The sequence below is a fragment of the Streptomyces sp. NBC_01618 genome, assembly GCF_045209435.1.
Taxonomy (GTDB): Bacteria; Actinomycetota; Actinomycetes; order Streptomycetales; family Streptomycetaceae; genus Streptomyces.
This window is the reverse complement of record NZ_CP109297.1, coordinates 574,394-631,732: the sequence shown is the minus strand read 5'-3', so window position 1 is coordinate 631,732 and position 57,339 is coordinate 574,394. Positions and strand designations below refer to the sequence as shown.

Here is a 57,339-nt window from a genome sequence, read left to right as displayed (position 1 = left end):
AGTCGGGACCGGCCTCGGCCCAGTCCTGGTCGATCCGGGTGTACCGCCCCCGCATCATGCGCGAGACGATCAGCCGGCGGCAGCCCTCGATCAGCGCGACCGCGAGCAGCATCACCCCGAACCCGGCCAGCGCCGCGTGCGTATGGGCCGCCGGCGCGTCCATGGGCCGGGGCACGGGGTGGCCGTCGAGGTCCGTCCAGATCTCCACCTCGGCCCCCGGCCCGGCCCTCCGGGAGAGGGTGGTCACCGTACCGCTGCGGTCGGTGCCGTCCGGGGCCTTCCAGCGCGCCACCACCAGGGTCTGCGAGGAGCGCTCCGAGGACACCTCGGGATCGGTGGCGAAATGCGGCGCTTTTGGCGCCCGGCGCAGCACGACCGCGGTCGTGGCATGGCGTTGGGCCCGCTGGGCCCGTACCGATTTCTGCAGGGCGTCGTCGGTGAACGATCCGCATCGCCAGCCCAGCGCCGGCGCCGCCAGCACCATGAGAATCAGCGCGACCAATGCCACCCATGCCTCGCGCCGGTCCGTGGCGCGGCGCAGGGGATTGTGCCGCCAACGCCACACGCCCGTAACCGCTCGCACAGTCCCGCACCCCCTTCCGTATCCGTCTTAACCCGATACGGCGCGCTTCGCGCGCTGAAGCGGCGAAGAGAGAGGAACCTCACCACGGGACAACGCACGGACCGGCCCCATGAGTTCCCGCCCACCGAAGGAGACTGACGGCCCGTCCGGGGCGCGCGAGCGAGTACGGGCCACGGAGGGCGCCGCGGTGCGTGAGGGCGGCACGGCGCAGGCAGGGCGGTACCGGGCCCGGTGCGGGAACGTCGAGGTCGCCGGCGAGTCCCCATGGCTCGACGACGACCTCGGTACGACCGTGTGCGACTCCCCGGCTCAGTACCCCCGGCCCTGGTGCGGGCGGTTGTGCGGGTCCTCGTACGGAGAGGGCGCGGGGGCGGGGCGCGGCGAGGCCGGACGCATCGCCTCGTACCCGATGCCCGGCGCGGGCCGTTGCTGCTGCTGCGGTGCGTAGGGCGCCGCCTGGTATCCGCCGCGGGTCGCGGTCGGCTGCTGCGGGATGTACGGCGCCGGGGCCTGCTGCAACTGCGGGGGCTGCGCGGGCGCGTAGCCCTGCTGGGCCGGCTGCGGGTAGCCGTACGACGGGCCGGGCTGGGAAGGCGCCGCGGGAAGAACCGGCAGGGCCGCCGGGAGAGCCGGCAGATAGCTGTTGCCGGTGTCATAGGCGGCAGGCACTCGGATCGGGGCGATCTGAGGGGTGCCCCGCTCCGCGACCAGGGAGTCGTAGATCGGGGTGTCGGGGAACGACGGTGCGGCGTAGTAGCCGCCGCCGTAGGTGGAGCGGGGGGAGGTCATGACACCTAAGTTAAGCCCACAATGTGCTGGTTGGGGAGCCCCAATCTTGGGGTCATCCGTTTTACGCTGGTTCTGTCCACCTGACCTGCCAAAATAACGTCAAGGCTTCCGTTAGCCTGGCGCTTTCGTACGCCCAGCAGGACTTGGAGGTTGGCCATGTAGTTGGTTGATCGCTGGTTCGTAAGCTCGTCGTCGCCTGCTGGTGTGAGTCCGGTCCGGATAGCTGCCAGGAGGCCCGGTAGCAGGCTGGCGGCGTCGGGGGGGGAAACGCCCGTCACCGCGAATGATTGGGCTGCGGCCGTGTGTGCCCGAACCAGAAGGCGACCTCTGCGGCCACCGCCAGCAGCATGCCGAGGGTGATGTTGACCGGGAGAAGAGAACTTGCGCTCAGCGTCACATTGCTCACCGTAAATGCCGCTGCCGGACGGGGCGACTCCTCGGACGCGGGGGCGGGGTGCGGCGGCGCTCGGCCAGGCGGTGCTTGCCGAGGGCGGCAACCTGCGGGACGAGCAGAGCGTGCTGGAATCAACGGATCACGAGACATCAGCCGTAATCGTGTTCGGGGCCGCGTGCACTGTCCCCGCGTACCGCCGGGCGAAGCCCGTGCCTCCGTCCGCCGTGACGGTCATGTCGTACCGCCCGCTGTCCGTGGGCCAGTTCAGGACCGCCTTCTCGCGCGGGCCGAGTAGCTGCGTGTGTTCCGTGCCGCCGAAGTCGTTCGGGGCGACGGTGAAGCACACCTCCGAACCGCCGTCGTTGGCCAGCAGCAACTCGACCGAGGCGTTCTCCGGCCTGTCGCCCCGCAGGACCCCTGTCACCCGAGGAGCGGCAGCGTCGTTCTGATCGGCTGCGGTCACCATTCCGGTGAATCGGCAGACGAAGCCATCGGCGCCGTGAACGGTGAAGTCGTAGCGCCCGCCCGTGCGTACGGCATCCCACACGTAGGTGGCAGTGCTGCGCGGCGCGACAGTGAATGGCGTACCGGCGAACGGCCGCGCGATGTTCGGGAACACCGTGAAGTGGAAGGAGACCGTTCCTTCGTTGGCGAGTGTGCAGGTGACCTTGCCGGTGGCGCGGTCCACAGCGACGTCGGCCCATGGGCGGTACGGCAGCGCCCGGTGCGGACGCGCACCGCCCGGTTCCTGTGTCGGCATGACCTGTGTGCCCGGTGCCGGGAGCTCCACCGGTGGCAGTTCCATCGCCGCGTCGGCCTGCTCCACCAGCGCGCGGGTGTCTGGCAGTGCGGGGATCGAGAAGTCGGGCCGGGCGAAGTCGAAGCAACTGGTGAGGTCGCCGCATACGTCGCGACGCCACTTTGAGATATTGGGTTCCCGCACGCCGGTGACGAGTTCCAGGAAGCGCAGGACGGAGGTGTGGTCGAAGACCTGGGAATCGACCCAGCCGCCACGCGACCACGGTGATATCACCCACAGGGGGACGCGGTTGCCCAGCCCGATCGGCTGCCCGTCCACGAACTCCTCGGGGGTCGCGGCGGGCGGGAACGGCGGCACCACGTGGTCGAAGTAGCCGTCGTTCTCGTCGTACATGACGAGGAAGGCGGTGTGCCGCCACACGTCCGGGTTGGCGAAGACCGACTGAAGGGCGGTGTTGACCCAGTGGGCGCCGTAAGCGGGGCTGGCGGTCGGGTGTTCGCAGAACAGGTACGGAGAGACCAGCCAGGACACTGTCGGCAGCGTACCGTCCTTGCAGTGGGCGTCGAACGCCGACAGGTCCCATTTCGTCATCGCGTTGATGTAGCGCGGGTCGTCCTTGTCGAAGGTGTGGAACCGGGCGAAGTACTCCAGGGCGTTGTCCTCGTAGTTGCCGTGGCGCTCGTCCAGTCCGGGAGTGTGGTAAACGCGCCAGCTGACGTTGGCGGCCGACAAGCGTTCTGCGTAGGTGGTCCAGTCGCAGACCGGGTTGTCGGGAAGCGGGGTGTTGTCGATCCACGGGCCGGTCGTGCCGTCCCGGCCCGGGCCGACGGTGCCGGTCCACAGGTAGAGGCGGTTGGGGCTGGTGGGTCCGGCCAGTGAGCAGAAGTAGGCGTCGCAGAGTGTGAACGCGTCGGCCAGCGCGTACTGGTAGGGAATGTCCTCACGGGTGAGGTAGCCCATGCTCTGCTCGCCCTTGGCCGATGTCCAGCGGTTCATCGCGCCGTTGTTGATGGCATCGTGACCGGATTCCCAGTCGTGCGGCAGACCGTCGGCGTTCTGCGCGTCGAACTTCGTGGAGTCCATCCGGTAGGGCAGCAGGAAGCCGCCGTCGGTCCGGGAGAGGGCGGGCTGACGGAAGACGCTGTCGCCGTTCGGGAACGTCAGAGCCTGACGGTCGTCGAACCCGCGCACGCCGTTCAGCGTGCCGAAGTAGTGGTCGAAACTGCGGTTCTCCTGCATGAGGATCACGACGTGGCGGATGTCGTCCATGGTGTCAGTTCCTTTCCGCGGACGTGAACAGGGACATGAGCAGGGTCACATCGGCCCGCTCCAGGGAGTCGAGGACCGTCCGTCGTGCTGCGGACGGGATCGGTACGGTGGAGGGCACGGCCAGCACCACGCACCCGGCGGCCTCGGCCGCGGCGACGCCCGTGGGCGTGTCCTCGACGACTACGCAGGCGCGCGGATCGACGCCGAGGGCGGCGGCTGCGGCAAGGTACGGATCAGGCGCCGGCTTGGTGCGGACCGTGTCCTCGACGGCGACTGTCAACACGAACCGCTCCTCGCCCAGGGCCTTGCGCACGAGGTCGACGACATGGCGCGGCGACGCGGAGACGATCGCCGTGGGGACCCCGGCCGCGGCCAGTTCGTCCAGCAGGCGCAGCGCGCCCGGTCGCGGGACGACCTCGCAGGCGACTCGGGCGGCGAACGCCGCATCCAGGTCGATGGCGAGCACATCAGGGGCGGGGACCGTTGGGCCGCCGGTACGGTGCAGGTGAGCTGCGGTGTGTGCGGCCGGTCGGCCCAGCACATGATGCGTGTCGGCTTCGGTCAGCTGCCGCCCGATCCCGTCTGCCACCTGTTCCACGGCGGCCCACCACAGCCGCTCGGTGTCGACGAGTGTGCCGTCCATGTCGAACAGCACGGCAGCGGGAAGGCCGGGTGTGGCACTGCGATGGCTCATGAGGAGTTTCTCCGGTGCGTGGCGAACGGGCGGAAGCAGAGGCTCCCTGCGTCGAAGGCCGGACAGGTCGGTAGGTTCGGTCTGAAACGACGGCTTTGTACGGCGTGGTCGAACCGAGGATCGGCCGGAGCCGTCAGCTTCCACCGCGAACACCGTTTCCCCAGCTGTGGCGATCCACCAGCACCGGGCGGTCCGGAAGGGTCAGCGTCACCTTCGCACCGACGGGGAGTCCGGCCGTCGAGTGAGTCGCCACGTCCGCCATCACCTCCGCGCCTTCGGCCAGCCGTACGGTCAGCCTCGTCGTCGCGCCCCGGAATGTCGCGCCCACGATCTGGGACGTGCCGTCGCTGTCCGCCGTGACCCCGATCGCTTCCGGGCGTACCAGTACGTTCACCTCGCCACTTCCGCCGTTGGTCCCGACGGGGCCCGGCAGCGTCCCGTGGACCGGTAGCGTGCGGCCGAACGCGCCCACGGTCGTGCCGTCCGCCCCCGACCGGGCCGGTATCCGGCTCATCACCCCCACGAAATTGGCGACGAACGCGGTCGCAGGGCGTTCGTACAGCTCTGTGGGAGGCGCGCACTGCTCCAGTCTCCCGGCGCGCATCACGGCGACCCGGTCGGCCATGGAGAGGGCCTCCTCCTGGTCGTGTGTCACGAACAGCGTCGTGATGCCCAGTTGTTGTTGGAGGCGACGGATCTCCTCCCGCAGCGTCAGCCGCACCTGCGCGTCGAGCGCGGACAGCGGTTCGTCGAGCAGCAGTACGCGTGGCCGCAGTGCCAGAGCCCGGGCCAGCGCGATGCGCTGCTGCTGGCCTCCGGAGAGCTGGCGCGGGAAGCGGGCGGCGTGGTTCGCCAGCCCGACCAGCTCCAGAAGTTCCGCGGCGCGAGCCCGCCGCGCGGCTTTGCCCGTCCCGCTCATCCGCAGCCCGAAGGCGACGTTGTCGATGGCTGTCATGTGCGGAAAGAGGCTGTACGACTGGAACACCATGCCCGCCTCGCGGCGGTGTGCGGGAACACGCGTGATGTCCTCGCCGTCCACGAGCACTTCGCCCGTGTCGGGCCGCTCGAAGCCGGCGACCGTGCGCAATGCGGTGGTCTTTCCGCAGCCGGACGGGCCGAGCAGTGCCAGGAGTTCGCCGGGGCGGATTTCAAGGTCCAGTCCGTCCAGCGCCGTCGTGGTGCCGAAGGTGCGGCGCAGCCCGCGGAATTCCACGGTTGAACCGGCCCGCGTCGGCCTGACGGTTTCGGGGTCGGTAAGAAGGTCGGTCATGAGTTCTCCTTGGGGCGGCGAGTACGTCCGGCGGCGCTGATCATCAGCAGCAGCATCCAGGTGACGAGGAGGCCGACCATCGAGACGGCCACCGACATCTGCGCCTGCGAGCCGCTGGTGGCGACGGTCCACACGGCGAACGGCTGGTAGCCGAGGATCGCGGCGACGCTGTACTCGCCGAGGACGAGTGCGAGGGTCAGGAACGCCGTGTTGAGCAGCGCCCCACGAAGGTTGGGCAGCACGACATGGATGAGGGTGTGCGGCCACGGCGCCCCGCAGGACCGTGCAGCCTCGACGAGCACGCGCAGGTCGATGGCGGCGAACCCGGTGTCGAGTGTGCGGTACGCCAGCGGCAGCGCCATCAGCGTGTAGGCGAGCACCAGAACCATGGGGAACTGCGGGGCCTGGAGCGCGACCATGACTTGGAAGAGCGGGGTGCCGGCAAAGTGGTCCGGTCCCCAGCGCAGCACCGCGCTGATCCCGGCGACCAGGGCGACCGCGGGTACGACCAGCGGCAGCATGCACACGATCTCGACGAGTGTGCGCAGACGCGGCGCGACCAGCCGCACCGTGACCAAGGCGGGCACGAGCAGCAGCAGAACCAGCGCGATGGTGGCCGTGGCCAGTTTCAGGGTCAGAGTGAGGCTGTCGGTGAAGCCGGCGGCGCCGAAAATGCCGGTGTAGGCCTCGAAGCCCAGGGACTGGTGGGGGGCGCCGATTCCGATGCTGAAGGCGATGGCGCATGCGATCGGGACGAGGAAGTACGCACCGGTGAGCAGCAGTACGGCGCTGCGCCCATATCCGGTCCTGTTCAAGCGAGCCATCGTGTGCTCCTGCGCTGCAACGGCACCTGGACGGCCATGACAAGCCCCGCGACCAGCACCATGTCGACGCCGAGCGCCAGGGCGACGTTGTCCTGGCCGACCAGGACGTTGCCGGACAGCGCGTCCGCGATCTGCATGGTGACCAGCGGAACCGAGCTGCCAACCATCGCGGCGGCCGTCGCGTACGCACTGAACGCGGAGCCGAACAGCAAGACATAGCCGCCGAGCAGCGATGGCGTGAGAATCGGCAGGGCGACGTGCATCCAGTAACGGAAGGTGCTCGCGCCGTTGTTGTGGGCGGCCTCGCGCCACTGTCGCCGCAGCCCCTCCAGAGCGGGGGCGAGCGTGAGGACCATGAGTGGAATCAGGAAGTAGAGGTAGACCAGGGTCAGGCCCCAGAAGCCGTACAGACTCCAGCCGTGGCCGAGCAGGTGGAAGTGGGTCGTCAGCACCCCGGCGTTGCCGAGCGTCGCCACGAAAGCGAACGCGAGCGGCACACCGCCGAAGTTCGCCAGTACGCCCGCCCCGGCCAGGACCGCCTCGCGCAGCGCGCGGAATCGCGAGGTCACGACCGCGTGGGCGACCGGCAGACCGACAACCGTGGCGATCAGCGCGGAGACGGCGGAGAGCTTGACGCTTCCGATGAGCGCGGTCAGGTAGGGGCCGTGCAGTGAGGCGCTCATGTTTGCGCCGGTGAAGCGGGCCCCGCCGGGCACGGTTTCGGGCGTCGTGAGCGCGCCGAACACCATTGTCCCGGCGGGCAGGCCGAACACCAAGGCGGCGAAGAGGAGCAGCGGCACGGCACCCAGCCAGCCAGCCGAGCGAGGAAGGCGCCACCGCCGGGCGGCGCCCGCACGAGTACCTCTTCCGCAGGAGCGGGTCGGGTTGTCGCCACTGGCGACTGCTTGGAGGGTACTCATTCGCCGACGCCCCGGCCCCAGCCCTGGACGACGTCCTGCTTGGCCTTGCTGATCTGGTTCTCCGTCGGGAAGGTGGTCTTGCCGGCGGGTGCCTGCGGGAGCTTGGCGGCGACGGTGGTGTCGAGCGTGCCGGCCTTCTGCATCGAGGGCATCAGCACGGGGCGGGCGTGGCCCTTGAGCCACAGGTTCTGGCCTTCGGGGCTGTAGAGGAACTCCTGCCACAAGCGGGCAGCGGCCGGGTGCGGTGCCCACTTCACGATGGCCTGCGAGTAGTACTGGGCGTACACACCGTCGGCCGGGACGCTCACCTTCCAGTCGACGCCCTTGGCGCGGAGCGCGTCGACGTATCCGGCGTTGAGGTAGTCCCAGTTGACGCTGATCGGCGTCTCACCCTTCTGAATGGTCGCCGGGCTCGACTCGACAGGGTTGAAGTTGCCGGAATTCTCCAGACGGGCGAAGAAGTCCAGGCCGGGCTTGATGTCGTCGAAGGAGCCCTTGTTGGCGAGTGCCGCCGCGTATACGGCACTGAAGGCCGAGCCGGACTTCGTCGGATTGCCGGTCAGTGCGATCTGGCCCTTGTACTGCGGATCGAGCAGGTCGGCGAAGGTCTTGGGGCACTTCTTGACGCGGGCCGCGTCACAACCGATCGAGACGTAGCCGCCGAAGTCGTTGTACCAGCGTGCCTGAGCGTCCTTCTGCTCCTTCGGGATCTGGTCGAAGGCTGAGACGCGGTACTGCGCCAGCAGGTTCTGCTGGGCCGCGCTGATGGCGAAGGCGCTGCCCACGTCGATGACGTCCGGAGACCGGTCCTGTCCCTTGCGGGAGGTGACCGCGGCGATCTCGTCCTGGCTGGAGGCGTCGGGGTTCTCGACCTCGACCTTGATCCCGTACTTCTTCTCGAAGGTGTCGATGATCTCGCCGTAGTTCGCCCAGTCCCGAGGAAGGGCGATGGCGTTCAACTTGCCCTCCTTCTTCGCGGCTGCGACGAGAGCGTCGAGGCCGCCGGCATCCTGTGCCGAGACGGCGGTCGCGGCCTTGCTCCCGCTATCGCTTGCCCCGTCTGCACTGGTCAGGCCGCATGCGCTGAGTCCCAGCGCGGCCGCGGCAAGGACACAGAAAAGGCCTGCCGAGGGAACGCGGTGCAGTCTCAATGGAATCTCCCAGTGGAATAAGTTGGCTGTACAACTTGACTCATTACCTCGGGAGGTGGTGTACGGAAGATGAACGCCGGCGAACGCGCGGAGAAGCCTCTCGGGAAGAGATCGCGGGCTGTGCGGTGGGAGGGGCCTGATCGGTGAGCCACGTTCGGGAGCGGATAGGCTCACGTTCCACAGCAGCGGCGATGGGCGGCTGGGGGAGAAGGAGAGCGCAATGGCGGTCGCGGGGGGCGGCACCACCGGAGCCCGGTACCGGCGGCTGGCGGCTGACCTGCGCGAGGCCATAGCTGCCGGCGCCTACGGGTCGGACGGCCGGCTGCCCAGCGAGGAGAAGCTCGCCCAGCAGTTCGGCGTCTCACGTGGCACCGTCCGTCAGGCGCTGGCCGTGCTGCGCGCCAACGGCTTGGTCACTTCCCGACGTGGCACGCGCCGCGTCGTGCTCGGCACCGCACGTACGCAGAGTTTTTTCGAGTTGCTGAGTTTCACCCGCTGGGCACGCTCGCTCGGAGAGGAACCGGGCAGCCGCACGATCGACATCGAACGCCGTCCCGCAGAACCGTTGGAATGCGAGCAGCTCAGCCTCGCTCCGGGGTCGCAGGTATACCGGGTGCTCCGGCTGCGGACGCTGTCGCGTGTTCCGATCATGATCGAGAGGACTCTCTACCCCGAGCGGATCGGCGCCCTGATCAAGCGTCTGGATCCCCACGCGATCTCGCACACCGATCCACTGGCCGAGGAGGGAGTGGTGTTCGCGGACACGGAACACACCATTGACCTCGTCTACGCCGATGCCGACGACGCGCGCCTCCTCGGCTGCGCCCCGGACGCGCCGCTGATGCGGGAGCGGCGGCGGGCCACGGACCAGGCGGGCAGACCGTTGATGTGGTCGGACGACCGCTTTCTGCCGGGCACGATTGCTTTCACGGTGCACAACTCAGTGGCGACGACGGCGCTGTCGCGCCGACGCGGCTGAGCTGACCGGCCGTCATCGCCGTCGTCCGCCGTGCGAAGGCGGTCGGCTCATTTCCGGTGCCGACCGGCGAGCTAAGCCCAGTCGGGTTCCGGCATTCCCAGCCGCGGTGCCACCATGTCCACGTGGCCGGTTCACCGCTCCTCAGAATCGCCGCGGGGTCTCCGACCAGACGCAGACTGCCGGGACCGTACCCGGGTTGTGGTACCGGTGCGGGGCGGAGGAGTCAAAACTGACGCAGTCACCGGGCTGCAGGCGGTAGCACGCGTCGTCGATCCAGTAGTCCAGCTCTCCCCTCAGCAGGAGACCGACTTCTTCTCCGGCATGGGTGTGCGGGTTGTCGCCGGAGGATGCTCCCGGGGCCACCTCCAGCATCATCATCTCGAGGCTCCCCATGCGGTTGGGATTCAGGAGTGTGTAGGTGATTCCCTGCACTCCCGCCCGGGTGAGTTCAACGCGTTCGTGAGGGCGCGTGAGCACGCGGTATTCACGGTCGACCGCGTGAAAAAGCCGGCTGAGGGTCGTGCCGAGAGCGTCGACAATCGTGCGCAGCGTGTTGATCGTGGGGCTGTTCACCTCCCGCTCCACGTTGCTGAGGTAGCTGCGGGACAGGCCTGTCTTCTCTGCGAGTTGCTCCAGCGTGAGGCCTCGCTGCAGGCGTTCCCGGCGAAGGTGCTGGCCGATGCCGCAGTTGGGCGAGGGCTGCGGCGGAGCCGGCGGGAGATCGTCAGCGGGCACGGCAGCACAATCCTGTCATCCAGTAAACAGTACGAAGGTCCACTATAGTGTTCATTCGATCGTCGGTGCCGGCTTTGTCCTCGGGGGCGCGTCCCACCCGCTTGCTTCAGCCTTCGGTGACGGCCGGAAGGCCCAGGCGGTCAGGAGTTCGGCGGACTCTACGCAGGAACGTGCCTGCGCCGAACGGGATTTGGAGGACTGATGGACCGCGACGACACGGCACTCACCGCATGTCGAGTGCCGGAGATGCCCCAGCTTCGGCTCGACGTGCGGGCGCTGGAACACAATGTGCGCCTCATGGCGGACTGGTGCCGTGATCAGGGCGTGGAACTGTGCCCGCACATCAAGACCACGATGACACGTCCCATCGTCGAACGGCAGATGGCCGCCGGGGCGTGGGGTGTGACGGTCGCCACGGTGAGGCAGTGCGGCATAGCGCTGGACTGGGGGGTGCGGCGCATCGTCATCGCCAACCAAGTGATCCACCGCCCCGACCTCGCCCTCCTGCGCCGATGGCTCGACGCAACGCCCGGGCTCGAGCTGTACTGCTTCGTGGACTCGACGGCAGGGTTGGGCTTGGCACGGGCGGTCATGGAAGGAGCACGCAATCCCCTGCACGTCCTTATGGACGTCGGTGCGCAAGGAGGACGAACCGGGGTGCGGGAGTCCGCTGAGGCGCATGACCTCGCCAAGGCATGCCAGGCATCGCCAGGGCTTCTCCTGGCCGGGGTCGCGGGCTATGAAGGCATCCGGCCGAATCGCCGGGACGCGGTCACGATCGCGGACGTCGACGCACACTGCCGGAAGACAGCCTCACTTTTCCACGCCCTGACACCGCTGTTCCAGACGGCGCGGCCTGTCTTCAGCATGGGTGGTTCCGCCTTCCCCGACCGGGTCGTCCGCGCCCTTTCGGAACTCACGGAGTCACCGGGTCGCCCACCGATGGTGCCCGTCCTGCGGTCGGGCTGCTACGTCACACATGACCACGGCACGTACGCCAACGTCTCGCCGCTGCCGGGACTGAGCCCCGCGCTGACCGTCCGGGCGGTCGTGCTCTCCACGCCGGAACCAGGACGGATCATCGTCGGCGCCGGAAAGCGCGAGCTTCCCTACGATGCCGGACTGCCGGTCCTCATCGGCTCCCGCGACGCACAAGGAGCGCCGCGACCAGCCGCGCGCGCCATCGCGGCCCACATCTACGACCACCACCTGGTCCTCACGGACGCCCATGGTCTGAACGTGGGCGACGAGGTCGACCTCGGAATCTCCCACCCGTGCTCCGCCTTCGACCGGTGGCCCGACATCACCGTGGTGAACGACGAAGGTCACACCCAAGACGTGTGGCACCCCCAATTCCGCTGACCGGCGTCTCCCGATGGGGTCACAGTCATGCCGGGCCCGGAGGCCAGCGGCTCTCTTGCAGGACCGCGAAAAACATAACGGGGGTACCGGTGGATCGCCGGATGGTGACCGCATCGCTGTGGGCTCCGTGGCGGGCGGGGATTAGGTTGGCGGGGAAAAGCCTTCGGGCAGCCGGACTCGCGATGGGGGCGAGCATGACCATGCTAAAAGGAGCCAATGTTCCGGTGGCGGCTCACGCCGTGCGGGTCGAATTGGGGTGGCGCACCTCCCCGGGCTCGCCGGACGTGGATGGCTCGGCGCTCCTTCTCGTGTCGGGAAAGGTGCGCGGCGACGCCGACTTCATTTTTTACAACCAGCCCTCCCACGCATCCGGCGCGGTACGCCACGAGGGCAAGCGAACCGCCGGTGGCGCGGTGACGGACAACCTCGCCGTCGACCTGGCGCGCGTCGAGCCGGCCATCGACCGCGTGGTCCTCGCCGCCTCTGCGGACGGGGGCACCTTCGGGCAGGTGACGGGGCTGTACGTACGGATCACGGACGCGGTGGACGGCTCCGAGATCGCCCGCTTCGACAGTGCGGACGCGACGGTCGAGACCGCGTTCATTCTCGGCGAGCTCTACCGGCGCCAGGGCGCCTGGAAATTCCGCGCCGTCGGCCAGGGGTACGACACCGGTCTCGAAGGTCTCGCGACGGACTTCGGCATTTCCGTCGATGAACCACAGCGGCCCCAGTCGTATCGCCAACCCTCGTCGCCTCAACAGTCTCAGCACGGAACACGGGTTGGCCATCCGTCACCGCCCGCACCGCTGTTTCCGCCCGCACCGCCGACATCGCCTCCGGCCCCTCCCGTGCCTCCCGCCGCCCCGACCGTCCGGCTCTCCAAGGTGACTCTCACCAAGGACGCGCCATCGGTCTCCCTCGCCAAACAGGGCGGTACTTCGGGAGCCCTCCGGGTCAATCTCAACTGGGAAGTGCGCAAACAGTTCAAGGGCTGGGGAAGCAAACTCGGCAGAGCGGTCGCCAACCACGCGGACCTCGATCTTGATCTCTGCGCCCTCTACGAACTCACCGACGGCCGCAAGGGAGTCGTGCAGGCGCTGGGAAACGCGTTCGGCGCGTTCCTGCAGCCCCCTTATATCCATCTCGACGGAGACGACCGCACCGGCGCCGTGGCCACCGGTGAGAACCTCACCGTCAACCTCGACCAGAAGGACAAGCTCCGCCGCGTCCTGATCTTCGTCACCATCTACGAAGGCGCCCGGAGTTTCGCCGATCTCCATGCCACCGTCACCCTCCGGCCCCAGCACGGCGCCCCGATCGACTTCTCGCTCGACGAATGCACCGTCCCGTCCACCGTCTGCGCGCTCGCGCTCCTCACCAACAACGGGGGAGACCTCACGGTGCAGCGCGAGGCCCGCTACCTCGTGCCCGAGCGAGGAGTGAGCCCGCAGCGCACCATCGACTACGCCTACGGGTGGGGCATGAACTGGACACCCGGCCGAAAATGACCCCCGGGGGTCCGGCCGTCACCGCCGCCGTCGGCCCCCGCCGGCTCCGCTCACCGGTCCGGCGCGGCCTCGGGACGGGCGTACGTACGCCCCTTCCAGGCCGCGCCCCGCCCCCGGTGGTGCTGCACCGCCGAATCGACCGTCATCAGCAGATACAGCACCGCGGTGAACGGCAGCAGCGGCGCCAGCCACAGCGACTGCCGGTAGTAGCCCAGCATCGGCATGTACGTCCCGGCCATCACCGCCCACGCCAGCCCGCCCGCCCACGCCGCCACCGGAGCGCCGCCCAGCAGCCCCGCGACGAGCGTGACCGGCGGCGCGAGATAGACCAGCGCGAGCCCCAGCACCGTCCCGAGGAGCAGCGGCGCACTGTGCCGCAACTGGGCATACGCGCTCCGCGACACCATCCGCCACAGATCCGCCAGGCAGGGATACGGCCGCACGCTGTCCACCCGCTCCGCGAGCCCCAGCCAGATCCGCCCGCCGCTGCGCTGCACCGCCCGCGCCAGCGAGACGTCGTCGATCACCGCTTGGCGGATCGACTCCGGGACCCGCGCCCGCTCCGCCGCCGCGGTACGCAGCAGCACACATCCGCCCGCTGCCGCGGCCGTCCGCGCCCCCGCCCGGTTCACCCACCGGAACGGATAGAGCTGCGAGAAGAAGTAGACGAAGGCCGGCACGACCAGCCGCTCCCAGACGCTCGACACCCGCAGCCGGGCCATCTGCGAGACCAGGTCGAACCCGCCGGGCACGGCGGCGGCGACCAGTTCCCGCAGGCTGTCCGGCTCGTGCGCGATATCGGCGTCCGTCAGCAGCAGATACTCCGGCTCCCGGGCCCGGGCCAGCGAGATCCCGTACCGCACGGCCCAGAGCTTGCCCGTCCAGCCCGGCTCCGGCTCACCGGGCGACGCCACCGTCACCGGCAGGCCCCCGTACCGTACGGACAAGGTACGGGCGACGTCCCCGGTGCCGTCCGCGCTGCCGTCGTCCACGAGGAAGATCTCCGCGACCCCCGGATAGTCCTGCGCCATCAGCGACGGCAGACTCACCGGCAGCATGTCGGCCTCGTCACGTGCGGGCACGACGATCGCCACGGAGGGCCAGTGGTCCGGCGCCTCCCGGGGCGGCAGCCGCTGGTCGGTCCGCCAGAAGAACCCTTGTCCCAGCAGCAGCCACACCCATGCGGCCAGCGAACCCACGGCGATCCAGGCAATGGCACTCATCCGCCGCAGTCTGCCCCACCCGGACGGAACCGCAAGGGCGGTCGACTATGGTGGCCGGGTGAAGATCGCGCTCATGGACTCCGGAATCGGCCTGCTCGCGGCCGCCGCCGCAGTACGCAGGCTGAGGCCCGACGCCGATCTGGTGATCTCCTGTGACCCCGGCAGCATGCCCTGGGGGCCGCGTACCCCGGAGGACGTGACCGCCCGCGCGCTGGACGTGGCCCGCGCGGCCGCCGACCACCGGCCCGACGCACTGATCGTCGCCTGCAACACGGCCTCCGTGCACGCCCTGCCGACGCTCCGCGCCGAGCTGGAACCCGCGCTGCCGGTCATCGGCACCGTTCCCGCCATCAAGCCGTCCGTCGCCGCTGGCGGCCCCGTCGCGATCTGGGCGACGCCCGCCACCACCGGCAGCCCGTACCAGCGTCGGCTCATCCGGGACTTCGCCCGCTCCGTCGCCGTCACCGAGGTCCCGTGTCCGGGTCTCGCCGACGCTGTGGAGCACGCGGACGAGCCGGCGATCGACCGGGCCATCGCCGCGGCCGCCGCGCTCACCCCGCGCGAGGTGCGGGCCGTGGTCCTCGGCTGCACCCATTACGAGCTGGTCGCCGAACGCATCCGAGCCGCCGTGCGGCAGCCCGGTCTGCCGCCCGTCGTGCTGCACGGCTCCGCAGGTGCCGTCGCCGCCCAGGCGCTGCGCCGAATCGGGGTCGCACCCGCTCCGTCGGCCGAATTGGCCGGAGGTCTCACGGTGCTCCTCGGCGGCCGCGTCGCCGACCTGCCGGAAGCCGCTCGGGCCTACGCCGAGGGGCAGCTGCTGGGGGCCGTCAGCACCGCCCGCTGACCCGGCGCGGGGCCGTCGGACCCATGCCGGTGTGCGGGTTCTTGAGTACGCTGCTTGACATGAGGGACCACCCCCGAAAACCGAGGCGCCCCGGAGCCGACCCGCACGCCGCCGTATGGATCGGCAGGGCCACCAACCGGGCCCAGTGGGTGCTCGCCGCCGCGGGCGCCGCCTGCCTGGCGCTCGGCGTCCAGCTGGCCGTCACCTCCAACTGGACGTCCGGAGTCGCCCCGTTGCTGATGTCCGTGATCGGCTGCGTCGCCGCCGGACTGCTCATGCTGTTCGGCACCCTCGCCTTCGTGAACGTGGCCGTCAGGGTCGACGGGGACGCCCTCGAAGTGCGCTGCGGACACATGGGCCTGCCACGCCGCCGCATTCTGCTGACCCAGGTCGTGGGCGCGGAGTTCGTCCCCCAGGTCAACCCGCGCCAGTGGGGCGGCTGGGGCTACCGCTGGCGCCCCGAGCAGGGCACAGCCGTGGTGGTCCGCAGGGGCGAGGGCCTGGTGCTCCGGCTCGGTGACGGGCGGAGGTTCACCATCACGGTCGACGACGCGGAGACGGGCGTACGGTTCATCCGCGAGCGCCTGCACCTGTCGACGAGCGGCGCGCCGACCGGAGCCTGATTCACGACAGGGCCCGTGGCCTCCGCGGCCCGGGAGCACCGTTGGGACCAGATGCCCGGCGGCCCTCGCCCGGTTGGCGCGTCCCGTCCGTCCCGTGCGCATCGTCCGACCCCGCAGTGCCGTCGCCGATGGGCCGCCGGGCCGACGCGAGCCCCGCGAGAAGCCCCGCCCCCGCGGTAACCGGAGTGAAGCTCAGGGCATTGCCGACGCTCGCCAGCATCGCGAGTGCGGTGAGCGCGGCACCGGCGGTCAGGACGACGGCCGTGGTGCGGGGCGACCTCCACAGCACGTAGAGCAGCCAGCCGAAGGCCGACCCGAGCAGCACCACCCCCATCACGCCCTGTTCGGCCGCCTGCTGCAACGGCGCCGAGTGCGGCTTGCCGTCGGAGTGGACGGTCTGCTCCACGGTGGGGCTCAGTTCGGCGAACCGTCCGGGGCCGACGCCCAACACCGGATGTTCTCCGGCCAGGTCCAGTGCGTCCTGCCAGAGCAGCACCCGGTTCGGGGTGAGCGGACCTTCCAGGGACACCATCAGGCCCTGGGGCAGCGCGTCGGCGGCGACCGCCCATGACGTTCCGACGGCGAGACCGGCGGCCAGCGCGAGCCCCGCCAGGCCGAGCAGCCGCTGTCGCATCCTGGCGGCGGCCAGCGAACAGAGCAGCACTCCGACTGCCGCGGCGAACCCGGCCACCGAACGCAGCGACAGCGCGGCGCAGGCCGCGCCCAGTGCCAGCAGTCGCAGCGTGCACCGCAGCGGTGACTGCCGGGCGGCCGCCGCCGCGCAGCAGGCGGCGCCCGTCGCGAGCACCAGCAGCGCGGCGGCGGCCCCGGCGTGACCGGGCGCCGTGTCCACCGTGGCCGTGGCGCCCGGCATGCCGTGGCGCGAGAGGAACCCCATGAGGAGCGCCCCGACGGCGGCAGCCGTGGCCGTCGTCACCGGCAGTAGCGTGCCGCAGATCCGGCCGCAGGCGAACCCCGCGGCAACGGCGAGCAGGGCGAGCAGAACGCCCTCCGGTCCGGTCTCCCGTCCGGCTGCACTGATCAACGACCAGATCGCGCAGGCGGCGAGGATCACGGCCCCGGCCACGTCGGAGGCGTTCCCGCGTGCCCGCGCCCGGTCCTGTCCCGCTGGTGCCATCGTCACGTGCTCCCCCGACCTGTGACCGTCCCGTCGGCAATGGCCGGATCCGGCCCGTCGTCGGGGACTGGCGGACACGGTATCGGCCGGGGCCCATATCTGTGCGGGAAAGTGGCGAAACGATCCGGCACGAAGGGTTCCGTCACCCTCCGAGGGGCTGCCCGGCACACAGCCGACCACCGTAGACTCCGCCGGGTGAGCGCCACCATCACGTCAGTCGACGACCCGCAACAGCCCGCAGCCGCCCCCGCGTCAGGGGGGAGACGGCCGGTGCGGCGGTTCGTACGGCCCGCCGCCGCCGTGATCGCGGGAGTGCTGCTGTACCTGAGCTTCCCGCCGCGCCCCCTGTGGTGGCTGGTTCTGCCCGGTTTCGCCCTGCTCGGCTGGGTGCTGCACGAACGGAGACTGCGCGCCGGATTCGGCCTCGGTCTCCTCGCCGGGCTCGGTTTCATGCTGCCGCTGCTGTACTGGACGGGCGAGGAGGTCGGTCCGGTGCCGTGGCTGGCGCTCGCTACGGCCGAGGCGCTGTTCATCGCGGTCGGCTGCATCGGGATCGCCGCCGTTTCCCGGCTCGCCTGGTGGCCGGTGTGGGCCGCCGCGGTGTGGGCCCTCGACGAGGGGATCCGGGCCAGGGTGCCCTTCGGCGGTTTTCCCTGGGGGAAGATCGCCTTCGGCCAGGCGGACAGCGTGTTCCTGCCGCTCGCGGCCGTGGGCGGCACACCGCTGCTCTCCTTCGCGGTGGTCCTGTGCGGCTTCGGTCTCTGTGAAGCGGTACGTCAGATCCGTACCTACCGCAGTACGCGTGAGGTGCCCCGGGCCGCCGTCGCCGCGGCAGCCGCGACCGTCCTGGTCCCCGTCGCCGCCGCCATCGCCGCCCTGCCGCTCGTGGAAGACTCGCCCGAGGACGGCACCGCGACCGTCGCCGCGATCCAGGGCAACGTGCCGCAGCTCGGACTCGACTTCAACTCCCAGCGCCGCGCCGTCCTCGACAACCACGTGCGCCGCACGGAACAGCTCGCCCGGGAGGTGAAGGCGGGCAAGGTGCCTCAGCCCGACTTCGTCCTGTGGCCGGAGAACTCCTCAGACCTCGACCCGTACCGGAACGCCGACGCCCGGATCGTTATCGACGACGCGGTGAAGGCGATCGGCGTACCCACCGTGATCGGGGCCGTGGTCGAGCCCGACACCGGCAGTCTGCGCAACACCCTCATCCAGTGGGATCCGCAGAAGGGTCCTGTCAGCACCTACGACAAGCGCCACATCCAGCCGTTCGGCGAGTACATCCCGATGCGCTCCTTCGTACGCCTCTTCAGCTCCGACGTGGACCGGGTGCGACGGGACTTCGGCCCCGGAAAGAAGGTCGGCGTGTTCGACCTGGCGGGTACGAACGTGGGGCTCGTGACCTGTTACGAGGCCGCGTTCGACGACGCCGTACGGGACACGGTGGAGCACGGCAGCCAACTGATCGCCGTACCCAGCAACAACGCCACCTTCGGGCGCAGCGAGATGACCTATCAGCAGCTGGCCATGTCCAGGGTGCGGGCCGTCGAGCACAGCAGGTCCGTCGTCGTCCCCGTCACCAGCGGGGTCAGCGCGGTCATCCGCCCGGACGGGACGGTCGTCCGGAAGACGGAGCTGTTCACCGCGGACGCGCTGGTGGACAAGGTGCCGCTGAGGTCCTCGCTCACGCCCGCGACCCGGCTGGGCACGCTCCCCGAAGGAGTCCTCGCACTGATCGCCGTGGCGGGGCTTGGCTGGGTCACTGTCCGTTCGGTACGGCTCCGGCGGAGCCGCTGATCCACTCGCACCCACGTAGGGTCGGGCCCATGGCTACTCCTGATTTCATCCGCGAGATCCGCGCCACCGCGGGCCAACAGCTGCTCCTGCTGCCGGGCGTCACCGCCGTGGTCTTCGACGACGAGGGCCGCGTGCTCCTCGGACGGCGCTCAGACACCGGCAAATGGTCGCTCATCGGCGGCATCAGCGAGCCGGGTGAGCAGCCGGCGGTGACGGCGGAGCGCGAGGTGTACGAAGAGACCGCCGTGCACTGCGTGGCGGAGCGGGTGGTCCTCACCCAGGCCCTGGCACCGGTGCAGTACGCCAACGGCGACCGCTGCCAGTTTCTGGACGTCACCTTCCGCTGCCGGGCGACCGGCGGCGAGGCCCGCGTCAACGACGACGAGTCGCTGGAGGTGGACTGGTTCCCGATGGACGCGCTGCCGCCGTTGAACGAGTTCTCGCTCTTCAGGATCAAGCAGTCCCTGACCGACGAACCCACCTGGTTCGAACCCACCGTCCAGCACTGACACACCACGGCGCGCGGACGGGGCCCGGTACCCCGGCCCCGTCCGGCGCACCCGGCGCTCACGGCTCAGACGCTACGGGCGTCGGCCGCCGCCACCGCGGGTGCGACCGGCTTCGCGCCGGTCCCCTCGATGTCCCCGAGATCCCGGTCCCTGGTCTCCTTGGCGCAGAGCACCGCCACCACGGTGATGAGCGCCGCCGCGATGACGTACAGCGAGATGGGCACGGAACTGTCGAAGTCCGCGAGCAGCGCGGTGGCGATCAGCGGCGCCGGAGCACCGGCCGCGACGGACGAGAACTGCGCCCCGATCGACGCGCCCGAGTACCGCATCCGGGTCGCGAACATCTCCGAGAAGAAGGCCGCCTGAGGCGCGTACATCGCCCCGTGGAAGATGAGCCCGACGGTGACGGCGAGCAGGAGACTTCCGAAGCTCCGGGTGTCGATCAGCGCGAAGAACGGGAACATCCACAGCCCCACGCCGATCGCACCGACCAGGTAGACGGGCCTGCGCCCGACCCGGTCCGACAGCGCGCCCCACATCGGAATGACCGCGAAGTGGATGGCCGAGGCGATGAGCACCGCGTTGAGGGCCGTCTGCTTGTCCAGGTCCGCCGCCGTGGTCGCGTAGACGAGGATGAACGCCGTGATGACGTAGTAGCTGATGTTCTCCGCCATCCGGGCGCCCATGGCGATCAGCACATCGCGCCAGTGGTGCCGAAGCACCGCGACGAGTGGCATCTTCTCGGCGGTCGCGGCGGCCGCCTTGCGCTCCTCGGCCTGTGCCAGAGCGGCCTTGAACACTGGTGATTCGTCGACAGAGAGACGAATCCACAAGCCGATGATCACCAGGACTCCGGAGAGCAGGAACGGTATGCGCCAGCCCCATGACACGAAGGCCGAGTCCGACATCAGCGCGGTGAGCGCGGAGAGCACCCCGGTGGCGAGCAACTGCCCGGCCGGCGCTCCCGTCTGCGGCCAGGAGGCCCAGAACCCGCGCCGCTTGGCGTCCCCGTGCTCCGACACCAGCAGCACGGCCCCACCCCACTCACCACCGAGGGCGAAGCCCTGCACCAGGCGCAGGACGGTGAGCAGCACGGGAGCGGCGGCCCCGACCGTGGCATGCGTCGGCAGCAGCCCGATCGCGAACGTCGCTCCGCCCATCATCAGCAGACTGAGCACCAGCAGCTTCTTGCGGCCGAGCCGGTCGCCGTAGTGGCCGAACACCAGAGCACCGAGCGGCCGGGCGGCGAAACCGACCGCGTAGGTGAGGAACGAGAGCAGAGTGCCGACGAGCGGTTCGGACTCGGGGAAGAACAGCTTGTTGAAGACCAGCGCGGCAGCTGACCCGTACAGAAAGAAGTCGTACCACTCGATGGTGGTCCCGATGAGACTTGCGGCGACGATGCGCTTGAGCGAGCGGGTGGTAGGCGGGGCGGATGCCGAGGCAGCCATGAACACCACTTCCGGGCGGTTGGCGGGGACGGTTTCGTGTCGCCACACCGTAGGAATGGGCAGGTCAGAGGCACATGTGGCGGGACACCATAGTTCTCGGGCCGGGTGTGCGCGGGGCCACTATGACAGGCACGTCGAGACTGCTTCGAGGAACGTATTGAAGGCCGACAGGCGCCTGTCCGAGTTGCGTTGTTCGATATGGTTTAGTGCCCTGGTGCTGACTCCCGTGCTGGTTTGGTGCTGACTAAAACCGCATGTCAGCACCCCTGATCACCTATCCCGTGCTGACTTGGTGCTGACTACGCAGCGTTGAACTTCGGCATTCGGGGCGGATCGGCCCGTCGCCGGCCCTCGGCGATGAACATCAAAGCAGCACCCACTTCCCCCACTTCCACGACGGTTGCCGGAGCGGACAGGTCGAGGCCCGCCTGCACTTTGATGCGGCGTAGGTGCTGGCTTTCCGTTTGGGGTGGACGTTGAGTCGCTGTGCGGTCTCGGACTTGCTGAGCCGGCTGTTCGCGTAGACGTGGAGTGCGTGTAGAAGGTGAGTGCCACGCCGCAGGTCGTGGTGCCGGACTCCCGCCAAGGTGCGGTCCGCGAAGGCGGTCAACTGGTCGGCGTCGTTGAGTTGCGCGGACCGGGCACCTGCCCATCGCCCATGCGCCACCGTGTCCGAGACGCTTCATGCAGTCGAGCGTGCGGACCAGGCGGGTGATCTGCGGATACTGGTCGCCCCCGGCTCTGCGTTTGCGGGCGGCGCAAGCGCAGCGAAACGTGGGGGGGGCATCCCGACTCCGGACTTTGGGGAAGGAGTGGTCAGGCCTCCTGGTTCGAGCCCCAAATGGGGAACGCCAGTTCGAGCACATCGGGGAGAGTGCCGAGCAGTGCGGTGAGAGCACCGAGCGGGCGAAGGAATCGCTGGTGAAAAACGAGCGGGCCCGTTCGGGTGATTCGAAGGGGCATGCCCGACACGCTGGTTCAGCCTTCGATGCCGGTGGAGTGTTTGGGGGCCTCCTACTGGTTTGGATCCGGAAGAGCCGCGTTCACCGCGGGGCGAGGAACTGGGATTGCCAGTTCTGCAGTGTCCGGCGCCAGAGGTGGGCGGAGAGTTCCACCGTGGACGACGCGGTCGAGCTGGGCACAGCTATGGCTCGGGGCCCGACCGAGTGCTCCCAAGGACGAAGGGCGCGACTGATGATTGATGCGGTGGTTATCGGCAGTGGACCCAATGGTTTGGTGGCTGCCAACCCTTCGCGGACGCGGGATGGGGCGTAGAGGTTCTGAAAGCACAGGACGAACCCGGCGGGGCGGTGCGCAGCGACCGGGGCGTGCATCCGGAGTATGTGACTGATCTCTTCAGCGCGTTCTATCCCTTGGCGGCTGCTTCCCCGGTTCTGTTCACGACTCTCCGCACAATGCCGTTGCCTGAGAAGATCTTCACTCGTGCAGAGCGGCGAGGTGGTCGGCGGCGTCCCCGCGCCATTCGATCAGGAAGACGATTGCGTCATCCCTGGTGCGCCCGCCGCGTTCCTGTTTCAGAGCCTGGGAGAGCCGAAGCGCCTCCGCCCGCATTCCTCCTTCCACGTGCTCAAGTCGGTTGACGCAACGGATGAGTCGTTCCTCGCCGAATGGTTGTCCGTCTGCGTCACGCTCCTCGATCACACCGTCGGTGTAGCACAGCACCCGATCGCCACGTTGGAGCTGGAGCCGGCTGATGGAAGGGCACTCACCACCGAGGCCGACTGGCAGAGCGGGCGGGCTCTCCAGCCGTTGGACGCGGAGCCGTCCCCGGCGCCGGGTCCCGGTTCCCGCCCGGTCCCCGAGCCGCCCGACTGACCGGAGAGTGCCGCTCCCGCGGCCCTTCTTTCCGGTTGCTCGTGAGCGCGACGCCTCACCGATTGCGGCCTCAGAGTGATCGACGCAAGGTGGATACGTCAGCCCCCACAGTGAAGGACGGAATCGTCATGGGTAAGGCAAAGGCGAAGGCCAAGCAGGTCAAGGGCAAGCTGAAGGAAACCGTCGGCGATGCCATGGACGACAAGGGCATGCAGGCAGAGGGCCGCGGCGAGCAAATGACGGGCAAGGCCCAGGAAACCGCGGCAAAGGCGGCTGAGCGGCTGAAGAAGTCCGGACAGTAGGACCTGCATTGTGGGCCGCGAACCCGGGGCGACCGCATCCGGGTTTCACGGCCGCCGGGGCCCGGCCTGGTGTCGGCTGCGCGGCTGGCACCAGGCGTCAGGGTTCGTTGCTCGGTGAAAGCTCGCTGACGTTCGGCGAATGCGAGTGCCGGGTGATTGCAACGCCGGGTCGCCGAGGCTGATTGCCCCCGGTGTTCATCCTTCCTCCCGTTGAGGCAAGTGCCGCCGTATCGACTCGGGGTTACCTACTTGCGCGGAGTGGTGTTGTCGACCTCCCGCGCGTGTGCCGTCACCCAGCGCGCGTGGGCCGCCACTCAGCCCGGATCCACCGGCTTGACGCCTGTGGATCGTGCTTCCGGAAATGAAGAAGTGCCTTGTGACCTGCGATGATGGGGTTTCTCTAGGACCACATCAGGCACGATCGGCAAGGCACTTCCGAGATGCAATCTTCCCATACCGCGACGGCTGTCTCATCCGCGTTCGATGACCCGAACCTGATCGCGTACGGCGGGCTGGAGCCGGTGGTGCGGCTGGCCGAGCGGTGCGGTCTGCCAGCTCTGGCCGACGAGCTCATCAGGCTGCCCGCATCGAAGGACGGCACCGGAGCCTTCCCAGCGGCGAAACTGATGTCGCTGGTGGGTGGCATGGCCGCGGGCGCCGACAGCATCGATGACATGGACCGCCTGCGGCATGGGGCGATGGGCCGCCTGTTTGCCGGGGTCCGGGCCCCGTCCACGCTGGGGTCGTTCCTACGCTCCTTCACGCACGGGCATGTGAAGCAACTCCACGCCGTGGCCCGCCGGTTCCTGCCCGCACTGGCCCGTCATACCCCACTACTGCCCGGCGCGGACCAGGTCGCCTACGTGGACATCGACGACACCATCCGCCGCACCTACGGCTACGCCAAGCAGGGCGCCGGTTACGGATACAGCAAGGTCAAGGGCCTGAACGCACTGCTCGGCATCGTCTCCACACCCCTGTCCGCCCCGGTGATCGCCGCCACCAGGCTGCGCAAAGGACCGTCGAACTCCGCACGCGGCGCGGCAGCGTTCGTCGCCGAGACCATCCGCACCGCCCGTGCCTGCGGCGCCAGTGGCCTGCTGGTGATGCGGGCGGACTCCGCGTTCTACGGCGCCGACGTCGTCAACTCCTGCCGGGCGCTGGGCGCGTGGTTCTCCATCACCGTGCGGATGAACGCCTCCGTCAAGGCCGCGATCGCCCGCATCGACGAGGGCGCCTGGACGCCGATCAAGTACCCCAAGGCGGTCTGGGACGAGGAGGGCCAGTGCTGGATCTCGGACGCCGAGATAGCCGAGGTCCCCTACACCGCGTTCACTTCCAAGCCGAAGAAGCAGCAGGTCACCGCCCGTCTGATCGTGCGCCGCGTCAAACGCCTGGGCACTGGCACCGTTCCCGCCGGACAGGGCACGCTGTTTGACACCTGGCGCTACCACGCCGCGTTCACCGACTCCCCGCTCTCCTTGAAGGACGCCGAGCGTGATCATCGACGGCACGCTGTCGTCGAGCAGGTGATCGCGGATGTCAAGAACAGTGCCTTCGCTCACGCGCCGTCCGGGCATTTCCAGGCCAATGCCGCGTGGCTCGCCCTGGCAGCCGTGGTGCACAACCTAACCCGCGCCGCCGGTGCCCTGGCCGGAACGTTCCATGCCAGAGCGACCACCGCCACCATCCGTGATCACCTGATCAACGTGCCTGCCCGCCTGGCCCGCTCGGCCCGCCGCCTCACCCTGCACCTGCCCGAACGCTGGCCCTGGAGCATGGACTTCACCCAGCTCTTCAGCACGGTGCATGCGCCACCAGCCTCCTGACGCTCCCCGACCGACCTGCCCGAAAGGGCCCGACACCTGTGGCCAAGTGGAAAGGCTGGGCAGACCAGCGGCCACCCCATGCCCGAATCCGCGACTCAACCCCGACACGGCCCGCACAACCCCGAAACACCCACCCCAAGATCAGCCGGTGGATCCGGGCTCAGTCATCGGGGTCGAGTACAACCGCACCAGGCTCCGCAAGCACCCCGAGTTCGGGTACCTCACCCCACTCGAAACCCGAGCCAGGCTGCAGCAAGACTTCACCCCCGCAGCGTAAGCACCCGCTGTCCAAGATCAGGGGGGTGCGAAGCGGTGCGGTCGTCCTGCCACACATGACACATACCACTTCAGTCCGAATAGCAGCTCTGCGCTACTTGGAGCGCGCGGCCGCTCGGACCGCCACACCCGCGAACGGCTTCTTCGCGGGTGCTGCCCGCACCCCCGCTCCCGCGCTTCAGGAGGAAGCCGGGCCCGCAGCGGCGGAGAGCCGAAATCGCGGCGCTGCCTGTTCCCAAGCGCAGGCGAACGAGTACCCGGGTACGAACGTCGCTCCGGCCCCGTCGGTGCACGGCGTGCGGCGGCGGGGCCGTGACTGCTACGTAGTGCTTCGGTCGAGTAAGCGGGGTTCGGCCGACGGCTATTCGGACGGGGGTAGCAATGTTCCGAGAGGTCCGAGATCCAGATTGAGGTCTTGCATGGAAAGGTCGTATCGAGCGCAGAGTTCCACCATACGCTCGTGCAGAATCATGAGTGTGGCGCCCAGCCGCTCCTCCTGTTCCTCGGTGAGGTCTCCGGCGTCGACCCGCTGCAGTGCCTGGCGTTCCATGAGCTGTCGCAGCAGCTCGACGATGGTGAGAACGAGCTTGATCAGGTCCCGTTCCACCGTGTCGGGGTCGGTGGTCACCCGATGTGTGGTTCCCTGCGCCTTCGAGCCGCTCGGCGGCAGGACGTCCTGCGGGGCGGCGGGCAGCAGACGGAAGGCACGGGCCGCCGCGTCGGCGACTTCGTCGAAGCGGTTGCCGGGCCGGCGGGTTTCATCTGTCATGGCTGCCTCGCAGGGGTGCCGGGGCGGGCCACGGGGAGGGGTTCTGTTCGCTGATGGAGACGATCAGCGCACGCAGCGAGATGCGTACAAGATCGATATCGGCGATTGAGAGTACGACGTCACCGGTGAGCACCACACCTCCGCTCAGCAGCCGGTCCAGCAGGTCGATCAGCGCGATCTGCCGGTCCGGCAGCGGCTCTTCTGCCGCGGCCAACGCCCCGCCGTCCGCCCTCACGGCGCGGCTCTCTTCAACGGTTCGGCTTCGGCGGGCGTGGCGAAGGAGTAGGGCGCCCAGGGCCCGGTCACCTCGATACGTACCCCTGGAAGTCCCTCGGCGGCCTGCATGACGTCGGCCCGGAATTGTTCGGAGTGCGCCAGCGGCACGAGGTAGGCGTCGTTGACGACGTTCTCTCCCGGCCCGCGGGCGAGTTCGCCTTGCTGGGTCCGGTGCTGGACCCGGTCAACGGCCACGTCTCGGGCCGCGTCCTCGACACGCCGGGCCGCCTGTTCGGCGTCGCGGTAGGCGTCGTCGCGGGCGTGGCGCTGCGCTCTGCGGTGGCTGAGATAGGCACGTCCGGGGCTCAGGGCCGGATCTGCGGACGGCTCTGCCGGGCTTTCGGTGGCCGCGGGCGCTTCGACGTAGATCTTGACGCCCCATTCCACCTGTGCGGCCAGGTCGGACAGCCGCTCGGCGAACGCCTCCCGGCGGGCATCGAGCATCTGCCCCACTCGCTCGTCGTCGAGGTACACGGTGGCCAGCCGGAGCGGCAGGACGGTGGTGCGCGCGGCCAGCGCCTCGATCACCCGGTGATGTGCGCGGGCGACCGACTCCAGCCAGTCCAGGTCCTCGAGGTGCGCGCGCAGCGCGGCTTCCTGGAAGTCCTGTGCGGGCACCGGACTGACTGCGACCACCACGTCACCGCAGTGTCCTGTGTGCACCAGACGCACCGGCGCGTCCGCCACTCCGGGGAGCCCGGACAGCTCCTCTTCCAGAACTCCGTCGGCGTCCCGCGCCACGGCGTAGGCGTAGGTGATGACCTCGGTCATGACTCATCCCGCTTCTGCGGCTCGGCCCGTTTGGTGCGTGATGTACGTGCGGTGCGGCGGCGGGCCGCAGGGCGGCTCTCCTCGTCGTCGACCGGCGGCAGCTCACCGCCCTCGCGCATGGCCTCGATCTCGGCGCGCAGCCGCTTGTTCTCCTGGGCGAGTGAGCGGTAGCCGTCGTTGGCGCGTGAGGACAGCGCAGGATCATGCTCCCACCAGTCGATGCCCATCTCCTTCGCCTTGTCCACCGATGCGACCAGCAGGCGCAGCTTGATGGTGAGCAGTTCGATATCCAGCAGGTTGATCTGGATATCGCCCGCGATGACGATGCCCTTGTCCAGGACCCGCTCCAGGATGTCGGCGAGATTGGCCGAGGAGCCCTGACCGCCGTAGGGGCCGGCCCTGGACGGGAAGTCGCCCATCCTCCTGGCGACGGGTTGGTTCACGGCGCTGCACCTCTATCCCGGGTGTCCCGGCGTTGCGACGGGAGCGCGTGGCGGCGCTCCGTCTCCGCGGCGGCTGCCGCGATCAGGTATCGGTGCCCTGGACATGGGCCCTGATCTCTTCCAGTCGGTCCAGCAGCTCGTCCTCGCGCCGGTCGAAGGTTTCCTCGTCGATGTCTCCTGCCAGCAGCGCCTGCTCGAGCTCGGCGAGTTCCCGCTCGACGGGTGCGGGGTCGTAGTACTCGTTCTCCGCGGTCTCGACGACGCGCTCGATGACCCACGCCACGCCGCGCACCGGCGCCAGTGGCAGGGTGGCGAGTTGAGTCAACAGTCCCATGAGGACTCCTTAGACGAAGCTGTAGGCGGGCAGCGGGCCGAGCAGCCGGAGGCTGAAGTCCTCACCCAGCTCCTTGGCGAGATCCTGCTCCGCGCTGAGGAAGCTCTTCTCGTTGTCCCGCTCCACCAGGAAGGACACGCTCAGGAAGTCGTTCCCGGTCGCCTGCGACGCGCGTTCCTCCCGCGCGAATCCGCGCAGCGCATCGAGGACTTTGGCGGCGAGCTGATCCTGCCGCGCCTGCACTTCCTGGGAGACCAGTTCCCCGAGGGCGAGCGGCAGTTCCGGGCTGCTGCTGCCGCTTCTGATCTCCTCGTTGAGCCCGCGCGCCTCGTCGGACTCCTGAAGGATCTGCCGCAGCAGCGCATTCTCGTCCTGGGCGGCCTTCAGGTGGTATTCGACGCAGCCCTCCAGCGCCCGCAACCGTTCGGTGAACTCGTCCGTACGGTCCTCCAGCACCGCTCGTACGGCGTTGTCGTCCGTGGTGGTGAAGCCGAACTGCAGCGGTAGAACCGTGCCGTCGTCCATCAGCCGCTCCTGGACTGCTTGGTGCGCGCCTAGGTCGCGGCGTTTGGGCCGTAGCTCCTCGGGGGCGTCGCTGACGACCGCGGACAGCTTTTTGGTGTGCACTGTGCGGAGGGGCGAGGGCGGGTTCCCCACCCCGTCGAGGCCGGCCAGGCGTTGCGGATGAGTTGTCGCGACAATGGAGTAGACGTATACGGCCATGGCTCACTCCTTCCGGCGCCGGGCGGCAGGCCGACGCCTCGGCCGCTCCCGCCTCTCCTCGGGCTCCTTCTCCTCGTCGTCCTCATGTCCTCCCTTGAGGGCGTCGGTCACCATCTCTGCGGCCCCGCTGAGGGCTCCCTTGGCCTTGCCATGCGCTCCGCCTTCGGTCACCTCGCCGACCAGGTCGGTCAGCTCGGAGGGCGCCTTGCGGCCCTCCTCCAGGTCGAGGCGGTTACAGGCCTCTGCGAAGCGCAGGTAGGTGTCCACGCTCGCCACAACGATGCGGGCGTCGATCTTGAGGATCTCGATGCCCACCAGCGACACACGCACAAACACGTCGATGACCAGGCCGCGGTCCAGAATCAGATCGAGGATGTCGTAGAGGTTCCCAGACCCTCCTCCGCCGCCCCTGGAAATGGTTCCTCCGCCTTGCGGCACCACGGTCATGGTGCCTCCTCTCAGCGGCTCACGCCTGGTTCCGGGCGTGCTCTCCGCTCGTCTTGCGAACGGTGCTGCGATAGCAGCCCAGACCCTAGCTACGCCGGTCGATCTGCCCTCGGGTGTAGCGACGGGTACGCTCGTACGCCACCAGTTCGCCCTCCTTGTCCAGCGTCACCCGATAGGTCGCCATCACGCTGGTGGTCATGGGGACACGTTCCAACTCCAACACTTCCACGTCCGCCTGCCAGCCGTCCTCCGTCGGCTTCACTGCCGAGACGGACTCGGGGGCTCGCCCCAAAAGCTCCTGGAGCTGCTCAGTCGCGTACCGCATAGCCCGCGGGGCCGAAACCCGGCGAGCCGTGCGCTTCGTTTCGCTCGTTCGGCTGCCGGCCCGTCCAACGCTGGTTTTCCTGGCGCTCTGCTCGCTGGACGGACGCCGGACGCGCTGCGTCTCGTGCTCTTCGCCTGCGGCCATGTTCCCTCTCCGGAATCGGAGACAACACGCTGCCCGCGCCACATTCACGACGCGCCACTTCATGATATACGGCCTGGGCTGACCGCATCTCGGGCCGCCTCGCCACGGCTCTGTCCACGCTGGGCACAACCCAGCCACGTGCCGCAGCCCCACCTGACTGTGTGCCGTCATAACTGCCCGTGAGTAGCGTCATGACTGTGGGGAGCAGAGCCCTTCCTCTGCGTCGACCCGTCCTCGGCGTGGCGAACCAGCAGGCCTGAGCGGTCGCGATGTCCCGATGGCATGTCAGGCCTCCTGGCGCAAGGGCGGCGGTGCCGGCATCAGGGCGTAAGCGTGGTCTCGACCATGCCGTCTTCCTCCCCTGGAAGCCTTGTATGCCTGCGGGCCTTCCAGGTGGGGCATGGGTAGCGGCTGTCCACACCGCGAACGTGTTCGTCGTTGAAGAGCGGCAGGACATCGTCGACTCACCGTTTGATGCGTTGGCCCTGCGAAATCAGGGAGTCTGCGGGTCGATTCCGGTGTGGGCTGCCGCGTCCCTACCTCCGCTGGGGTCGGCGCGCGCCTTCGGACCCATGTTCCGCATACCGTTCTCATTAGTTTCGGCAGTCCGCTCGCCCCGACGCGTCTCGCTCTCGACCTGACTCGCCGGTGGTTCCCCCCGCCCGCCGACCTTCTTGCTGCGGTCCCTCTGAGCACTACAGCGGGCGTTTCGCTATTTCCCTGGTCAGAGGCTTTTTCTTGAGTGTAATTGCCTGACGTTGCGTCAGGTGCGGGATTGGCGTGTCTGTCATTCGAACGATGGGTTTGTATATGGGCTGCCTCGGGCAGGGCGGCGTTCGAGGGTGATCAAAGATCTTGGAACTGGGTTGGGGGCGAAGGAACTTGAGGGCCGTTTGCTGCGGGTCGGCGCAAGACTCTCGCGGGTCAGCCACGACGGCGGATGCGGGACTGCGTGCGGGGCCTGCTGGGCCCAGTCGGCCAGAAAGACGGCTGGCAGCTCGCAGGATTTGCAGGTCACCGCACGTCCGATGCACTCAGAGGCTGCTCGCCGCCGCAGACGACCTCGCTTCGCTCGTTTCCTCCTTGGACGCCTTCCTGCCGGGCCGGGCGCGGGCGCACGTTCGTCGGCGTGAAGCAGCGGTGCGCACTGAGATTGTCCTGCTGACGGTTTTCGTCCACGTCCGCGACCGGCTGTGCTGTTTGGATCCCCCGTGGCCCTCGCCTGGTCTGTATCGCCGTGTGTATGTGTGAGGCGCATACTTGAAAGACCTGCGAGAACGGAGGGCGCCATGATCATCCTCGGCGTAATTCTGCTGGTCATCGGCCTGGTGGCCGGCATATCGATCCTGTGGACCATCGGTATCGTGCTCGTCGCGATCGGCATCGTTTTCTGGGTTCTGGGTGCCGTCGGGCATGCGGTGGGCGGTCGACGGCATTACTGGTAGGGCTGCTTGTTCCGGCTCTCCGTGCACGCGGCCATTGAGATGTCCAGCAGTTCTCGGTGTGCTCGGGTGCCTTGTGCTCTGCGCGGATATCGTGCCGGTCCGCAAATCGCTACCAGGGTTGGAACTTCAGCGTCCCGGATGGGAGTACACATGGCTGTACGTCATAAGCTCATCGCCCGGGAACCGTCCGCCGTCTGGGTGATTCTGGAGGACGAGAGCCGGTATGCGGACTGGGTGGTGGGGACCTTCGACTCCGCCCCGGGCAACGGGCGTTGGCCGGAACTCGGATCGTCGATCAAATACACGGTGCGTCTGGGTCCGAAGGAGTTCCGCGGACGCACGACGGTCCGTCGCCTCGATGCGCCGCGCGCACTGGAACTCGAAGCGGACGGGGGGCCGTTGGGTACGGCGCGGATTGCCATTGACGTCCGGCCGTGGGGCGACAAGACCTTGGTCATTCTCGACGAGCATCCGCTGCGTGGACTGGGAGGGAGTCTCCACAACACAGTTCTCGAAGCCCTTGCGCAGTTCCGGCACCGCAGCATGCTGCGGCGACTTGCGGAAGTCGTCGAAGGAATGCCCCGGGACGCGGGGTGAGCGATAGGCCGAGAGGGCCTGCTCCAACAATTCGTCTGCCTGCCGATGCCCCGGTGGGCAGCTAGGCATCGGTATGCCGGGTCTCTGTCCCGTTCCGCCCCGCTCATTCAGGTGGCGATGAGAGTGGTACTCCTGGAAGCAACCTCGCGGGCCACAGTTGCACGCAGCGTCCCGTCCTTGCCCTACGGGCGCCTCGTGTACACCGCGACCACAGTCGTGGAACAGCCTTTCGTGCACCCGGCCGGCACTGTGACCGTACGACCTGTGCCTGGACCCCGCAGCTATGAAAACGGTGGGCGCGTGCACCGTTGTCCGAAGCATCCCCAAACGTCGATCACCGCACGGCGGCTTACCCCGGCAGGAGCGATCGATGGCTCCGCTCAAGGTGCGAGGCGCCCGATACCGATCAGACTTGAATTCATGGCAGAAGAACGTCGGCCGCGCGCCGGGAAATCCTTGACGACAGCCGCTCGCCGCACGCCATTCGTGCGTGGAGCGGAACATGTTGCCCGTGCTGCCTGTCGGAGCCTGAATGGGCTGACCGACCGTCCCACGGAGGGCGTATCAGCCGTGAGACGTGTGTCGAGGACGGTTGGTGCGTCGTCGTGGACGTCCTTGAGCTGCCCCGGATTCCAGACACAACGAGCCTTCTTGCCTCCTACGAGGTACAGCTCGATCGGGACGGCGAACTCATGGGGTACCGCAGGGTCCGCCGCTAACGGCGGGGGGCCGCCGAAGAGCGATCCAGGTTTGCCCAATAACCGGAAAGACCACCCATGCCTGCGACCGCTGCCGAGGAATGCCGGCGGCGTGGGCACCCCGCCTGCCCCTCTGTGGACGGTCCGGCACGGGCAGGTTGCCGCAGTTGTCAGTGAGGCTCCTCAGAAGCTCCGCGCCTGGAGGCGTGATGTGTTGGCTCACCGAGATTTTTTGCTGCGCCTCTCGGATGAGGGCCCGGTACTGCCCATGCAGTTCGGGATGGTCGCTCCGGACGAGGAGACCGTGCGCGGTCAACTGGTCGTTAGCGAGATGGGTCACGTTGCTGCACTGGACTATCTCTCCGACGCGGTCACTTCCTTGTCAACCGCGGCGACAGCAACGACTTCCGAAGCGTGGCGGAGCGATTTGCCGACGCGCACCGCGAACACGTCGAGCGGCACTCACGTTCGGGCCGCCGGAGTCTGACATGGGACTGCCCGCGCTCCCCATCGCACCGGTCCGCGGCGTGGTCTGGGTGGCGGAGAAGCTCCACGATGCTGCCGAGCGCGAGCTGCAGACCCAGGAGTGCTCCGCGCCCAGCTGGCTTTACCGAACCGGGAACTTGAAGACGGAGACATCAGCCTGGAGGAGTCCCGCTCGCCCGGCTGCATGCTGCAGAAGACGGCCCCGAGCCGAACGATCGAAGGTGACGCACTCATGGATGACACAGCCAAGGTGACCCTTGCGGCCGCAGTAGTGGGCGGCTATGTGCTGGGCCGGACGAAGAAGGGCCGGCTGGCGCTGACCATTGCAACCTATCTGGCAGGCAGACGATTCGGCCTTGAACCCCGACAGCTTGCCGCCGAAGGGATGCGCAGACTCGGCGAGATTCCCCAGTTCGCCGAGCTGCAGGAGCAGCTGAAAGGGGAAGTCCTCGACGCGGGTCGAAAGGCAGTGACAGCCGCTGCCGACCGCGGCATGAGTTCGCTGGCCGACGCCCTCAGTGACCGTACGGCCCGGCTCGGCAAGAAGCGGGACGAGGGGGAGGAAGAGGGGGACGAGGAAGAGGAAGAGCCGGAAGAGGAAGAGGAGGGACAGCCGGAAGACGAATACGAGGAAGAAGAGTACGAGGAAGAGGAAGAGCCGGAAGAGACGCAGCCGCAGCGGCGCAGTACTCGGCGATCAGCCCAGCCCAGAAGGGAACCCAGAGGAGGCGCGGCACGCAAGAAGGCCGCTCCCGCCCAGGGAGAGAAGGCTCGGACGGCGAAGAAGACGGCGGCTCGGAAGACGGCTCCGGCGAAGAAGACGACGGCTCGGAAGACGGCTCCGGCGAAGAAGACGACGGCTCGGAAGACGGCTCCGGCGAAGAGAGCAGCATCCAAGCGCGCCGATCATCGGAGGTAGCCAGTCATGACCAGGACGGAAAGTGACCAGCCCGCAGTGGAAGAGTCGGGTGCGGATCGGCTTCGCGAAGAGCTGTCCAACTTCCTCACTGCGCAAGTGGAGAGACTCACTGAGAAGGCGGGCGACAAACTGACGGACGTCACGGAGCAGCTCACCGACGTAGCCGAGAGCGGGTCGCTTCCCGCAATCGGCTCCCGCATCCTCCAGGGCGACTCCCCCCTGAAGGCATTCGTCGGGGAGAAAGCCAAGGGCCTCAAGGACAACGTCGTGGGGAAGGTCAAGGAAGCATTCGGCGGCGGAAAGGGGAAACGCAAGTCAAGCGGCGGCAAAGTCATGAACATCATCGAGGTTCTCGATGTGGGAGTGCCTCTGCGTGTCGCGTACGACCACTGGACGCAGTACGACCAGTTCAGCAGCTTCGCGAAGGGCGTTCGCGACGTCTCGAAGAACGACGAGATGGCCAGTGACTGGAAGGTCAAAGTCGGCCCTTCCTCGCGCAGCTTCAAAGCGACTGTCCAGGAACAGATTCCCGACGACCGCATCGTATGGACATCCGAGGGCGCCAAGGGCACTACCCGTGGTGCGGTCAGCTTCCATGAGCTGGCCCCCAGCCTGACTCGAATCATCCTGGTCGTGGAGTACTACCCGTCCGGGTTCTTCGAGAAGACAGGCAACCTGTGGCGCGCCCAAGGACGCCGAATGCGACTCGACTTCAAACACTTTCAGCGATACGTCACCCTCGCCCAGGAAGAGCCCGAGGGCTGGCGCGGCGAAATTCGGGACGGTGAAGTCGTCGTGTCTCACGAAGACGCCGTGGAAGAAGAGGCCGCTGAGCAGGAGGACGTAGAAGGCGAGGAGCCCGAGGACGAGGACGAGCAGGGCGCCGACTACGAGGACGATGAAGAAGACGAATACGAATACGAGGACGAGGACGAGGACGTAACCCCCTCCAGGAAGCAAAGAGGACCGAGATGACGCCGTGACTGACGTCGACTTTCAGGCAGGGGATTCTACCTCGTCTCGGGGCCGCAGACCACCAATCTTGCCGACATCCTCGAACGCGTTCGGGATGTATGAGGACAGGACGTTGGTGACGGTCAGGGGCAGGCGGACTGCCGGTGGCTGGTTTCCAGCTGCCCCGTGTGGGCGGTGGTAGTTGTAGTGGATGTTCCAGACGCGGAGCGCATCTGAGCGTTGTTGCTCGCACTGCCAGCTCCGGGCGTAGAGGAATTCCTCGGCGCGGATGCGGTTGTATCGCTCCACTTTGCCGTTATGGCGAGGTGTGCAAGCACATCGTCGACGGCGCCACTCTGGTTGTGTTCAATCGGACCTTCGACCTGCCGTTCCTTGCCGCGGAGTGCCGACGCCACGGCCTGCCTACTCTGGAGGACCGAGTGGGGCGGCCGTTGAAGGTCGTGGACCCCATGCGGATCCACCAGAGCGTTCAGCGTCGTGGGGGAAGTAGCAGGCTGGCCGATCTGGCGCCTCTGTACTCTCCTGGGAACACCGCCTCGCACAGTGCTCTTGGTGACTGCTTGGCCACCTGGGACGTGCTGGCCGCGCTATGCCGTAATGAGAGTAGGGCCATTGTGCGCCGGGCGTTCAACGGGTCCGCGCGTGACGCCCAGGAGCTGACACTACGACACCTGCTCGCCTTGAGCTGAACTCGTGACGGTGCGCCGGTCTCAGCCTTGACTGGCGCGTCGAGCACGGTCGCGGGCCTCACCGGCGACGATGCGTCGCTTGTACCGCCACAGCTGCTTGCGTTCCTCCGTCGTGAGGTTGTCCGCGAGGCGGTTCACTCCGGTTCGTCTGCAGAAGGGACAATACGATGGATCCTGATATCCGGACCAGGGCCGCACTCGAGGAACACTGGCGGGCATCGGAACGTGGGGATACCGAAGCCGAGCACGCCATCTACGCAGCGGACGCGATCCTCGACTACCCCCAGTCAGGTGAACGATTCCGGGGCCGCGCGACGATTTCGGCGCAACGTAGCAGGCACCCTGCCAGTCGGCACTTCGCCGTCCACCGGATCGTTGGCAGCGGGGATCTGTGGGTGAGTGAGTGTGCCATCACGTACGACGGGGTGCCCACCTACTCAGTGAGCATTATGGAATTCTCCCACGGGCATGTGGTGCACGAGACGCAGTACTTCGCGGACGCCTTCGGTGCGCCTGAATGGCGGACAGCACTCGCGGAGCCGATGCCGGGCAGGAATATCGCCAGGGCTTGACCCAGGGCAAAGCCCTGTGCGCCCGGGCGTATCCGACCAGCGCGGAGCGATGGCCCCCCGGCTCGGTCAAGGGCCGTGCGACTCCTGGCTGATCATCCGCCAGGGCATCCCCGCCGCGTCATGGCCGACCGCGTCCGGGACACGACACGGGGCCGGCCGGGACGGACGTGCCCTACCGCGTGTGCCCCGCTCGGCTGCATGTCGGGTCGAGCGGACGATCGTCTCGGCATTTCCCGCGATATCGCCGACGGGCGAGTCGAGCTGATTCACGGCGAGACGTAGGTGAGGCACCCGCCGAGTTAAAACGTCACACTGACATAACGGAGCTTTTTCGCCCCGTCAGGCTGCACAGGACACAACCTCGCCGAGCTCCTCGGGTGTTCGGCGAGACGCCTCATTCCGTGGACCGGCCGGACACCCCGGCACTCGCGTATACGCGGCTCGCGAACTCGGCGATCTGCTCGTCGCTCAGATTCTTCGCAAGATTTGCCTCCGTGATCATGCCGACCAGGCGGTGACCACCCTCGACGTCGATCACCGGCAATCGCTTGATCTGGTGTTCCTCCATGGTCGTCAGGACATCGCCGGCGTCCGCCTCGGCATCGATCCAGTGCACCTTGGCCTTGAGGGATCCGGCCTGCACGGTTGCCGGGTCGATGCCCTCGGCGCAGCATTTGATGACGATGTCACGGTCGGTGATCAAGCCTGTGAGCTTGTTGTTGTCGCCGCAGATGGGCAGGCAACCGACGTTGAGATCGCGCATCATCTTCGCCACGTCGAACAGTGACTGGTGCGCACCGACGCACTGCACGCCGCCGGACATGATGTCTCGCGCTCGCAGTTTCTCAGCCATGATTTCCTCCCGTACCGACAGCGTTTCGTTGCCTCCCACGTCATCGATCACAACACGAATGGCTCAACACCGCTCCTCGGAAGCGTCAGCGATACAGGGATCCCGAGCGTCGCGCCCGACCGGATCGGACCCGAGCGGCCGAGGCGGACATCGGGAAGGGCCTTGTCGGTGCTGCCGGCTCCTTGGACGGAGCGCCTGGGGCCTACGAACCTGGAGCCGGTGCGGGTTGCCATTGCGGCTGCCGGTCCGCAGGGTCCGGCCGACGGCTCCACCGTGTCGCCGGCGAGGGGGCGGCGGCCCAGGAACCGGCGGCCTCCTTGTCGGAGTCGAGCACGTCCGCGTCGTAGAGATCCTGCAGCCAGTTGGTCTGGTAGATGGTGTCGAGGTAGCGCTCGCCGAGGTCCGGGCCGACGGCCACTGAGGTGAGTTCACGCGCGTCATGCCGGGCCAACCAGTCCGTTGCGCCGCTGATCACCGTGCCGGTGGAGCCGCCGAACAGGAATCCGCGCCTGGCCAGACGATGGCAGGCACGTATGGTGTCCGTCTCCTCGACACGAATCACCTCGTCGACATAGGACTCGTCGAGCAGCGGCGGGCGCATGCTCATGCCCAGACCGGGAATCATCCGGCGGCCCGGCGAACCGCCGAAGGACACCGAGCCGACGCTGTCCACCGCGATGATCCGCACCGGCCGGTGCCATCCCCGGAAGTAGCGCGCACAGCCCATCAGGGTCCCGGTGGTGCCGGCTCCGACGAACAGCACGTCCAGCCGCGGGAACTGACGGGCGATCTCCGGCGCGGTCGTGCGGTAGTGCGCCTTCCAGTTGCTCGGATTGGTGTACTGGCTGAGCCACACATACCGGTTGTCGGAGGCACACAGCGCGCGGACGTACTCGAGTCGCGCGCCGAGAAAGCCACCGTCGGCATCCTGTTCGGCGATCACGTGCACCTGGCTGCCCAACGCCTCCATCATCATTCTGTTCGTCAGATTGCCGCGGGAGTCCGTCACACACACGAACCGGTAGCCCTTGCTTGCCGCGATCATGCTCAGCGCCACGCCGAGGTTTCCGGACGAGGACTCGACCAGGATCGATTCCGGCGTCAGGATTCCATCCCGCTCAGCGGCCTCGACCATCTCGGTCGCGGCCTTCAACTTGATCGAGCCGGCGAAGTTGAAGCCCTCACACTTCAGGAAGAGCGAGTGCCCGAAGATCGACCGGAGGTCGACATAGAGATCCTCTTCATTGAAGGCGTAGGGAGCGGAAATGACGGGCACGATGGTCCTACCTTTCCTGATGTCTCCTCTGGCTGGAGCAGAGCACTTTCGGAATTTCCATCCGGCCGTGGTCGGGCTCCTTGCTTGTGCGGGCGAGACCCCGTGTCCGACCAGGCGGGACGGGGCCCTGCGTCAGCGGCTGCTGTCCCGTGCGTCAGGACCTGCTGCGACGTGACTGGTTGTCTCTCCTGGGACCAGCCCTGAAGGAGCCACCTGGGCTCTCGGCCGGCTCATCCGTAGCGGCTCAGTTCGTGGAAGAAGTCGTCGACGACGTGCAACTCTCCGCAGCGGGCCACCTCGTTGTACACGTACTTGCCCACCGCGAGGTCGAGCACCCCGAGGCCGAAGGGCGAGAACACCACCGGCCGGTCCGCCGGTACCGTCACCCGCCCGGCCATCACGTCGTCCAACGTGCCGTGCAGGAAGTCCCGGTTGCCCGTGAGCTGCTCGGCCAGATGCGGCGACGTATCCGCCTTGAGGCAGTGCTCGACGTCATCGACGATGTTGGTCGAGGCGAGCAGGATCTCCGGTGCGAGGTCGCGCAGCGACACATGCAGCACCAGCGGATTGTGTGCGAACCATGACAGGTTACTGACGTGCGGTTGACCGGCGACCGTGGCGAAGACGACCAGGTCGCTGTTTCGGATCAACTGTTCGGCGCTGTCGTGCACGGTGATTCGGCCGACGGTGTCCGACTGCTCCAGGTAGCACCGGAAGCCTGCCGCGCTCTCGGCGGACAGGTCGTGCACGCCGATCTCGTCGAACGACCAGCCGGTACCGACCAGGAAGGTGTGGATGTAGCGGGCGATCAAGCCCACCCCGAAGAACCCGACACGCGTCGGGCGCGGCCGGTCGCGGCTGAGCCAGTCGGCCGCCGACGCCGCCGACGCGGCTGTCCGGGTGGCGCTGATGATCGAACTCTCCAGACAGGCGAACGGGTAGCCGGTGTCATGGTCGTTGAGGATCAGCACGGCCGATGCCCTTGGGATGCCGGCCGTCACGTTCTTCGGGAAGCTGGAGATCCACTTCAGGCCGTCCACCCGTGTCCCCCCGCCGATCGAGGCGGGCAGCGCAATGATCCGGGAGGACGGGCGGTCGGGGAAACGCAGGAAGTACGACGGCGGGTTCACCGAATCACCGGCGCCGTGCACCCGGTAGGTGGCCTCGACCAACTCCGTGATCCGCTTCTCGCAGCCGTGCAGCGTGCGCCGGACCTGGGCACCGGAGATCACCGCGAACGGTGGCACGGTGATCGGTGCGACCCTTGCGGACTCTCTCGCGGTGGAATCGACGGTGGTCATCGCGTGGTCACCTCGACGGTCGGCGAGCAGTCGGCCAGACGCACCGGTTCGGCCAGGGCGACGAGGACCTCGCGTGGTCCCTCGAAGGGTTCCCTGCTGTGCGCGGTGCGGACGTTGTCGACGAGCATCAGGTCGCCGGCCTGCCACGGTTCGCGTGCGGTGTTCGCCTCGTAGACGCCGTTGAGCAGCTGCACGACGTCCTCCCCGATCGGGTCGCCGTTGCCGAAGCGGGTGTTGAACGGCAGCCCGTCGGCGCCGTAGACGTCCACCAGGTACTCGTGCACCTCGGGGGCCATCGTCCACTCGTTGAGGAACGCGATCTGGTTGAACCAGCAGCGTCGGCCGGTGACCGGGTGGCGCACCACGGCGCTGCGGCGCTGTCTGGTGCGCAGTCCACCGTCGGGCTGCCACTCGAACGTGATCGCGTTGGCGCGACAGTAGCGCTCGACGGCGTCCCGGTCCTCGGTGCCGAAGGCCTCGGCGACGGACGCGCCGATCTCGTCGTTGTAGCTGCGGGTGAGCAGCCAGCCCTCGCGCTCGAACCGCTCGGTCAACTCGGTGGGCAGCGCGTCGAGCACGGTCGGTGAGTCGGCCACCGCGGTCGCCCCGCCGTCGGTGGGCGCGCTGAGACAGGCGAACATCATCAGGCCGGGGAACTCAAGCGTGTAGCTCAGTTCGTGGTGCATGCACATCGGCTGGTTCGGCGGCCACTTCGACGAGGAGTACACCCCGTCGGAGTAGGTCTGGCGGGGCGCGAAGGCCTCCTGCTCGGTCATCAGACCGGTGGCCAGCTTTGAGAAGACGGCGCCGGTCTCGGCCGCGTCACGCAGACCGAGGCCGCGGACCAGGACCGAACCGTGCTCGGCGACGACCGCGCGCAGCGTGTCCCGGTGCTCGGCCGCCCAGGTCGGCGCGGAGCCGGTGACCTCGGCCCGCAGCCGTGGGGGTCTGCCGGATTCCAGTTCCACGTCGACCAGCGACGCCGTGGACGTGAGCGACATCTCGATCTCCTTTCAGTTGACACTCAGGAAGAAGCGAACAATTCGGCGGCGTACAGCACGGCCTTTGCTGCCTCGGCCGGACGGGTACGCAGGAAGTAGTGGCCGCCGTCGGAGAGCTCGTGCAGGTCGACCTGTTCGGCCAGAAGCTGCCAGTCGCGGTACCGGCGCGGGTACTCCGCCGTGCTCGGGTCGTCCGCGGCAACGACCACGGTGACCGGCGCGGACAGCTTCTGCGCAGGCGGGCGCTCCACGGCGTCGGCGAAGTAGTGGTGTGCGGACACGCAGTCGTGCCGGTAGGCGGCGCCGACGTGCTCGGCGTGCTGCGCACCCAGCTCACCGAGCGCGGTGTAGCCGCCGTCCGTGCTCAGGTCTGCGGCGATCTCGGCGTTGCTCCGCCCGGTCAGCTCGGTGATGGTGGCGCGCCGGGCGTCGGCGTCGCCGAGCAGTTGCGCGCCGAGGAACACCCGTTGGACGTCCACCCCGCGCTCCTGCAGCTTTCTGGCCGTCTCCACGGCCAACGCGGTGCCCGAGGAGTGGCCCCACAGCAGGACCCTGGTCAGGCCACGCCCGGTGATCTCGTCGACGACCTGCTCGACCACCTGTGTCATTGGCGCGAGCGGCTCGCTCTCGGCGGCCACGTCGTGACCGGGCAGCTCGACGGCGTAGACCGCCGGTCCACCGTCCGGCAGCGCCCTGGCCATCGGCTGGAAGTTCACCGCGTTGCCGCCGGCGTAGGGGAAGCACACCAGGGCTGCGGTCTGCGCACCGTCCGATTCCGACAGCGGCTGAAGCAGCCCGGCGCGCCGCTCGGACCTGCCGTCGACCAGCCCGGCCAGATCGGCGAGGATCGGGTGACGGGTGACGTCCTTGAGGGACACCGCGCGGTTCAGGACGATAGCCAGCTTCACTGCCGACAGCGAAGTGCCGCCCCGGTCGAAGAAGTGGTCCCGCCGTCCGATCTGGTTCTGCGGGATGCCGAGCACCTTCGCCCATGCGGCCGCCAACTGCTGTTCGGTCGGTGTATCCGGCGCGCGGTAGTCGTCCCGGACGACGTCGAGTTCTCCGGCGAGTTCCTGCAGAGTCCTTCTGTCGATCTTGCTGTTGGCCGTGAGCGGCAGTGTCTCCCGCCAGTGGAAGGCCGACGGGACCATGTACGCGGGCAGCGACTCACCGAGCCGGTCCGGCAGGACGTCGACCTCGAGCGGCCGCCGACCGGAGTAGAACGCCACCAGGCGCTTGCTCCGGTCGGCCCGCTCGGCGACCACGACCGCACCGTCGCGAACACCGGGCACCCGCAACAGCGTGTTCTCGATCTCGCCGATCTCGATCCGGAAGCCACGGATCTTCACCTGTGTATCGCGGCGGCCGAGGAACTCCAGCTTTCCCTCGGGCGTCCAGCGGCCGTAGTCGCCGCCCCGGTAGAGCCGGGCACCCTCACGGTGCGGATCGGCCAGGTAGGCCTGCCGGGTGCGCTCGGGGTCGTTGACGTATCCGCGGCCGACGCAGACGCCGGAGAAGACGATCAGACCGGGGGCGCCGAGCGGCACTGGGGTCAGGTGCTCGTCGACGACGTAGACGTGCACGTTGTTGACCGCGGGACCCAGCAGGACCCGGTCTCCTTCGGGCACGCGGTCCATGACCTCGTGGTTGGTGTCGTCCGAGGTCTCGGTCAGCCCGTAGGCGTTGACCAGCTTGATCCCCGGCTGGGCGGCGAACCAGCGCTGCACGAGCTCCTTCTTCAGCGCCTCGCCGGTGACCGACACGCACCGCAGGTCCGGCAGCTCGCGGGGGTGCTGCTTCAGCCAGGACACGACCACGTCCAGGTAGGAGGGTACGACCTGGAGGACGGCGACCCGGCCGTCGACGATCTTGTCGACGAACTGCTGGACGTTCAGGATCACCTCCTGCTCCACCAGCAGGGTCCGCCCCCCGACCAGGAGCCCGGACACCAGTTGCCACAGCGAGATGTCGAAGCACTGGGGTGCGGTCTGGGCGACCACCTGTCCCTCGCCGATCTCCAGGTCGTCGATCTTGGCGTAGAGGTGGTTCAGCATGCCCGCGTGCTCGCACATCGCGCCCTTGGGCTCACCTGTGGAGCCGGAGGTGAAGTAGATGTACGCGAGCTGGTCCGGTGCGACGTGGAGGCCCAGATCATCGTCGGCGTGGTCTTCCTCGTAGGCTGCGCCGACGAAGAGCTTCCGGACCCCGGACAGCGAGTCGAGGGCCTGGTCGAGCGTGGCGGTGCTGCCGGGTTCGGTCAGCACGAGCCCGCATGCGGCACGGGAGAGCATGGTCGCGAGGCGGTCGGCCGGGAAATGCGGCTCGATGGGCAGGTACACGCCGCCGGCCTTGAAGACCGCGAGGACTGCGGCCATCCAGTCCAGATTGCGCTCGGTCACCACCGCGACGACACCCTCGGGGCGCAGCCCCCGCGCCAGCAGGGCTCGTCCCACCCGGTTGGCGCGCGCGTTGAGTTCTCGATACGTCAGTTGCCGCTCCCCATGCACCGCGGCGACGGCGTCCGGGTGTGCCGCCACCCGCTGCTCGAACAGTTCGTGGAACCGCTGGTCAGGCAGTTCCCGGCGTGGACCGGCGAGTTCTTCGAGCTGGAAGTGGAGCTCCTCGGCGGAGAGCAGACTCTGCCGCCCGTGCTCGGCGTCCGGATCGGCGGCGATCAGCGCGAGCGCGGTGAGGTGGTAACCGGCGATCCTGACGGCGCAGTCCTCGTCGAGGGCGTCGGTCCGATACCGCAGCCGCAGCACAAGGTGGCCGTCGCGTTGCGAAAATCCCACCCACAGCACGGTGTTACCGGCGACTTCGCCGCCCACTCCGTGCGGATCGAACACGGCCTCGATCGACGGTTCGGCCAGGCCCAGTTCGCACCTGAGCTCATCTACCGGGAAGTTCTTGCGCGACAGCAGATCCGACGCGACCCGATGGGTGTCCAGCAGCAGCGTCCGCCACGAGTCGGGCTCGGTCGTCAGCCGGCAGGGCAGTGGCCGGCTGCCCTCCACGGTGACGTAACCGGTCGCGATCTCGCGCTCGCCGGACAGCGCGGCGAGTACCTTGGCGTGCGCTGCCAGCAGCACCGAGTCGAGCGGCATTGCCAGGTCCTTGGCCAGCCGGTCCAACGCCGCCACGACGTCGTCCGGGATCGGCGCCTCGTGTTGACCGACGCCCTTCACCGGGTTGAGCGTCCACCGCGGGATTTCGGTGAATCCACCGGCGACGAGCACAGCGCGCCAGAACTCCCGGTCGGCCTGCGCTTGCATTCCCATCTGTCGTCCCTCTCCATTCGTCTTCGCCACCGTGCTGTTCAGCGCCGACAACGGCTGCGCTGCTATCCCTTCCGCGTCAGCGCCTCGGGCTGACCAGGGGCGTCTCGCATCTCCGCGGCGGGGTTTCCTCCCCAGCGTGCGTGCTGGGGGACCTCCTCGCCTTTCATGAGGAAGGAGTCGGGTGCGAGCACCGCGCCGGTGCCCATCGTCACGCCGTAATGGACATGGGCTCCCACACCGAGGGTGCAGCCGGCGTCGAGGGTGCTGCGGTCGGATTTGAAGGTGCCGTCCTCCTGCGAGTGGCACTGGATCTTGCTTCCCGCATTGAGCGTGCAGTCGTTCCCGATGGTGGTGAGCGACCGCTCCGTCAAATAGCAGCCGTCATCGAAGACCCTGCTGCCGATCCGAACCCCCAGCATTCGCCAGATCACGTTCTTGAACGGGGTGCCGTTGAAGACGTTGAGGTAGTGGTCGGGCACCTTCCAGAGGCGCTCGTGCCACCAGAAGTACGGCTCGTAGATGGAACACAACTGCGGTTGCAGCGCGCGGAATGCCGCGATGCCGCGCTCCACCAGCACGAAATAGACAGCGGTGAACCCAAGGCTGAACACCAGGAACACGGCGACCATTACATGGCCGTAGGAATCGTACAGATCAGCGTTCGCCAGGCCGAGCGCCGTGAGTACGAAGAAGTGCAGCCACCGCACGAGCAGGAAAAAGACCATCGAGCGGATGTTGTAGCGGTTCTTTGCGGCGAGGTTGCGGCGCAACTCGTCGCCGGTGCGCAGATTGTCGAACCGGGAATCGCGCTCGACCGACCGGGGAATCTCGAAGCACGGCGAGCCGAGCAGGCCCACCCCCTCGCGCACCTCGCCTTCGAGCGGAACCATCACCTTCGTCGCGAGGAGACAGTTCTCGCCTGTCCGGGCCCCCGAGGGATAGGCGATGTTGTTCCCGAGGAAGTTGTAGGGCCCGATCGAGGCCCGGGACACCCGGAAGGACGTGCTCGAATAGTCGGCGTTGATGATGGAGAGCCCGTCGGCGACCATCGTCCCGCGGCCGACTGAGCACAGAAACGGGGTCTCGTGCTGCACTTCCGTGCCGAAGTTCGACCCGGTCTGCTCGACCCGGGACAAGTCGTATCCGATGCCGCGCAAGTAGTGGACGATGTAGGAGCTGTCACCGAACAGCCATGTGAAGAACTTGATGTTGGTCATGCGCCCGATCGCCCGGTGCGCCGAGTAGTGGAACCCGTACAACGGATAGACCTTGTCCGGTTCGACGACCAGGTTCAGCAGGCGCGGAACGGTGAACATCACGGCCAGCCCCACGACGACGAAGCCGAAGAACAGCAGCAGGGAAAGGACCAGCGCGTCGATGTAGAGATCCGGCGATGTGAACCCCACCGTGCCCGGGCCCAGCCGGTTGTGCAGCGCCGGGACCAGGGTCACCAGCATGTACGCGCCCCCGACAGCCAGTGGCACGTAGAGGAAGAACAGCTGAAGCACAGTGATGAGGCCGAAGCCGGCCCGGCGCAGCGTGCCGCACTTGGCCGGCCCGATCCTCAGGTAGTCATGCTCCGTGAGCTGTGCCGGGGAGCCGTGCCAGTGCTGGCCGTCCGGGACTACCTGGCCGCTGTACAGCGTGGACGTGTGGCCGAGTTGCGCTCCGTCGCCCATCGCAGTGTCGATGTCGAGCACGGTCTTCTCGCCGATGAAAACGTCCCGGCCAAGGGTGACCCGACCGGTCTGGATACGGCCGGCGTGCGCCCGGTAGCAGAGGAAGAACGAGTCTTTGCGGATCACCGTGCCGGCGCCGATCGTGAGCAGGTCGGGGCAGGCCGGAACGCTGGGGGAGAGGATTGTGACCCCCTTGCCGATCCGTGCGCCCAGGGCTCGCAGGTACAGCACATACAGCGGATTGCCGACGAAGAAAATCATCGGGTTGGCGTGGATCAGCACTTTGACGGTCCAAAAGCGCAGATATGTCAGACCCCAGACCGGGAACTCGCGCGATTTCCACCGGCCGATGAGGAGCCATTTGGCCGCGATGGGGAAGGCGCACAGACCGACGAAGCCGACGCCTCCGAAGACAAACGATCGCAGGTAGATGTCGATCACACCCGAGCCGGTGGAGACCCATGTATAGCCTCGGTCGGCAACAAGTCCGGCGAGGAAGGAGTACCCCAGAAAGAGCAGGAACTGCAGCGTTCCGCAGAGGGTGTACCGCACCGTGCCGACTGGGGTCACCACCTCGGTCGGCGCCGGGACCGACGCCTCGACAGGGGTGGGCGCGGCGCTCGCGAGCCCCGTCGCCAGGCTGCGGATTGTCGGGTGCCGGTAGATGTCCTTCATCGATGCCGAAGGAAGGTCTGCCCGCTTCCTGACTCGTGCGCAGAAATGAGCCATCACCAATGAGTTGGCGCCGAGGTCATCGAAGAAGTGGCTGTCGATGAAGTGGCTGTCGATCGACACCCGTTCGACGTGCATGACGTCAGCCAGCACCTCGGCGAGGTTCTTCTCGATGTCGGTCTCCGGGCCGGTGTACTGGCGTATGTCGATCTCGGATTCATCCGGCCCGGGCGTCAGGACGTCGAGGGATTTCTCCTCCATGCGAGCTCCTTGAGGAACTTTCGAGCGCCACCACCATTACGGTCGGCGCCCCGTACTCGCGCTTTTCGATGGCCGGAGCGAGTGGTCCGGAAATCATGAGGTCGGGATCTTTTGTTCGGATCCAAAACCGCTGCCTCAGTCTTAGCTGTCCACCGTCGGGCTGCCACTCGAACTCGATCGCATCGGCGCGGTAGTAGCTCTCGACGGCGCCGAGGCGGTCCTCGCTGCCGGACGCCTGGCGCCGGAAACACGGAGCGCTCGCCGCCCAGTTCATGCCTCGTCCACGATCCTGCCCGGCGGGACGGCGATGAGCTGCGCATGCGTCTCGCCGTACTGCATGGGAGTGGTGCGTGCCTGATCCAGGAGGAGCTGCGCCGGGGTGCGGGGGCGACCTTTGTCAGGAGCATGGGGCTGTTCAGAGCACGAGCCACCTGCCGGCTGAGGAGCGCAGGTCATACGTGCGGCGCACTGCGTTGGTGTCCACTGCGGTCTTGCATACATGAGGGTGGGTACGGCAAGTAGTGGGCGCACGCGCAGCAGGGTGTCGTGACGTCGCCCCGGTTCCGGGACATCCGAGACGCGGGTGGGGCTGAGTGGTTGCCTCGCGCGATGTCGCGACTCTCCGCAGTTCCAGCCTGTCCTGGGAAGGGCCCGGGCAGTTCGCGTCGGGCCGCCCGGGTCGGCGCGAAACGCTATGCGGTGACAGTCCTCGGCTCCTCCGGCCGGGCACGTTCGAGGTGCTCGCGTCGGTTTCGTCCGGCAGTGTGCCGGTCACAACCATCCGCGGCGCTGTGCCTGCAGGGCCATCTGGAAGCGGTTCGCGGCGCCCAGTTGGGCCATCAGGATCTGCAGGCGGCGGAACAGCGTGCGGCGACTGATTCCCAGCTCGCGGGCGATGACGTCGTCGCTCGCACCGCCCGCGAGGAGCCACAGCAGGCGGCGGTCTGCGGGTGGCAGAGCGCCTGGGCGGGTGGTGCGGCCGTGGAACGGCAGGGCGCTCTGCCAGGACTGCTCGAACAGTGCCACGAGCGCGGAGAACAGGCCGCACGGCTGCACGACCAGCATGCTGTTGTGCACGTCAGCCTCTTTGATCGACAACGACACGAGTGCGTACGCCTCGTCGATGATCACGAGTTTGACCGGCACCGACGGCAGCACCCTGGCCTGTTCGCCGGCCCTGATGCACGGTTCGATGGCTTCCTTCAGGTGGCCCGGATGCTCCAGCGACGCGCGCGAGTACACGACACGTTGCGTCACGCCGCGGGCGAGCGTGGCCAGCGCGTCGTCCGTGGCCCCGGACAAGGGGAAATACGGTGGTGACTCGAACTGCCGGATCTGATCGCGGGCGCTCGCCCAAGCGTGACGCATCCTGGGGCCGACGGCGTCGCCGGTGACGACCTCGACGAGATTGTCGTTGTACGAGGCGAGCCGCTGTCGTCGGAACGACTCGAACGCGCCTCCGACGGTGATGCGCGACTCCTCGACCTCGGCCGCCCGGTGCCGGGCGAGGATCTCCAGGCCCGCGGTGGGCGGAACCGGGGCCACCACGTCCCCGTCCGCCCCGGCGGCACTGGCCAGACCGGCGTCGACCAGTGCGCCGTACGCCGTGGCTAGTTCCGCACCGCCCAGACCGGCCGCGGTTCCGATCACACTCAGCGGAGCGGGGGCCAACTCCAGCAGCGCCAGATAGACCTGGCCCGCCGCGTGATCGATTCCCAGAAGCAGAAGGGCCTCGCCGAGTTTCGCGTTCGTCATACGGTGCATTATCGACGGCTACTGTCGGGGCTGTGGCCGATTTGTGCCAGTGGCAGCCTTCGGCACCAAATGCGCGCGGTGCGGGATACCGTCCGGGAGCCGCCATAGACCGGCGGCAGCGAGGGCGCCCGGACCGCACCGGGAGGGAGCTCGGCCTGTCCGTAGGGCTCTCTCCCGCTCCTCGCCGTTGAGGAACCCACCCAGAAGAAGGTGTATGTCGTGGCAAAAGGCCGAAAGAACGGTCTCTACTCAGGGATCTCCGAGGAACTGTCCGCTCTGATGCGGACGGGGTGGGCGGACACCGAGCGTAACGATGTGCGGCTTGGCGAGCAGGCTCCGTACGCGGCCCGCCGCCGCGCCTCGCTCTCCGCGCGCTTCCCCGGCGAACGCCTCGTGATTCCCTCGGGGAATCTCAAGGTCCGTTCCAACGACGACACCTACCCGTTCCGCCCGTACTCGGGCTACGTGCACATGACCGGAGACCAGGCCCGGGACGGCGCGCTCGTCCTGGAACCCCGTGCGGACGGCGGCCATGACGCCTACTGCTACCAGCTGCCGCGGGACAGCAGGGACAACGACGAGTTCTGGGTCGGCTACACGGCGGAGCTGTGGATGGGCCGGCGCCGCTCCCTCGCCGAGTCGGAACTCGTACTCGGTCTGCCCTGCCGGGACGTCCGCACGGCGGCCGGTGACCTGGCCGCCGCCTCCGGTGCGCCGACCCGGATCGTCCGGGATCTCGACCCGTCCCTGGAGGCCGCCGTCACCACAGATGAGGAGCGCGACGCCGAACTGGAAGAGGCGCTCAGTGATCTCCGTCTCGTCAAGGACGACTGGGAGATCACCGAGCTCCGCAAGGCGGTGGACTCCACCGTGCGCGGATTCACCGACGTGATCGGTGAGCTCTCCCGGGCGATCGCGTCGTCCGAGCGGTGGATCGAGGGCACGTTCTTCCGCCGCGCACGCCTCGAGGGCAACTCCGTCGGCTACGGCTCGATCTGCGCCGCGGGCGAGCACGCCACGATCATGCACTGGACGGAGAACGACGGCCCGGTGCGCCCCGGCGACCTGCTCCTGCTCGACGCGGGCGTGGAGACGCACACCCTCTACACCGCCGACGTCACGCGCACCCTCCCGATTAGCGGGACCTTCACGCCCGTGCAGCGCAAGGTCTACGACGCGGTGTACGAGGCCCAGGAGGCCGGCATGGCCGCCGTCAAGCCGGGCGCCGCGTACCGGGACTTCCACGAGGCGTCCCAGCGCCACCTGGCCGCCCGGCTGGTCGAGTGGGGCTTCATCGAAGGCCCGGCCGACCGCGCGTACGAACTCGGCCTCCAGCGCCGCTTCACGATGGCGGGCACCGGTCACATGCTCGGTCTGGACGTCCATGACTGCGCGATGGCCCGGAACGAGGAGTACGTCGACGGCGTGTTGGAGCCGGGCATGGTGCTCACCGTCGAGCCAGGCCTGTACTTCCAGGCGGACGATCTGACCGTGCCCGAGGAATGGCGCGGCATCGGCGTCCGGATCGAGGACGATCTGGTCGTCACCGAGGACGGGCACGAGAACCTGTCAGCGGGCCTGCCGAGGTCGGCGGACGACGTCGAGGCGTGGATGGCCCGGTTCGCGGGTTGAGTGCGTCGAAGAAGGGGTCCGGTGCCGGTTCCGCCGGATCGAACGGGTGCTGACCGGCAACGCCTGGGCGTGCCGCAGGAGCCCGGCCTGGAGAGCCGTCCTCGCCACCGAAAGCACCACCATCCCCATCACGGGCATGACCACGGACACGGGCATGACCACGGACACGGGCATGACCACGGGCACGGGTATGACCGCGGACACGATCACGGGCACAGCCATCACATCCCGGATGCCGCTGCGCGGCCGGGACGCGCTGCTGGACAGAGACGTGGACGCCGAGGGTCCCCTCTTCGCGGCCTCGGCGATGTTGGCCGGAGGGACGGTGGCCTCGGCGGTCGCCGCAGGCCACCTCTTCGCTCCGTGATCTCCAGAGCTCTGTGAATTCCTTGACGTCCGCGTACGACAAGGTCGCCCCCGTCCGGCCTGAAAGCGGGCGGGGGCGACCGGCGCACGGCGGGTCCAACGCGGCGTGCCTGCCGTGGATCCATCGGGGGCGAAACGGTCCCGGCTCCTCGCCGGCTCGCGCCGGTGGGTTGGCGTGATCTTCACCGCGACGTGTCGCCGCATCCGCACGTTGAACGCTGTCCATGCCACCACGAAGACGCCGTGACCGAGCTGTTCGCCCACCTGGTAGCGGATGTGGCGCGGGGTGGTGCGGGAGCGGATGAGCCGCACGGATGGCCCCACAGCAGGAGACAACGAGGTACGTGCCGCCGTACCCGAACAGCGGCCCGCATCCGTTCGGCCGGGAGACACCGGGGGAGCAGGCCGGCCGAAACCTGGTTGAGCTTCTGCAGGAGTTGCGCGTCGTGCAGACCGGTGTGCAGATCGCCTTCGTCATTCGTCTCGGCGCCGCATTCACCAGCAGGTTTCCAGAGCTTGACGCCTTCGACCGGAGGGGTGCGCCCCTGGCACAAGGACATGCCTCGTGCCAGGGGCGCGGTCAGCGACTCAGGGTCTGCCGTGAGGGTCAGCGCACGGCGTAGGCCCTGATCAGGGTCTGCTCGATCTTGCTGCCGTTGGTGTCCCATGCCTTGACGCGCAGGGACACGTAGCCCGATGCCGGGTTGCGGACGGACACCTTGTAGTGGCCGTCGGTCTTGGACTTCACCGTCGCGGGGCTCCAGGTGGCACCGTCGTCGGTGGACGCCTCCACCTCGACCCCGTCGATGTCCGGGGTGGCGCCCGTCTGGAGCGCGAACGCCAGGTCGAAGTCGTAGGTGTTGCCGCCCTGGGTGGTGTTCTGCGCATCCAGGTCCAGGCCGTACTTCGGCCAGAGCAGCGCCAGGTTCTCCTTGCCGCTCGCCGGTCGGGCGGACTTGAACGTCCATGCGGTGCTGGTCTGCGTGGACAGCGGGAACCACGCCGGGCGCTGGGTGTCCAGGGTGACGCGGTAGGTCGCCGGGTCGGGGCTGGCCGGCAGCGTGGTGTTCAAGAGCCGCGGCGTCTCCTTGAGGAGCTTCCCGTCCTGGTATATCCGCGCAGTCCGCTTGTCGGCGTCGTTTTCGAAGTAGCTGGAGTGCCCCTGGCTGTCACTCATCTCCGGCACCGTGAGGGTGATGTTGTCACCCTCACGGAACGCCTGCTCGGCCTCCGCCGGGCCGTTTGCCGCGCCCAGCCAGGTCTGCTCGTGTTGCTCGCCCGGCTGGTAGGTGCGGAGTTCGTCCCTCACACTGCGGCTGATGTCGGTGCGGTCCGGGTTGATCCTGTGCCACCACCGTATGTCCTTCATCATCGGCGACCTGCTGCCGGTGGAGTACCACTCCTCCCGGTCCATCGGCGCGTCGAAGAAGTTCAGGACGTCGAAGATGACGCCCTCGTTCGGGCGGATCGCCGAGTCGACGTCGCCGATCATGGTGCCCTTGGTGCTGCGGTAGTGGGACTTCATCACGGTCGAGTTCTGCGCGGTGACCGCGTCGACGGGGTCGGCCGGAATCCCACCGGGGACCATCATCGCGATGTTGTACACCTGGGGGACGTCTGTGATGCCCTTCAGGTTGATCCGCGTGGGACCGTCGGCCATTCGGCCGAAGAGCACCGCGCCCTCGTCCTGGGTGAGGGACCAGGCCGGGATAGCAGTGCCGGTGAAGCGCGACACGCCGGTGGCGAAGGGGCCGGGCCGGTCGTTGACGAGGATCACTGCCTTCGCGCCGGCACCGGCCACTGCGGCGATCAGCTCGGCAGACTTCGTGTAGCTGAACACGGTGCTGTCGCGGATGACGACCGCGATCTTGCCATTGAGGTCCTTGCCGGCCAGGTCCTCCGGCCGTGCCATGCCGGCGTCGACCGCCTGGAGCGTGCTGCGGTCGTACAGCCGGGCCGCATAGTTCACCGGCGTAAGCGGGAGCGCGCCTCCCTGCCCGGCGTAGGACGCCCGGATTTGCGGCGAGTACCTGCGCTGCTGGAAGTGGAACTCGAACGTGCCGAGCGTCACCGGCTTGGTGGGCACCACATAGGTGTGGTTCCAGATCGGGCCAGCCGCGGGCTTCATGAAGTCGATCCCCGGCTTGCCGGGGAGCTGCTGGCGGTACCCGAGCTTGAAGTTGTCCGCCTCGGACTCCTTGGGCGTGGCGACCTTGACCTCCTTGCCCAGCCGGGCATCCAGCGTGACCGTCCGGTCCGCCGTCAGTTCCACGACGGGCTCGCCGGCGAGGGTGTAGTCCGTGACCAGGGACGAGACCTCGTCCCTCGTGTGGACGACACCCATGACGGAGTAGCGTCCCAGCGGCAACGCGACAGTCTTGGTTCCGCCCTGGGGGAAGACCTGCTGGAAAGTCCCCGTGTCCAGGTTGAACACCGCAAGCTCGCCGCTCGCCGGGTTTCCGTGCCGGTCGATCGTGTCGACGGTGAGGTCGACGGTGGGCACCCCCTTCGTCGCGCCGACGGTGGTGTGGATCGCGGTGCCGTCGGTCGCGGTGGCGGTGATGACACCGGTGTAGTCACCCAGGGCGCCGAGCTCGGGGTGGTAGGTCACCGTCACGCTCGCGGTGGAGTTCGCCGGGACCGTCACGCCGGTGGCGTTGAGCGTGAACGTGCCGTCCGGTGCGGGCCCGGTCTCCCCGGAAGAGGCCAGGCCGAGCGACAGCGTGGTGTCCGCCGCGGAGGTGTTGACGTAGGTGATCGTCTTGGTGACCGGCGCGCTCTCGGCCGTCGACTTGCCCATGCTGACGACGGCGGGGCTGGAGTAGACCGTGGCGTCGATGGCCTTGGGCACGTCGACCCGGCCGCTGCCCTGCTGGTAGGCGGTGTACGAGCCCTGCTTGGCGGTGCCGACCAGCACCTGCTTGAGCCGGTCCGCACTCCAGTCCGGATGGCGCTGGGCCAGGATCGCCGCGGCGCCGGCCACATGCGGGGTGGCCATCGAGGTGCCGTTGGCCGCGGTGTAGTTGGCGTCGACCGGGGTACCCATCGCGGTGCCGGCGGCGCGCGCGGCGACGATGCCCACGCCCGGTGCGGTGATCTCCGGCTTGACCGCGAAGGTGTCCTTGAGCGGGCCGCGGCTGGAGAAGCCCGCGAGCTGGTCCTGCTTGGACACCGCGCCGACGGTCAGCGCGGCGTCGGCGGCACCCGGCGCGCCCACGGTCGCCTTGCCGGGGCCCGTGTTGCCGGCCGCGATGACGAACAGCGAGCCGGAGGACGCGGTGAGCTGGTTGACGGCCTCGCTGAGCGGGTCGGTGCCGTCACTGGGGGCCTCCGAACCCAGGCTCATGCTGACGACGTCCGCACCCTCGGCCACCGCCCACTCCATGCCGGCGATGACCCCCGACTGGGGGCCTTCACCGGCGTTGTTGAGGACCTTGCCGATGTACAGGTCGGCGCCCGGCGCCACACCCTTGTACTTGCCGCCCGACGCGGCACCCGAGCCGGCGACGGTCGAGGCGACATGCGTGCCGTGACCGTGGTGGTCGACCGCGTCGGGGTCGGCGGTGAAGTTCTGCGTCTCCTTCACCCGCCCTGCCACATCGGGGTGGTTGGGGTCGAGACCGGTGTCGAGGACGGCCACCTTGGTGCCGGTGCCGTCGTAGCCGTCCGCCCACGCCTCCGGCGCGCCGATCTGCGGCACGCTCTGGTCCAGCGTCACCTTGACCGGCTTGTCGAGCCAGAGCTTCTTGATGCCATCGGCGAGCTTCGGTGCGGTCGTCGCGGCGGTGCTGTCGTCGTCGACCGCCTCCCAGAACGTCGCCGCCTTCTTCTTGCTCGCGCGCAGCACCACCGCGTTGGCGCTGGGGAGTTCGTCGTCCTTCACCGAACCGGCCGGCGCGGCGTGCTTGAGCGCCTTGCCCGCCTTGCCCGGCGCGCCCGCGTAGGTCGCCATCAGCGGTACGGCGGTGCGGTGCGCGTCGTCGTAGCCGTACTCGACCAGCTTGGTGACGTTGAACAGCTCGCGGTCGAGCTCGTTCGCGGCAAGGTACGGCTGTGCCTTGTCAGGGATGACATAGACCTCGTCGCCCACCTTCATGGTGGAGAACGCCGCCGGGGTGCCGTCGGGCGTGGGCGCGACCGTCGCCGCCTGGAGGCCGTTGGCGTGGCGCTCCAGCGTCACGACCTCGCCCGTGACGAGGGTGATCGTGTGTGTGGCGACGACCGGGCCGTTCTGCTGTGGCTGACTCGCCCGGCTGGTCGGCGTTTCGGCGGCGGCGATGCTGGAGGTGCCGAGCGTCCCGGCCACACAGGCCGCGGCGAGCAGCGCCGTGAGTGCCCGATGTGAGCGGTGCGGCAAGCGCCGGAGTATGGGGATGGTCAGGTGGGGCGGGAACCTGGTTGCCCCAGCCGGTGGTGACTGTCTCATACGGCAATGACCTTTTCTGAGGGGAGAATGTGCGCGGATGCGCGCGGATACCGCGCGGTTGCGGGGATCGCGCATCGCGCCGAATGGCTGCGACGAATGTGGTGGGTGCCGGCCGGTCCTGCCTCGGGCGGATCGGTGGTACAGCGCCGGGCGGCGAACGACGCGTCCCGCTGCTGCGGCAGTGGCCTGGCACCGGTCGGTCGGCCTGCGGGGCTCGCCCCGGAACCCGGCCTCGTCGGGAAACCAGAAGGAATGGGCCGGTCGAGGCGATCCGTCAGATTCGACCGTGCGCCAGAAGCCTTGCGGACACGAGGAGATGAACGGCGACAGGCGGAGGTAATGATTCCATGCCGTTGAGTGTTGTTCGCGCACCGGCTACCGGACGATTGGGCAGATGACCCATCTTTGCTTCCGCGCCCGCCTAACGGTGGGCGCCGGCCCTGCCGTCGACGACGCCGGCTTCGACAACCTTCACGGCCAGCGCCGTCCGGGACGACACCTCAAGTTTGCGCATCGCTCCTTCCAGGTGCCGCGCGACCGTCTTCGGCGACAGGATGAGGACACCGGCGATCTCCCGGTTGGTCCGGCCTCCGACGAGCAGCCGGACTACGTCGAGCTCACGGGGAGACAGTTGATCGCCGTAGCTTCGTCGTCCACCGTGCCACGACGGACGCTTCACCCCGACACCGTATGCACGCAGTGTGTGCATGACGCGCTCGGCGTCACCACGAGCGCCGAGGGTGGACAACCCCTGGAAGGTTTCCGTAAGGAGGGAGAGAGCCGCATCGGACTGGTCCGCACGTAGCAGACAGCGGGCCTGTCGCTCACGGCTGAGCAGGGCGTCGTACGGCCGCGGAAGGCCCTGCCACGCATCGGCCGCACGCGCGAACAGTTCGGCGGCGCTGAGGGGATCGCCTTGATGCTGGGCCAGGATCGCCCTGCAGGTCGACAAGGCGGCGTGCGGACCAGGTGCGCGGCGATCGCGCACTCCCGCTGTGAAAGCGTCGACCAGGTCGCCGGCTTCGTCGGCGCGGCCGGCCATGAGTAGCGCCTCGGCCCGGACCGGGGCGAGTTCGGTGGCCCAGATCCAGGTGCCCTTGCGTTCCAGGAACCGGATCGGCTCGTCGGTCAGCTGCAGTACGTCGTCGATCCGCCCGGCGCCGAGCCGGAGCCTGGCCAGGGCGCCGGCAGGTTCGACGGAATACTCCGCACCGCCATGTCGGTCCGCCTGTTCAAGGACGAGCCGCAGGCACTCGTCCGCTCTGTCCTGGTCACCGCGGGCCGCATACAGCAAGCCGGTGACCATGGCCGGCGCCAGGCGGCTCACCGGCTGCAGGAGTTCCTCGTCACCGGCCAGCGATCCGGCCCGGTCGGCCAGCCCGTCCCAGTCTCCGGTGAGCCAGTCCAGGTGAGCCAGCGTCACCTGCCCGAGCCTACGTTGCTTCCGGTACTGATACCTGTCGGCCAGCCCAACGGCCAGCGTGAGCACCCGCCTCGCCTCCGGGTATCTCCCCCAGATCAGCGCCATGTGCCCGACGTTGAGTTGGCCGACCGTGATCTGCTGCCTCTCCGCGGCGGTGGACGCGTCATCGGCGATCAACGCTGCTTCCGCCCACCCCTCCTCCTCGCCGAGCAGCAAAAGCCCGCTCGCCCGCCCGACCCGGATGTTCAGCCGGTCCCCCGGCGCCATCGAGACCGGCACCTGCGCAACGCGCCGCAGCCACCTGAGGTGTTCGGCCGCCGGTGTCGTCGTCCCGTACGGCAGGCCGAGGAACATCATTGCGCGGGCTGCTTTCGCCGGGTCGTGCCCGAGGTCGGGCAGCGCTCGTTCCATCTCGATCCGGGACTGCTCGAATGCCTCCGTCTGCTGCAGCAGCCGGGCGACATGGAAGCGGATCTCCGCCGCCTCGCTCGGCGCCGGCTCACCGGTGTCCAGCACGAGGCGGAGAGCGTCCATCAGTTCGCGGTAGCGTTCGTGCCCGCTGAGCAGACAGAACGGAACCTTGCCGGTCAGCCGCACCACGTCGGCGGGCGGCAGGTCCGCGTTGGTGAGCAGATCGTGCACCAGGATGACCGCCGTCGCATCGTCACCCGAGGCGAGGGCGAGGTCGGCAGACTGTTCCGCGTACCGGCACCATGCCGTCGTGTCGCCGGCCTCCCGGAAGTGGCGCGCCAGCTGGGCGACCGGGGACGGGGCGGCGCCTCCGAGGACGTGTGCGGCGCGCAGATGCATCGCCCGCCGTTGTGGCAGAGGAATCGCCTCGTACACCGCGCGGCACGCCAGCATATGCCGGAACGAGACCAGCCCGCTGGTGTCCTCCCTCAGCAGCCCCGAACCCACCGCCTCCGCCAGGCCCGCCAGCCGACTCGCTGGATCGCCTTCCGGAGCCATCACATCGACGATGGCGTCCTCGGGGGCGGGGTCGGTGAGCACGGCGGCCGCGCGCAACGCCGCCTGCGCCGCCGGGCCGAGCCGTGCGCCGCGTTCCAGTACGACGTCCCGCACCGTCGGCGGTACGTCGATCTCACTCAGTCGTTGCCGCGCCCAGGAATCGCCCCGCGGGGTCATGTCAGCGCGGTTCCACATCAGCCGGACGGTCTCCTCGACCGCGAGCGGAAGCCCGTCGGTCCGGTCGTGCAGGATGGTCGCGAACTCGTCGGAAACCCGTTCCCCACCCAGCATCGAGGACACCATCTCAGCAGTCCCGGGAACATCCAACGGCTCCAACGACAGCCGCAGCCGCGCGGCTCCCGCCGGTTGCCGCGACGACAACCGCAGCAGCAGGGAGTCCGGCGCGATTTCCTCCGGGCGGTAGCTCACGAGCAGACTGATGCGTTGCTGCGGACGTGATGCCAGGAACAGCAGGAACTCCAGGGTGGCCTCATCTGCCCAGTGCACGTCCTCAACCGCGAGCAACCCGATCTCGAGCCGCTCAAGGATCTCCTCGATGGCCCGGAACAGTCGGTGTCGTGCCGCTGCCGCGTCTTCGGCCGGGTCGGGTGTGGGCGGCAACGCTGATGCCCACTCGGGGAACAACGGCCGGAGCGCCCCCGCCAGCCCGCTCAGGCCGAGCCGGGCGACATCCTCGGTCGCCGGTCGGATCGCGTCCACCACCGGCCCGAGCGTAAAGGGCTGTCGAACAGCCGGGCAGACCGCCAG

General features: G+C 68.3%; 50 protein-coding genes and 4 pseudogenes (2 of these 54 only partly in view). 21 read left to right on the top strand and 33 right to left on the bottom strand.

The genetic code is table 11. The features are described 5' to 3' along the window. The 9 genes from OH735_RS02910 to OH735_RS02870 form a co-directional block, all read right to left on the bottom strand. On the bottom strand, positions 1-565 hold the 5' portion of the coding sequence (locus OH735_RS02910; protein WP_406379185.1) for a hypothetical protein. Its footprint begins 26 nt before the window's first position; the window shows 565 of its 591 coding nt (coding positions 1-565); the start codon lies at positions 563-565; its stop codon lies beyond the left edge, outside the window. A gap of 327 nt (positions 566-892) precedes the next feature. Continuing rightward, positions 893-1,372: a DUF6643 family protein gene (locus OH735_RS02905; RefSeq protein WP_406379183.1), complete on the bottom strand. Its 480-nt coding sequence runs from the start codon at positions 1,370-1,372 to the stop codon at positions 893-895. A 274-nt stretch (positions 1,373-1,646) separates the two neighbouring features. Then, on the bottom strand, positions 1,647-1,769 hold the full coding sequence (locus OH735_RS02900) for a hypothetical protein (protein ID WP_406379181.1): 123 nt from the start codon (positions 1,767-1,769) through the stop codon (positions 1,647-1,649). Between the two features lie 136 nt (positions 1,770-1,905). After that, positions 1,906-3,795: a phosphocholine-specific phospholipase C gene (locus OH735_RS02895; RefSeq protein WP_406379180.1), complete on the bottom strand. Its 1,890-nt coding sequence runs from the start codon at positions 3,793-3,795 to the stop codon at positions 1,906-1,908. A 4-nt stretch (positions 3,796-3,799) separates the two neighbouring features. Further along, on the bottom strand, positions 3,800-4,489 hold the full coding sequence (locus OH735_RS02890; RefSeq protein ID WP_406379179.1) for an HAD family hydrolase: 690 nt from the start codon (positions 4,487-4,489) through the stop codon (positions 3,800-3,802). Positions 4,490-4,622: 133 nt separating this feature from the next. Then, the gene (locus OH735_RS02885; protein WP_406379177.1) at positions 4,623-5,759 is read right to left on the bottom strand and encodes an ABC transporter ATP-binding protein; all 1,137 of its coding nucleotides are present in this window, start codon (positions 5,757-5,759) and stop codon (positions 4,623-4,625) included. Continuing rightward, positions 5,756-6,583 (bottom strand): ABC transporter permease subunit, encoded by an 828-nt coding sequence (locus OH735_RS02880; protein ID WP_406379176.1) that lies wholly within the window; start codon positions 6,581-6,583, stop codon positions 5,756-5,758. Before OH735_RS02880 ends, OH735_RS02885 begins: the two co-directional genes overlap by 4 nt. Continuing rightward, positions 6,571-7,503, bottom strand: coding sequence for an ABC transporter permease (locus OH735_RS02875; protein WP_406379175.1), 933 nt, complete (start codon positions 7,501-7,503; stop codon positions 6,571-6,573). Before OH735_RS02875 ends, OH735_RS02880 begins: the two co-directional genes overlap by 13 nt. Beyond that, complete coding sequence (locus OH735_RS02870; RefSeq protein ID WP_406386382.1) at positions 7,500-8,660, bottom strand: ABC transporter substrate-binding protein; 1,161 nt, start codon at positions 8,658-8,660, stop codon at positions 7,500-7,502. The genes OH735_RS02875 and OH735_RS02870 overlap by 4 nt, the downstream gene beginning before the upstream one ends. Before the next feature lie 214 nt (positions 8,661-8,874). Here OH735_RS02870 and OH735_RS02865 point away from each other — a divergent pair, with 214 nt between their 5' ends. Beyond that, positions 8,875-9,633, top strand: a complete 759-nt coding sequence (locus tag OH735_RS02865; RefSeq protein WP_406379173.1) for a GntR family transcriptional regulator — start codon at positions 8,875-8,877, stop codon at positions 9,631-9,633. 141 nt (positions 9,634-9,774) lie between these two features. Here OH735_RS02865 and OH735_RS02860 read toward each other — a convergent pair whose 3' ends face one another. After that, positions 9,775-10,368, bottom strand: a complete 594-nt coding sequence (locus OH735_RS02860; RefSeq protein ID WP_406379171.1) for a cupin domain-containing protein — start codon at positions 10,366-10,368, stop codon at positions 9,775-9,777. Between the two features lie 201 nt (positions 10,369-10,569). On the opposite strand from OH735_RS02860, the gene OH735_RS02855 reads away from it, so the two are divergent. Together OH735_RS02855 and OH735_RS02850 are read left to right on the top strand one after the other, a co-directional pair. Next, positions 10,570-11,730 (top strand): alanine racemase, encoded by a 1,161-nt coding sequence (locus OH735_RS02855; RefSeq protein ID WP_406379170.1) that lies wholly within the window; start codon positions 10,570-10,572, stop codon positions 11,728-11,730. A 182-nt stretch (positions 11,731-11,912) separates the two neighbouring features. Beyond that, on the top strand, positions 11,913-13,238 hold the full coding sequence (locus OH735_RS02850; protein WP_406386381.1) for a TerD family protein: 1,326 nt from the start codon (positions 11,913-11,915) through the stop codon (positions 13,236-13,238). Positions 13,239-13,288: 50 nt separating this feature from the next. On the opposite strand, the gene OH735_RS02845 is transcribed toward OH735_RS02850, so the two are convergent. Beyond that, positions 13,289-14,461 (bottom strand): glycosyltransferase, encoded by a 1,173-nt coding sequence (locus OH735_RS02845; protein ID WP_406379168.1) that lies wholly within the window; start codon positions 14,459-14,461, stop codon positions 13,289-13,291. A gap of 58 nt (positions 14,462-14,519) precedes the next feature. Here OH735_RS02845 and OH735_RS02840 point away from each other — a divergent pair, with 58 nt between their 5' ends. Together OH735_RS02840 and OH735_RS02835 are read left to right on the top strand one after the other, a co-directional pair. Continuing rightward, entirely contained in the window at positions 14,520-15,305 is a 786-nt protein-coding gene (locus tag OH735_RS02840; RefSeq protein ID WP_406379166.1) for a glutamate racemase, read from the top strand. A 59-nt stretch (positions 15,306-15,364) separates the two neighbouring features. Beyond that, on the top strand, positions 15,365-15,928 hold the full coding sequence (locus OH735_RS02835; RefSeq protein WP_406379164.1) for a hypothetical protein: 564 nt from the start codon (positions 15,365-15,367) through the stop codon (positions 15,926-15,928). A gap of 1 nt (position 15,929) precedes the next feature. Here the strand turns inward: OH735_RS02835 and OH735_RS02830 are convergent, their stop codons facing one another. Then, positions 15,930-17,066 (bottom strand): O-antigen ligase family protein, encoded by a 1,137-nt coding sequence (locus OH735_RS02830; RefSeq protein ID WP_406379162.1) that lies wholly within the window; start codon positions 17,064-17,066, stop codon positions 15,930-15,932. A 195-nt stretch (positions 17,067-17,261) separates the two neighbouring features. Here OH735_RS02830 and lnt point away from each other — a divergent pair, with 195 nt between their 5' ends. Next, positions 17,262-18,863, top strand: a complete 1,602-nt coding sequence (gene lnt / locus OH735_RS02825; protein ID WP_406379160.1) for an apolipoprotein N-acyltransferase — start codon at positions 17,262-17,264, stop codon at positions 18,861-18,863. Between the two features lie 29 nt (positions 18,864-18,892). Next, positions 18,893-19,372, top strand: a complete 480-nt coding sequence (locus OH735_RS02820) for an NUDIX hydrolase (RefSeq protein WP_406379158.1) — start codon at positions 18,893-18,895, stop codon at positions 19,370-19,372. Between the two features lie 65 nt (positions 19,373-19,437). Here OH735_RS02820 and OH735_RS02815 read toward each other — a convergent pair whose 3' ends face one another. Next, positions 19,438-20,823, bottom strand: coding sequence for an MFS transporter (locus OH735_RS02815; RefSeq protein ID WP_406379156.1), 1,386 nt, complete (start codon positions 20,821-20,823; stop codon positions 19,438-19,440). 816 nt (positions 20,824-21,639) lie between these two features. Continuing rightward, entirely contained in the window at positions 21,640-21,786 is a 147-nt protein-coding gene (locus OH735_RS02810) for a hypothetical protein (protein ID WP_406379154.1), read from the bottom strand. A 231-nt stretch (positions 21,787-22,017) separates the two neighbouring features. Between OH735_RS02810 and OH735_RS02805 the strand changes: the two are divergent. After that, a pseudogene (locus OH735_RS02805) lies at positions 22,018-22,220 on the top strand (NAD(P)-binding protein); the annotation flags it as partial. 40 nt (positions 22,221-22,260) lie between these two features. On the opposite strand, the gene OH735_RS02800 reads toward OH735_RS02805, so the two are convergent. Then, positions 22,261-22,572 (bottom strand): SpoIIE family protein phosphatase, encoded by a 312-nt coding sequence (locus tag OH735_RS02800; RefSeq protein ID WP_406386380.1) that lies wholly within the window; start codon positions 22,570-22,572, stop codon positions 22,261-22,263. A gap of 215 nt (positions 22,573-22,787) precedes the next feature. On the opposite strand from OH735_RS02800, the gene OH735_RS02795 reads away from it, so the two are divergent. After that, positions 22,788-22,961: a CsbD family protein gene (locus OH735_RS02795; protein ID WP_266749759.1), complete on the top strand. Its 174-nt coding sequence runs from the start codon at positions 22,788-22,790 to the stop codon at positions 22,959-22,961. A gap of 440 nt (positions 22,962-23,401) precedes the next feature. Further along, entirely contained in the window at positions 23,402-24,790 is a 1,389-nt protein-coding gene (locus OH735_RS02790; protein ID WP_406379152.1) for an IS1380 family transposase, read from the top strand. A 637-nt stretch (positions 24,791-25,427) separates the two neighbouring features. Here the strand turns inward: OH735_RS02790 and OH735_RS02785 are convergent. The 8 genes from OH735_RS02785 to OH735_RS02750 form a co-directional block, all read right to left on the bottom strand. After that, on the bottom strand, positions 25,428-25,835 hold the full coding sequence (locus OH735_RS02785; RefSeq protein ID WP_406379150.1) for a gas vesicle protein K: 408 nt from the start codon (positions 25,833-25,835) through the stop codon (positions 25,428-25,430). Continuing rightward, positions 25,825-26,049, bottom strand: a complete 225-nt coding sequence (locus tag OH735_RS02780) for a gas vesicle protein (RefSeq protein ID WP_406379148.1) — start codon at positions 26,047-26,049, stop codon at positions 25,825-25,827. The genes OH735_RS02785 and OH735_RS02780 overlap by 11 nt, the downstream gene beginning before the upstream one ends. A 17-nt stretch (positions 26,050-26,066) precedes the next feature. Then, the gene (locus OH735_RS02775) at positions 26,067-26,882 is read right to left on the bottom strand and encodes a GvpL/GvpF family gas vesicle protein (protein WP_406379146.1); all 816 of its coding nucleotides are present in this window, start codon (positions 26,880-26,882) and stop codon (positions 26,067-26,069) included. Further along, entirely contained in the window at positions 26,879-27,301 is a 423-nt protein-coding gene (locus tag OH735_RS02770) for a gas vesicle protein (protein WP_406386378.1), read from the bottom strand. Before OH735_RS02770 ends, OH735_RS02775 begins: the two co-directional genes overlap by 4 nt. Positions 27,302-27,407: 106 nt before the next feature. Further along, a complete protein-coding gene (locus OH735_RS02765; protein ID WP_406379144.1) occupies positions 27,408-27,659 on the bottom strand; it encodes a gas vesicle protein GvpG in 252 nt (83 codons plus the stop codon). A gap of 9 nt (positions 27,660-27,668) precedes the next feature. After that, positions 27,669-28,382, bottom strand: coding sequence for a GvpL/GvpF family gas vesicle protein (locus tag OH735_RS02760; protein ID WP_406379142.1), 714 nt, complete (start codon positions 28,380-28,382; stop codon positions 27,669-27,671). Between the two features lie 3 nt (positions 28,383-28,385). Further along, the gene (locus OH735_RS02755; RefSeq protein ID WP_406379140.1) at positions 28,386-28,829 is read right to left on the bottom strand and encodes a gas vesicle structural protein GvpA; all 444 of its coding nucleotides are present in this window, start codon (positions 28,827-28,829) and stop codon (positions 28,386-28,388) included. An 85-nt stretch (positions 28,830-28,914) separates the two neighbouring features. Continuing rightward, entirely contained in the window at positions 28,915-29,298 is a 384-nt protein-coding gene (locus OH735_RS02750) for a gas vesicle protein (RefSeq protein ID WP_406379138.1), read from the bottom strand. Positions 29,299-30,587: 1,289 nt separating this feature from the next. Here OH735_RS02750 and OH735_RS02745 point away from each other — a divergent pair. The 7 genes and pseudogenes from OH735_RS02745 to OH735_RS02715 all read left to right on the top strand — a co-directional run bounded on the left by OH735_RS02745 (position 30,588) and on the right by OH735_RS02715 (position 34,418). Further along, positions 30,588-30,743, top strand: coding sequence for a DUF6131 family protein (locus OH735_RS02745; RefSeq protein ID WP_406379136.1), 156 nt, complete (start codon positions 30,588-30,590; stop codon positions 30,741-30,743). A gap of 150 nt (positions 30,744-30,893) precedes the next feature. Further along, positions 30,894-31,340 carry an SRPBCC family protein gene (locus OH735_RS02740; RefSeq protein WP_406379134.1) on the top strand — a complete coding sequence of 149 codons (447 nt, stop codon included), beginning with the start codon at positions 30,894-30,896 and terminating at the stop codon, positions 31,338-31,340. A gap of 420 nt (positions 31,341-31,760) precedes the next feature. After that, a pseudogene (locus OH735_RS02735) lies at positions 31,761-32,059 on the top strand (gas vesicle protein). Positions 32,060-32,150: 91 nt separating this feature from the next. After that, positions 32,151-32,525, top strand: coding sequence for a GvpL/GvpF family gas vesicle protein (locus OH735_RS02730; RefSeq protein WP_406379132.1), 375 nt, complete (start codon positions 32,151-32,153; stop codon positions 32,523-32,525). Between the two features lies 1 nt (position 32,526). Further along, positions 32,527-32,778 carry a gas vesicle protein GvpG gene (locus tag OH735_RS02725; RefSeq protein WP_406379130.1) on the top strand — a complete coding sequence of 84 codons (252 nt, stop codon included), beginning with the start codon at positions 32,527-32,529 and terminating at the stop codon, positions 32,776-32,778. After that, positions 32,757-33,428: pseudogene (locus OH735_RS02720) on the top strand (histone protein); the annotation flags it as partial. The gene OH735_RS02725 and the pseudogene OH735_RS02720, both read left to right, overlap by 22 nt. A gap of 21 nt (positions 33,429-33,449) precedes the next feature. After that, positions 33,450-34,418, top strand: coding sequence for an SRPBCC family protein (locus OH735_RS02715; RefSeq protein WP_406379128.1), 969 nt, complete (start codon positions 33,450-33,452; stop codon positions 34,416-34,418). A 21-nt stretch (positions 34,419-34,439) separates the two neighbouring features. On the opposite strand, the pseudogene OH735_RS02710 reads toward OH735_RS02715, so the two are convergent. Further along, positions 34,440-34,727 (bottom strand): annotated as a pseudogene (locus OH735_RS02710) (integrase core domain-containing protein); the annotation flags it as partial. Positions 34,728-35,274: 547 nt separating this feature from the next. Here OH735_RS02710 and OH735_RS02705 point away from each other — a divergent pair. Beyond that, positions 35,275-35,679, top strand: a complete 405-nt coding sequence (locus OH735_RS02705) for a nuclear transport factor 2 family protein (protein ID WP_406379126.1) — start codon at positions 35,275-35,277, stop codon at positions 35,677-35,679. A 394-nt stretch (positions 35,680-36,073) separates the two neighbouring features. Here the strand turns inward: OH735_RS02705 and OH735_RS02700 are convergent, their stop codons facing one another. The 7 genes from OH735_RS02700 to OH735_RS02670 all read right to left on the bottom strand — a co-directional run bounded on the left by OH735_RS02700 (position 36,074) and on the right by OH735_RS02670 (position 47,755). Then, a complete protein-coding gene (locus tag OH735_RS02700; protein ID WP_406386376.1) occupies positions 36,074-36,532 on the bottom strand; it encodes a CBS domain-containing protein in 459 nt (152 codons plus the stop codon). Positions 36,533-36,734: 202 nt separating this feature from the next. Beyond that, positions 36,735-37,808: a 2,3-diaminopropionate biosynthesis protein SbnA gene (gene sbnA, locus OH735_RS02695; RefSeq protein ID WP_406379124.1), complete on the bottom strand. Its 1,074-nt coding sequence runs from the start codon at positions 37,806-37,808 to the stop codon at positions 36,735-36,737. Between the two features lie 230 nt (positions 37,809-38,038). Next, positions 38,039-39,109, bottom strand: a complete 1,071-nt coding sequence (sbnB, locus tag OH735_RS02690) for a 2,3-diaminopropionate biosynthesis protein SbnB (protein WP_406379122.1) — start codon at positions 39,107-39,109, stop codon at positions 38,039-38,041. Beyond that, a complete protein-coding gene (locus OH735_RS02685) occupies positions 39,106-40,110 on the bottom strand; it encodes a TauD/TfdA family dioxygenase (RefSeq protein ID WP_406379120.1) in 1,005 nt (334 codons plus the stop codon). The genes sbnB and OH735_RS02685 overlap by 4 nt, the downstream gene beginning before the upstream one ends. A gap of 23 nt (positions 40,111-40,133) precedes the next feature. Then, positions 40,134-43,388, bottom strand: coding sequence for a non-ribosomal peptide synthetase (locus tag OH735_RS02680; protein ID WP_406379118.1), 3,255 nt, complete (start codon positions 43,386-43,388; stop codon positions 40,134-40,136). 62 nt (positions 43,389-43,450) lie between these two features. Beyond that, the gene (locus OH735_RS02675; protein ID WP_406379116.1) at positions 43,451-46,000 is read right to left on the bottom strand and encodes a Pls/PosA family non-ribosomal peptide synthetase; all 2,550 of its coding nucleotides are present in this window, start codon (positions 45,998-46,000) and stop codon (positions 43,451-43,453) included. Positions 46,001-46,771: 771 nt separating this feature from the next. Continuing rightward, positions 46,772-47,755, bottom strand: coding sequence for a LuxR family transcriptional regulator (locus OH735_RS02670; RefSeq protein WP_406379114.1), 984 nt, complete (start codon positions 47,753-47,755; stop codon positions 46,772-46,774). A gap of 219 nt (positions 47,756-47,974) precedes the next feature. On the opposite strand from OH735_RS02670, the gene OH735_RS02665 reads away from it, so the two are divergent. The 3 genes from OH735_RS02665 (at position 47,975) to OH735_RS02655 (ending at position 50,376) form a co-directional block, all read left to right on the top strand. Then, positions 47,975-49,387 carry an aminopeptidase P family protein gene (locus OH735_RS02665; protein WP_406379112.1) on the top strand — a complete coding sequence of 471 codons (1,413 nt, stop codon included), beginning with the start codon at positions 47,975-47,977 and terminating at the stop codon, positions 49,385-49,387. 136 nt (positions 49,388-49,523) lie between these two features. After that, complete coding sequence (locus tag OH735_RS02660) at positions 49,524-49,754, top strand: hypothetical protein (protein WP_406379110.1); 231 nt, start codon at positions 49,524-49,526, stop codon at positions 49,752-49,754. Between the two features lie 313 nt (positions 49,755-50,067). Beyond that, positions 50,068-50,376: a DUF6328 family protein gene (locus OH735_RS02655; RefSeq protein WP_406379108.1), complete on the top strand. Its 309-nt coding sequence runs from the start codon at positions 50,068-50,070 to the stop codon at positions 50,374-50,376. On the opposite strand, the gene OH735_RS02650 is transcribed toward OH735_RS02655, so the two are convergent. Together OH735_RS02650 and OH735_RS02645 are read right to left on the bottom strand one after the other, a co-directional pair. Next, positions 50,361-54,110 carry a S8 family serine peptidase gene (locus OH735_RS02650; protein WP_406379106.1) on the bottom strand — a complete coding sequence of 1,250 codons (3,750 nt, stop codon included), beginning with the start codon at positions 54,108-54,110 and terminating at the stop codon, positions 50,361-50,363. The two genes, OH735_RS02655 and OH735_RS02650, sit on opposite strands and share 16 nt — an antisense overlap. Positions 54,111-54,600: 490 nt before the next feature. Further along, positions 54,601-57,339 carry the 3' portion of an AAA family ATPase gene (locus OH735_RS02645; RefSeq protein WP_406379104.1) on the bottom strand. Its footprint extends 339 nt past the window's final position, so only the last 2,739 of its 3,078 coding nucleotides appear in the window; its start codon lies off the right edge, out of view; its stop codon occupies positions 54,601-54,603.

Coding starts and splice junctions, on each gene's coding strand:
- OH735_RS02905 (WP_406379183.1), bottom strand. CDS start 1,372: ATGACCTCCCCCCGCTCCACCTACGGCGGCGGCTACTACGCCGCACCG.
- OH735_RS02895 (WP_406379180.1), bottom strand. CDS start 3,795: ATGGACGACATCCGCCACGTCGTGATCCTCATGCAGGAGAACCGCAGT.
- OH735_RS02890 (WP_406379179.1), bottom strand. CDS start 4,489: ATGAGCCATCGCAGTGCCACACCCGGCCTTCCCGCTGCCGTGCTGTTC.
- OH735_RS02885 (WP_406379177.1), bottom strand. CDS start 5,759: ATGACCGACCTTCTTACCGACCCCGAAACCGTCAGGCCGACGCGGGCC.
- OH735_RS02880 (WP_406379176.1), bottom strand. CDS start 6,583: ATGGCTCGCTTGAACAGGACCGGATATGGGCGCAGCGCCGTACTGCTG.
- OH735_RS02875 (WP_406379175.1), bottom strand. CDS start 7,503: ATGAGTACCCTCCAAGCAGTCGCCAGTGGCGACAACCCGACCCGCTCC.
- OH735_RS02865 (WP_406379173.1), top strand. CDS start 8,875: ATGGCGGTCGCGGGGGGCGGCACCACCGGAGCCCGGTACCGGCGGCTG.
- OH735_RS02855 (WP_406379170.1), top strand. CDS start 10,570: ATGGACCGCGACGACACGGCACTCACCGCATGTCGAGTGCCGGAGATG.
- OH735_RS02850 (WP_406386381.1), top strand. CDS start 11,913: ATGGGGGCGAGCATGACCATGCTAAAAGGAGCCAATGTTCCGGTGGCG.
- OH735_RS02845 (WP_406379168.1), bottom strand. CDS start 14,461: ATGAGTGCCATTGCCTGGATCGCCGTGGGTTCGCTGGCCGCATGGGTG.
- OH735_RS02835 (WP_406379164.1), top strand. CDS start 15,365: ATGAGGGACCACCCCCGAAAACCGAGGCGCCCCGGAGCCGACCCGCAC.
- OH735_RS02830 (WP_406379162.1), bottom strand. CDS start 17,066: ATGGCACCAGCGGGACAGGACCGGGCGCGGGCACGCGGGAACGCCTCC.
- OH735_RS02820 (WP_406379158.1), top strand. CDS start 18,893: ATGGCTACTCCTGATTTCATCCGCGAGATCCGCGCCACCGCGGGCCAA.
- OH735_RS02815 (WP_406379156.1), bottom strand. CDS start 20,823: ATGGCTGCCTCGGCATCCGCCCCGCCTACCACCCGCTCGCTCAAGCGC.
- OH735_RS02810 (WP_406379154.1), bottom strand. CDS start 21,786: ATGCCCCTTCGAATCACCCGAACGGGCCCGCTCGTTTTTCACCAGCGA.
- OH735_RS02795 (WP_266749759.1), top strand. CDS start 22,788: ATGGGTAAGGCAAAGGCGAAGGCCAAGCAGGTCAAGGGCAAGCTGAAG.
- OH735_RS02790 (WP_406379152.1), top strand. CDS start 23,402: ATGCAATCTTCCCATACCGCGACGGCTGTCTCATCCGCGTTCGATGAC.
- OH735_RS02785 (WP_406379150.1), bottom strand. CDS start 25,835: ATGACAGATGAAACCCGCCGGCCCGGCAACCGCTTCGACGAAGTCGCC.
- OH735_RS02775 (WP_406379146.1), bottom strand. CDS start 26,882: ATGACCGAGGTCATCACCTACGCCTACGCCGTGGCGCGGGACGCCGAC.
- OH735_RS02770 (WP_406386378.1), bottom strand. CDS start 27,301: ATGGGCGACTTCCCGTCCAGGGCCGGCCCCTACGGCGGTCAGGGCTCC.
- OH735_RS02765 (WP_406379144.1), bottom strand. CDS start 27,659: ATGGGACTGTTGACTCAACTCGCCACCCTGCCACTGGCGCCGGTGCGC.
- OH735_RS02760 (WP_406379142.1), bottom strand. CDS start 28,382: ATGGCCGTATACGTCTACTCCATTGTCGCGACAACTCATCCGCAACGC.
- OH735_RS02755 (WP_406379140.1), bottom strand. CDS start 28,829: ATGACCGTGGTGCCGCAAGGCGGAGGAACCATTTCCAGGGGCGGCGGA.
- OH735_RS02750 (WP_406379138.1), bottom strand. CDS start 29,298: ATGGCCGCAGGCGAAGAGCACGAGACGCAGCGCGTCCGGCGTCCGTCC.
- OH735_RS02745 (WP_406379136.1), top strand. CDS start 30,588: ATGATCATCCTCGGCGTAATTCTGCTGGTCATCGGCCTGGTGGCCGGC.
- OH735_RS02740 (WP_406379134.1), top strand. CDS start 30,894: ATGGCTGTACGTCATAAGCTCATCGCCCGGGAACCGTCCGCCGTCTGG.
- OH735_RS02725 (WP_406379130.1), top strand. CDS start 32,527: ATGGGACTGCCCGCGCTCCCCATCGCACCGGTCCGCGGCGTGGTCTGG.
- OH735_RS02715 (WP_406379128.1), top strand. CDS start 33,450: ATGACCAGGACGGAAAGTGACCAGCCCGCAGTGGAAGAGTCGGGTGCG.
- OH735_RS02705 (WP_406379126.1), top strand. CDS start 35,275: ATGGATCCTGATATCCGGACCAGGGCCGCACTCGAGGAACACTGGCGG.
- OH735_RS02700 (WP_406386376.1), bottom strand. CDS start 36,532: ATGGCTGAGAAACTGCGAGCGCGAGACATCATGTCCGGCGGCGTGCAG.
- sbnB (WP_406379122.1), bottom strand. CDS start 39,109: ATGACCACCGTCGATTCCACCGCGAGAGAGTCCGCAAGGGTCGCACCG.
- OH735_RS02685 (WP_406379120.1), bottom strand. CDS start 40,110: ATGTCGCTCACGTCCACGGCGTCGCTGGTCGACGTGGAACTGGAATCC.
- OH735_RS02680 (WP_406379118.1), bottom strand. CDS start 43,388: ATGGGAATGCAAGCGCAGGCCGACCGGGAGTTCTGGCGCGCTGTGCTC.
- OH735_RS02675 (WP_406379116.1), bottom strand. CDS start 46,000: ATGGAGGAGAAATCCCTCGACGTCCTGACGCCCGGGCCGGATGAATCC.
- OH735_RS02670 (WP_406379114.1), bottom strand. CDS start 47,755: ATGACGAACGCGAAACTCGGCGAGGCCCTTCTGCTTCTGGGAATCGAT.
- OH735_RS02660 (WP_406379110.1), top strand. CDS start 49,524: ATGACCACGGACACGGGCATGACCACGGACACGGGCATGACCACGGGC.
- OH735_RS02655 (WP_406379108.1), top strand. CDS start 50,068: ATGGCCCCACAGCAGGAGACAACGAGGTACGTGCCGCCGTACCCGAAC.